Below are 57,671 nucleotides of genomic sequence, written 5' to 3'. Positions count from 1 at the left end.
GCGACCGGAAAGCCCGTGGTGTAGTCGACGATGCTGGCTCCGACGGCGCCAGGAATCGTCATGGCCTCCTGTAGGCAGTGATCGACGCCGGGCACATCTCTCCTCAGCGCTGCTACCGGGCTTCGTCGCCCGGCCGTGTTCAGTCAGATGTCAGATGTCCGGTGACGTTCGACCCATCGCCGTACCCCGCCACCGTGGGCCATCCTCCGGTGACCCTGCGGCTACAAGTCGCACGCGTTGTGCGTCATGGTCGAGTGCGCGGTATCCGGGCCCGGGTGCGGCGCTGACGCGGCATCGCGCGGACCGGTGCAGGCCGGGTGGGCCGTACCGGTGAACGGGAATCACGGATCGTCATCCTGCGGCAGTCATCGAGTGCCGCCGTCGCACGGCCGGTGCGTCGGACCCCGGGGTCACCCGCCGGAGTCGCGTAATCTGATCGTCACACGTCGATATTCTGGAGGTCGCATGCCCAGTCGCTGGGAGCAGGTCGTGGTGGACGCGGAGGACCCCGCCCGGCTCGCGGCCTGGTGGGCCGAGGCGCTCGGCTACCAGATCGTCGACGAGGACGCCGGCGACGTGGAGATCCGGCGCCGCCCGGACGAGCTGCCCGGCCTGCTGTTCACCCCGGTCACCGACGTCCGCAAGGGCAAGAACCGGCTGCACCTGGACCTGCGCCCGGACGATCAGGGCAACGAGGTGGAGCGCCTGGTGAACATGGGCGCCCGGCCGGTCGACATCGGGCAGCGTGACGTGTCCTGGGTGGTGCTGGCCGACCCCGAGGGCAACGAGTTCTGCGTCCTGGCCGCCCGTTGACCAGCGCACGAAGTGCCGCCCGCCCGTTGATCAGCGCACGAAGTGCCGCCCACTCGTTGATCAGCGCACGAAGTGCCGCCCGCCCGTTGATCAGTACCGGAATTCGCTGATCAGCGTGCGGATCTCGCCGGCCGCGCCGCTGACCAGCTCGGCCGAGTGCCGGGTGGTGTTCGCGCCCTCCGCGGTGTTCGCGCTGGACGTGCTGATGTGCGAGACCGTGCCGCTGATCTCGCTGGCCGCCGAGGACACCGCCCCGACGTTGCGGGCCAGCTGATCGGTGGTGGTCGACTGCTGGTCGACCGCGGCCGCGATGGTTCGCTGCCCGTCGTCGATCCGGGTGATCACCGAGGCGATCGCCTGGATCGCGTCGGCCGTGCTGGTGGTCATCTCCTGGATCGTCTGGATCTTCGCGGTGATGTCCGCGGTCGCCTGGGTGGTCTCCTGAGCCAGGTCCTTGACCTCGGTGGCGACCACCGCGAACCCCTTGCCCGCGGTGCCGGCCCGGGCCGCCTCGATCGTCGCGTTCAGCGCCAGCAGGTTCGTCTGCGCGGCGATCTTAGTGATCATCCGCACGATGTCGCCCACCTCCCGGCTCGCCTCGCTGAGCTTGGCCACCGCCTGCGCGGTCCGGTTCGCGCTGGTGGTCGCCTCGTTCGTGGTGGCCGCCGCGGCCGCGGTCTGCCGGGAGATCTCCCGGATCGACGCGGACAGCTCGCCGGTCGCGGTCATCATGTCGGTCACCGACCCGGAGACGTTCCCGGCCGAGGTGTCCGCGTTGCGCGCCTGTGCCGAGGTCTGCTCGGCCGACCGGTCCAGGGTGCCGGCCAGGGCCTGCAGCTCCGCACTGGCCTCGGTGAGCACGTTCACCCGGTCGGCGGTCGCCGAGACGGTGCCCTGCAGCACGGTGGTCGCCGCGTTCAGCGCGGTCGCCATCTCGCCCAGCTCGTCCTGGTTGATCACCGGGGCGCGGACGGTCAGGTCACGCCGGGCCAGCGCGCGCAGGGCGTCGAGCATCCCGCGCAGCGGCCGGCGCACGGCGCGGACGGTCTGCGCGCAGGCGGCCGCGGTGATCAGGGCGGCCAGCAGCGCGGCCAGCACGATGAACCGGTTGCTGGTCGAGGACGCCTCGGCGCCCTGCGCGGCGGCGGACTTGACCTCGGCGTACATCCGCTCGTCCAGGGAGCCGAGCTTCTCCTCCAGGGCCGAGTAGACCTCCAGGAAACCGGACAGGCCCGCTGCCGCGGCGCGATGATCGGTTCCGGCCAGGGCGACGAGGTCGATGGCGGCCTTGGTGTAGTCCACCACCGACGCCCGCGTCTCCGAATAGTCTGACTTCAGGCTTGCCGGGGCCATTGCCGTGGCATCGTCGTACATGGCGAGCATGGTCTGCCCGTGGTCGGCGACCTCGTCGACGGCGAACGTGGTGCGCATCTCCGCCGTCGTCGCGTACATCGCCGCCATCACGTCGGCGCGGAGCGCGTCGTGCATCATGTCGGCGTTCCACTGATCGCTCATCGCCTCACTGACCGCCGCGATCTCCTGGTTTGCCGCGGACTGGTTGGCGGCGTTGCGCATCGCGAACCCGGTCACCAGGGCGACCGAGAGAAGACCGGCACCGCCCATGATTCCGAGGCGGGCGACGATCGTGACGCCACGACGGCGAGAAACGGACTCCACCGCTACCCATCGGCAACCCGGACAACCGGCTTAGGGTGATCACATGACGGCCTTCGACGCCCAGCGCTGGGCATCCGAGCCCGCCAAGGACAGCGGCTACGCCAGGACCCCGTATCAGCGGGACCGGGCCAGGGTGCTGCACTCGGCCGGCTTCCGCCGGCTGGCGGCCAAGACGCAGGTGCACACCGCCGGGTCCGACGACTTCCTGCGTACGAGGTTGACGCACTCCCTCGAGGTCGCCCAGATCTCCCGGGAGATGGGCACCCGGCTGGGCTGCGACCCGGACGTGGTGGACGTGGCCGGCCTGGCCCACGACATCGGCCACCCGCCGTTCGGGCACAACGGCGAGTCCGCCCTCGACCAGGTCGCCCAGTCCTGCGGCGGGTTCGAGGGCAACGCGCAGACCCTGCGGGTGCTCAGCCGGCTGGAGGCCAAGGTGCCCGGCGCCGGCCTCAACCTGACCCGCGCCTCCCTGGACGCCTGCGCCAAGTACCCGTGGTTCCGCCGGCCCGGCACCCGCAAGTTCGGGGTCTACGCCGACGACGAGCCGGTCTTCACCTGGATGCGCGGCGACCGCGACGACGACCGGCGCTGCCTGGAGGCCCAGGTGATGGACTGGGCCGACGACGTGGCCTACTCGGTGCACGACGTCGAGGACGGCGTGCACGGCGGCTACCTCGCGCTCGGCCCGCTGCTGCGCGACCCGGCCGAACGCGCCGAGCTGTGCGCGGACGTGGCCGCGACGTACTCCGACGAGACCGCCGACCAGCTCGGCGAGGCCCTCGACCACCTGCTGGCCGACCCGGCGGTGGCGGTCGTCGGCGACTACGACGGCTCGTACGGCGCGCAGATCACCCTGAAACGGATGACCAGCGTGCTGACCGGCCGGTTCGTCTCCTCCGCGGTCGGCGCCACGCACAGCCAGTACGGCACCGACCCGATGCGCCGCTACGCCGCCGACCTGGTCGTCCCGCGGACCGTCCGCAACCAGTGCGCGCTGCTCAAGGGCATGGCGTTCCGGTACGTGATGCGCACCCGGGCCGCCGAGCACTGGTACGAGCAGCAGCGCACGATCATCGTGGAACTCGTCGAGGCGTTCAGTCGTACCCCGGAGAGGTTGGATCCGCTCTTCGGGCCGCAGCATGCGGCCGCCGCGACCGACGCCGAAGCCCTGCGCGTGATCGTCGATCAGGTGGCGTCGCTCACCGACCACACCGCCGTGGCCTGGCACCGGACCCTGGTCGGCTCGTTCTCCTGACGGCGCGCCCGGACCCTGCTGGCGGAGCGGCGCCCGGGCGAGGCAGGATGTATGCCGTGGCGGGCAGGGTCAAGGACGAGGACATCGCACTGGTCCGTGACCGGACCTCGATCGCCGACGTGGTCAGTGAGACGGTGACGCTGCGCTCGGCGGGCGGCGGCAACCTGAAAGGGCTCTGCCCCTTCCACGACGAGAAGACACCGTCCTTCAACGTCTCCCCATCGAGAGGCGTCTATTTCTGCCACGGCTGCGGCCAGGGTGGCGACGCGATCAAGTTCTTGATGGACGCCGAGCACCTGTCGTTCATCGAGTCGGTGGAGCGGCTGGCCGGCAAGGCCGGCATCCAGCTGCGGTACGACACCAGCGACGGCTCGGCGCCGTCCGGTCCGCGCCCGCAGGCCGGGCAGCGGCAGCGGCTGATCGCCGCGCACGCCTCGGCCGTCGACTTCTACCGCGAGCAGCTCGGCTCGCCCGGCGCGCGCAAGGCCCGCGAGTTCCTCGCCGAGCGGGGCTTCGGCCGGGACGCCGCGGAGAAATACGGCTGCGGCTTCGCACCGGACTCCTGGGACGCGCTCAGCAAGCACCTGCGGATGCAGGGCTTCACCGGCGAGGAGCTGACCACCGCCGGGCTGGCCAAGACGGCCCGCTCCGGCTCGCTGATCGACAGGTTCCGCCGCCGGCTGCTCTGGCCGATCCGGGACCTCGGCGGTGAGGTGATCGGGTTCGGCGCGCGCAAGCTCTTCGACGACGACGACGGCCCGAAGTACCTGAACACCCCGGAGAGCCCGCTCTACAAGAAGTCGCACGTGCTCTACGGCATCGACCACGCCAAACGCGAGATCGCCAAGCGCGGCCGGGCGGTGATCGTCGAGGGCTACACCGACGTGATGGCCTGTCACGAGGCCGGCGAGCCGACCGCGGTGGCCACCTGCGGCACCGCGTTCGGCGTCGATCACATCAACGTGCTGCGCCGGCTGCTGATGGACAGCGACAGCTTCACCGGCGAGATCATCTACACGTTCGACGGGGACGCGGCCGGGCAGAAGGCGGCGCTGCGGGCGTTCGAGGAGGACCAGCGCTTCGTCGGGCGTACCTTCATCGCCGTCAGCCCGGACAACATGGACCCCTGCGACCTGCGCCTGACCCGCGGTGACCTCGCGGTCCGCGACATGATCGCCGGGCGTGAGCCGCTCGTCGACTTCGCGCTGCGGCACACCATCAGCAAGTTCGACCTGGACACCGTCGAGGGCCGGGTCGAGGCCATGCGCCGCGCGGCGCCGCTGGTGGCCAAGATCAAAGACAGGGAAAAACGTCCGGAGTACGCCCGGAAGCTCGCCGGCGACCTCGGCATGGACCTGGAACCGGTGCAGCGGGCGGTGCAGAACGCGGCCCGTGGCGAGGCGACCGAGGCGCGGGCCCCCCGGCAGGGTTCGGCCGAGTCACCTCAGCGGCTGGTCGAGCGGGAGGCGCTGAAACTGGCGCTGCAGGAACCGGTGCTGGCCGGTCCGATGTTCGACGCGCTCGGGCCGGAGAACTACGCCGACCCGGTGCTGGCCGCGCTGCGGGAGGCGGTGGAGCAGGCCGGCGGGGCGTCCTCGGCGACCGGCGGCGTGGTCTGGATCGAGAAGGTCCGCGACTCCTGCGCCGACCTGGGCGCGCAGGGGCTGGTCAGCGAGCTGGCGGTGGAGCCGCTGCGCACCGACGGCGTGGTCGACCCGCGGTATGTCCAGGTCACCCTGGCCCGGTTGCAGGGCGCGGCGGTGACCACCCGGATCCGCGATCTCAAGTCCAAGGTGCAGCGGCTCAACCCGGTCACCCACAAGGACCAGTACCTCGCTCTCGCCGGGGAGCTCTTCTCGCTGGAACAGCAGGCCCGAGCCCTGCGCGATCAGGCGGCAGGTGGCATGTGAAGCTCTTCCGACGACGACCCGCCCTCCCGGCCGCGTCCCGGCCCCCGCTCGAGGCGGAGGAGCGGGTGATCGCCTGGTGCGCCTGCGAGCAGGGCGGTGTGCTGGTCGCGACGAACCGGGGGCTCTGGCTGCCCGGCGCCGCCGACCGGCTGGGCTGGCACGAGATCCACAAGGCCGCCTGGTCCGGGCGGGAGCTGCGGATCACCCCGGCCGAGCCGGCCGAGGAGCGGGACGGCTACACCGTGCTGGTGGACGGCCCCGCCGTGACCTATCTGCTGCTGGAGCCGGGGGAGGTTCCCGACCAGGTGCGGTCCCGGGTGACCCGGTCGGTGGCGTACACCACGCACCACGAGCTGGAGCGTGGTGCGGTGCGGGTGGTCGGCCGCCGGGTCAGCGGGCGGGACGGGCTGAGCTGGGCGGTCCGCTACGACGCCGGGAGCTGGGTGGACTGGCCCGCGGTGATCGAGGCGACCGACGCGTTGGTGGACGTCGCACGGAATTCTGTCGCACCCCCTCCGTAAGGTCTGCGGATGTGCCTTCCCTCATCCACGCCCGCGGATTGATCAAACGGTTCGGCGACTTCACCGCTGTCGACGGCATCGACGTCGACGTGCAGCCCGGTGAGGCGTTCGGCTTCCTGGGGCCGAACGGCGCCGGCAAGAGCTCCACCATGCGGATGATCGGGTGCGTGTCACCACCCACCGGCGGGGTGCTGCGGATCCTCGACATGGATCCGCTGCGCGACGGCCCGCGGATCCGGGCCCGGCTCGGCGTCTGCCCCCAGCTCGACAACCTCGACGTCGAGCTGACCGTCCGGGAGAACCTCACGACGTACGCGCGGTTCTTCGGCATCCCGCGCGCCACCGCCCGCCGCCGTGCCGACGAGCTGCTCGACTTCGTGCAGCTGGGCGAGCGGGCCGGCAGCAAGGTCGAGCCGCTCTCCGGCGGGATGAAACGCCGGCTGACGATCGCCCGGGCACTGGTCAACGAGCCCGACATCGTGCTGCTCGACGAGCCGACCACCGGCCTCGACCCGCAGGCCCGGCACCTGGTCTGGGAGCGGCTGTTCCGGCTCAAGCAGCAGGGCGTGACGCTCGTGCTGACCACGCACTACATGGACGAGGCCGAGCAGCTCTGCGACCGGCTGGTGGTGATGGACGGCGGCAAGATCGTGGCCGAGGGCTCACCCCGGTCGCTGATCGAGCAGCACTCCACCCGGGAGGTGGTCGAGCTGCGGTTCCCGACCGAGGACCAGGGTGCGTACGCGTCGAAGCTCGACGGCATCGGCGACCGGACCGAGGTCCTGCCGGACCGCATCCTGCTCTACGTCGCCGACGGCGACGACGCCCTGGCCGAGGTGCACCGGCGCTCGTTGAGCCCGGCCAGCGCCCTGGTTCGCCGGGCCGGCCTGGAGGACGTCTTCCTCCACCTCACCGGCCGCACCCTGGTGGACTGAGATGACCCCTGCCGCGTATGTGCTGGAGTACCACCTGGTCAACTACCGGCGCACCTGGCGGTCGAGTGCGCTCTCGACGATGGTGCTGCCGCTGCTGACCATGCTCGGCTTCGGGCTGGGCGTCGGCGGTTACGTGACGACCGGCGTCGACGGCACGGCCTATCTGGACTGGATCGTCCCCGGCCTGATCGCCTCGACCGCGCTGCAGACCGCGTTCGGCGAGGCCACCTGGCCGGTGCTGAGCGGCTTCGAGTGGGTCCGGTCGTATTTCGGGCAGGCCGCCGCCCCGCTCCGGGTGGCCGACGTGCTGGGCGGTCACCTGGCCTTCATGATGTTCCGGGTGCTGGTCAGCGTCTCGGCGTTCGTGCTGGTCGCGGCGGCCTTCGGGACGCTGCGGTCACCGTGGGCGCTGGCCGTCCTGCCGCTCTCGGTGCTGATCGGTTTCGCCTCCGCGGCCCCGGCCATGGCCTATACGGCGAGCATCCCGAGCGACAGCTACCTGGCGATCCTGTTCCGCTTCGCGGTGCTGCCGATGTCGCTGTTCTCCGGGGTGTTCTTCCCGATCGACTCGCTGCCCGACCCGCTGCTCTGGGTGGCCTGGGCGTTGCCGCTCTGGCACGCGGTGGACCTGACCCGGGCCGCCACGCTCGGGCTGAACCCCGGCCTGGCCGGGCTGTGGCACCTGCTCTACCTGATCCTCTGGTGCGTGGCGGGCTGGTTCCTGGCGCACTGGCGGTTCCAGCGCCGGCTGGTGGTCTGAGATGAGCGGAGTGGTGACGTCGTGCTGACCATGGTCCTGCCGAAACTGGTGTCCTTCGAGGGTGCCGGCCGCCGGTCCGCGTCGGTCGCCGAGCGCAATGTCACGGCGCTGCGCTCGGCGTACTGGGTGGTGATGCTCGGTGGCTTCCTGGAGCCGGTGCTCTACCTGTTCTCGATCGGTGTCGGGGTCGGCGCCCTGATCGGCGACATCGAGCTGCCCGGCGGCCGGCTGGTGACCTACACCGAGTTCGTCGCACCGGCCATGCTGGCGTCGTCGGCGATGAGCGGGGCGCTCTCCGAGACCACCTTCAACTTCTTCGGCAAGATGAAGTTCATGCGGCTGTACGACGGCATGCTGGCCACGCCGATCCGGCCGTTCGAGATCGCGCTCGGCGAGCTGGCCTGGGCGATGATCCGCGGCAACATCTACTCGGTGGCGTTCCTGGCCATCATGGTGGCGATGGATCTGACCACGCCGCTGCGGGCGCTCGCCGCGTTCCCGGCCACGGTCCTGGTCGGCTTCGCCTTCGGCGCGCTCGGCATGATGACGTCCACGGTGATCCGCAGCTGGCAGGATTTCGACCTGATCGGTGCCGGCCAGTTCGCCCTGTTCCTGTTCTCCGGCACGTTCGTCCCGGCCACCGGCTATCCGCTGGTGCTGCGCTGGCTGGTCGAGCTGTCCCCGCTGTACCGCTCGGTCGACCTGATCCGCGGCATCAGCCTGGGCTCGGTCGGCTGGCCCCAGCTGATCGACGTCCTCTACTTGCTGGCCCTGTTCGCCGTCGGCCTCACCATCGCCGGCCACCGCATGACCAAACTCCTCTGCAAGTAGCCCGCCGTGCGTGGGGAGTCTGGGTGAGCTCCGCACCAAAAGTCCCCACGCAGAGCTTGAAGCGACGATGTGTGGGGAGTTTGGGTGAGCTGCGCACCGAAAGTCCCCACGCAGAGCTTGAAGCGACGATGTGTGGGGAGTTTGGGTGAGCTGCGCACCGAAAGTCCCCACGTAGCGGCTTTTTGCGCTGTGTGTGGGGAGTTTGGGTGAGCTCCGCACCAAAAGTCCCCACGCATAGCTTGAGGCGACGATGTGTGGGGAGTTTGGGTGAGCTGCGCGCCGAAAGTCCCCACACACAGCGCGGGGCCGGTGCCGGCCGGCAGCCCCGTGCTCGGTCGGTCGGCGCCGGAGTGGTCAGCCCTGGCTCAGGCCGTGTTCGGAGCCCTTCTTGAGCTTGCGGGTGTCGCGGAGCTCCAGGAACGGCTCCTCGTCGGCCGGGTGGCCGGCCGCGATGGCCCGGCCGCGCTCCAGCTCGGCGTCCAGCTCGGCGCCGAGCATGATGGCCATGTTGGAGATCCAGAGCCAGACCAGGAAGGCGATGACACCGCCGAGGGTGCCGTACGTCTTGTTGTAGTTGGCGAAGTTCGCCAGGTAGATGGCGAAGCCGCCGGAGGCGATCACCCAGAGCAGCACCGCGAAGATGCCGCCCGGGCTGACCCAGCGGAAGCCGCCGGTCTTGGCGTTCGGCGAGGCCCAGTACAGGATCGCGAACATCAGGCTGACCAGGATCACCAGCACCGGCCACTTGGCGATGTTCCAGGTCAACACGGCCGCGTCGCCGAGACCGATCTTCTCGCCGACCACCCGGGCCAGATCGCCGGTGAACACGACGATGGCCGCGGAGGCGATCAGCATCACGCCGACGATCGCGGTGACACCGACCCGGATCGGCAGGGTCTTCCAGATCGGCCGGCCCTCCGGCACGTCGTAGATGGCGTTCGAGGCGCGCATGAACGCGGCGATGTACCCGGACGCCGACCAGAACGCGACGAGCAGACCGAGGATCGCGGCGAGCCCGGCGTTCCCGGTGCCCTGCACCTGGTCGAGCACCGTGTTGACCATGTCGCGCATCTCGCCGCTGGGGGTGATCTGGCCGACCGCGTCCTGAACGGTCCGCTGCCCGGTGTCGCCGAGCATGCCGAGCACCGAGACGATCACCAGGACGCCCGGGAAGATCGACAGGACGCCGTAGTAGGTGAGCGCGGCGGCCCAGTCCGAGACGTTGTCCTCGGAGAACTGCTTGAAGGCCCGTTTCACCGCGGCGAACAGGGCCTTGCCGCGCAGCTGGGACGGCTTGTCCGGGCCGTCGTCCGGCCCGGCCCCGGTGCGGTTGCCGGGTTTCCGGGTGCCGCCGACGTCGGTGGTGCTCGCCGCGGCCAGATCGAAGTCGTTACTGCCACGCTTCCGGGCGGCGGCATCGTCCTCGCCGGTCGCGGGAACGCCGGGCTTCCGGGCGTCGGAAGCGGCGTCGGAAGCGGCGTCGGAGTCGGATGCGGAGTCGTGCTGCCCTTCCGGGCGGTGACCGAGTCTCATGCGGGGCTTCCCTTCGGGCGGAGCGGCCGGTCGCCGCGCGCCGCCCTCCCCGCTGCGACGTGCGAATACGACCTGGTGACGCAGTGCCCGGCCGCGCCGGTCGCTAACCCTCCGGCGACCGTCCCGGCACGCCGGGGTGATGACCGGAGGGCAAGGCAGGCATTTGCCGCGTGCGGGGGCACGCAGCGTACGCACGAGCAGTCGAACGTTGCATGTCCATTTGTTCAGATAGCGCACGCATCCGACCGTCCGAAAACGCTCTCTCGGATGTCGCCGCACGTTGCTACTCGCTGCTCACCCGGGTCGCGGAGATCGTCGAGTACCTATCCGGGTGACGGGTTTTGATCATGAATCCGCCGGTCACCGTGTCGCACGGCAAGTACGCCGATGATCCGTGTCACGCCGCACGCTCGTATCGGAGGGCAGAACATTCCAGGATGGAGGCGGTCATGGCATCCCGGCGGCTGGGTACTGGTGGATCAAGGGTCGTGCCGCGGATGGTCCATACTGGATCCGTTAGCACGCGCCGATGCACGTGCACCTGCACGGGTGGTCTCGTCCCGGGAGGAAATTGATGCGGCTACGACATCCTTCCGGCCGCATAGTGCACCTCACCTGCGGCGTCAGCCTATCCGAGGCGCTGACCCCGGCCGATGCGTTCACGACGCTCGAGGCGGCCGCCGCGGCGCTCCGGGCCGGCCTGTCCGGCACCTCGGGCACGCTGGGGATCGCCCTCCGGCTGTCCCACCCGCTCGCCGCCGCCCTCGTCGACGACGGGCGTGCCCGCACCCGGCTGCGTGCCGAACTCGACCGCCACGGCCTCGAAGTCGTCACGTTGAGCGGCGGGCCCGACGCCGAGGGCGGCGGCGCGCCCCCCGTCCAGGCGGAAGCGACGCAGGCGGAAACGACGCAGGCGGGGATCGAAAGCAGCGGCACGCCTCAGGTGCCAGCCGGGAGCAGCGGCACGCCGTCGGCACCGATCGCCCCGCTGCCCGACTGGAGCGAGCCGGCCCGCCTGCAGCACACCCTGGCGCTGGCCCGGATCCTCGTCGACATGCTGCCCGACGAGGAGGTCCGGGGCGCGATCAGCACCTGCGGCCTGGGTCGCCGGGAGGACTGGGACGAGGCGCACGAGCGGGACGGCGCCCGGCACCTGCGCCGGCTCTCCGGCGGCCTCGCCGACCTGGCCTGGCGGGTCGGGCGCGCGGTCCGCTGCGGCTTCCGGCCCGAACCGGGGTACGTCCTGGACACCCCGGAGCAGACCGTCACCGCGCTGACCAAGGTGGACAAGGACCGGCTCGGCGTCTGCCTGGACCTGACCCGGGTGGCGCTCGACTGGCCCGCCCCGCTGGACGGCATCGACCGGCTCACCGACGCGGGACTCTCGGTGATCACCGTGCGGATCACCGACCCGGCGGTCGCCTGGCAGCCACTGCTGCGCCACCTGCTCGCCGCGGACACCGCCCGCACCGAGTACATCGAGATCGACACGGCCGGGCCCGGTGCGGCTGACCTGACGTACGTGCTGGAGCAGTTGACCAGCCTCGGTCTGGTGCCGGAGCACGAACCCTGCACCGCGCCCTGATCGTGCGCACACATGGCTGAGGCCGCCCCGGATCGGGGCGGCCTCAGCCATGTGTGCGGTGTTGCTCGTTCAGTAGGTGCTGCCGGGACCCTTGGTGCCGGAGAGGGAGTCCGTCGGGGCCAGCAGTTCGTCCGTGCTGTCGGTGCCGGTGCTGGAAGTGGTGCCGAGCTTCTCACCGAGCTTGGACGACTGGATCTTGTCCTTGCCTTCGGTGTAGAGCTTGTTCGCCTGGGCCTGCGCCACGCCGGCGGCCTCCTGGACCGTCGGGTGCTCCCAGAACTTCTGGGCGTTCGCCCGGATCTCTTCGTACTTCTCGCGACCGGCCCGGCTACCCAGGACGAAGCCCGCCGCAAGACCGCCGAGGAACAAGAGCTTTCCGCGCATGATGGCGGCTCCTTCCGTTGTCGTGACGCAAGTGCGTCTGCCAGGTGCATACCCATCCTGCCGCGCCGGTACTCCCTCTATCCCTGTTTCCGACCTGTTGCCCGAAGTTGCACGACACGTCAGGGCAGGTCAGCGCCCTTGTCCCGGCGCGGCGTGACCCGCCGGGGTATCCCCTTCGCGCAAGACCCGGTCGATCGTGTAATCTTCACTCCGTTGCCAGGGAAACCCGGCGGCAGCACGATCCCCTGTAGCTCAATTGGCAGAGCAGCCGGCTGTTAACCGGCAGGTTATTGGTTCGAGTCCAATCGGGGGAGCTCCACTTCAAGGCCCGCTTCGGCGGGCCTTCGTTGTTTTCCGGGTCCAGGTCCGCCGTTACTCCCTGGCCGACAAAGATCTTTTCCCGTACGTTCCGCGCGTGCCGTTCCCGCCCGGAAGTCCCGACCGGTCCACCCTCGACCGGTCGCCGCGCCGCGCCCGCCTCGCCGAGCTCGTCGGCCGTCCCTACGGCCTGGCGCTGCTGTGCCTGTTCCTCGCCGCGGGGTGCCTCTGGTGGGCGGTCGACGTGGTGCGGGAGGGTGATGCCGCCGCGCTCCTGGCGCTCCCGTTCGCGCTGCTCGGGATGTTGCTCTTCGGCGGCGGGCTGTACGGCTGCGTGGCCGAGATCCGCCGGGACCGGCCGCCGGCGACGGACCGCCCGGTCACCACGGTGCGGAACTTCGCCGGCTGGGTGGAGCGCCGCGACCTGGTGCGGGTACGCCGTCTGGCCGGGGTGCTGCAGGACACGCCGGGCTGGCTGGCCCCGGCGGAACTCGCCGAACTGGGCCGGTGCCCGGACCTCCTGGACGCGCTGTTCTTCCACGCCCGCCGCGGCGACCTGGCGGCAGAGTTGCGGATCTCCGCCGACCGGGTGCGAGCCGGTGCTGCTCGCCGTCCGGACGCGGAGGGCTCGGACGCGGGTGTGCCCGGAGCGCTGGACGTGGTGCTGGCCACCCTGGACCGGGACGGGCGGGTGCGGGAGGCGGCGGTACGACGGATGGCCGCGGAACTGCTGCCCGGGCAGGAGTGGTTCCTGGTGGAGCGGGCGGTCGATCATGTCGCGGCGATCCGGGCGGTGGCGCTCACCGCGATCGAGGAGTGGCTGGTGGAGGACCGGGAGCGGGTGGCGCCGGTGCTTCGGCAGGCGTTCCGGCGAGTGGCCGGCCGGGACCGGGCGGTGCCGCTGTCCGAGCTGCTGGAGCGTCGGGGACCGGATTCGTGCCGCGATGGAGGGTTGACGTGTCGCGGGGGCGGGGACTGGGACGGGTGCTCAGGTCGTACCGGATAAAGGTTTTGATCTTGGGGTTTTTGGGGCCCCTGGCGCTTTTGGTCCCTTGGCGCCGAGTGCACGGTTACGCTGAGGCCTGCGTTGTTCGCTGTCAGTGAGGTGGTTATGTCGCAGCCGGTTGAGGTGGACGTCGTGATTGTCGGCGGCGGGCTCGCCGGGCTGTCCGCCGCGCGCCGACTGGACCGTGCCGGGGTGGATTGGCTGCTGGTGGAGGGCTCCGACCGGGTCGGCGGGCGGGTCGCGACCGACGTCGTCGACGGCTGGCACCTGGACCGCGGCTTCCAGGTGCTGAACACCGCTTACCCGCGGCTCTCCGCGCTGGTCGACGTGGATGCGCTGGACATGCGGTATTTCACCTCCGGGGTGCTGGTGCGCCGCGCCGGTGGGCTGCACCGGCTGGAGAACCCGCTGCGTGAACCGCTCACCACCCCGCAGACCCTGCTCTCCGGGGTCGGCTCGCTCACCGACCGGCTGAAGTTCGCCGCGCTCGCCACCCGCTGCGCCACCACACCGGCCGCCCGGCTGCTGGCCGCGCCGGAGACCACCACCCAGGAGATGCTCCGCAAAGCCGGCCTCTCGCACCGGATCATCGAGGAGGTGTTGCGGCCGTTCCTCTCCGGTGTCTTCGGCGACCGGTCGCTGGACACCTCCAGCCACGTCACGGCGATGGTGCTGCGGTCGTTCACCCGCGGGCGGATCGGGGTGCCGGCCGCCGGGATGGCCGCGCTGCCCGCCGCGATCGCCGGGCCGCTGCCGTTCCCGCAACTGCTGATCGGGGCGCGCACGCTGAGTGTCGGCCCAGGCCTCGTGGTCACCGAGGGTGGCGAGGTGCACTGCCGCGCGGTGATCGTCGCGACTGACCCGGTGACCGCTTCTGCCCTGCTGCCGCAGCTGCCCACGCCGGACATGCACGGGCTGACCACGTTCTACTTCGGCGCCGCCCAGGCACCGATCGACGAGCCGATCCTGCTGCTCGACGGCGACCGGCGGGAGATCATCGCCAACACGGTGGTGCTCAGCAACGCGGCACCGGAGTACGCCCCGAGCGGCCGCAGCCTGATCGCCGCGTCGGTGGTCGGCGTCTCCGCCCCGTCCAGCGCCTCCGAAGCGGTCATCCGCGTCGAGCTGGCCCGGATGTACGGCGTACCGACCGACGACTGGGAACTGCTCGAAGTGATCAGCATCCCGCACGCCCTGCCCTCGGCCCGCGTCCCGCAGAACACCCTGCGCAAGCCGGTCGCGCTCGGCAACGGCTTGTTCGTCGCCGGTGACCACCGCGACAGCCCATCCCTGCAGGGGGCGATGGCCGGTGGCTGGCGCACCGCCGGCGAAGTCCTGGCGTCACTCGGCGCCCGAGTCGGGGCCTAGGCGCGCAGTGTTGTATATAACCGTTTATATCGGATATTCAGCCCCGTTGTGGAGACCTGATGAGCGATCTGAACCCGGAGAATTTCGCTGAATTCTGCACTCAGGACGGCCCGGGATGCCCGGGCCTCGGCGAGGAGGCCGGCCCGGCGACAGCCGACCTGCAGCCGGCCGACATGGTCTCGGATCCCCGATACCAAATCGTTTTGTTGCCACAGACGCTGGTGGAGCGATAGATCGCTAGCTGCGGGAGCAGGGCGCGGGATAGTATCGCCGCCGGTACGGGGCGGTAGCTCAGTGGGTTAGAGCAGGGGACTCATAATCCCTCGGTCGCGGGTTCGAGTCCCGCCCGCCCCACGTTTTCCTTCTGGGGGCGACCCCCAGACCCCACGTTACGGTGGGGCTCTGGGCGGTCCGCCAGCGGTCGTCGCCTGGTTGGCGATCTCAGCCCGAGCCGGCTCCGTGGCTGCGTGGCGCGGCGATCCGCATCCTGCTTCCGGATCTGACCGAGCTGGCGGTGATCCCATCCCGCGCCGATCCGGCCGGTGACGATCTCGCGGTCCGTAAGCGCTGGTATTGCCGGATCAACTATTTCTGGATCAAGGCGCTCGCGCAACTGCTGCGCGGCCCGTCGTCCTCGGCCTGCTGGCGGACTCCGCCCGGCGTCGGTCGGCGCACCGGCCGATGCGTGCCTCAGCGCATGGCTGGGAGGTCATGCTGCGGGCGTGCTGCGATCATCGATGATGTCGTCATGGGCCATGAGTACTACACCCTTCACAACCTCCCGCCTGCAACGCCGACGATGTACAGATGGCCCTGGACCGCGAGGACATCGCTGGTGCCCTGGTCGGATGCGCGCTGTACGGTGACGGCGACTGGAGAGATGCACAGGATCTCTACCTGACCCTCCTCGATCACGATGACCGCCAGGTCCAGGCACTCGCCGCTACCTGCCTTGGGCACGTGGCGAGGGTTTACGGCCGACTTTACGAGGATCGCGTAGTCGCGGCGCTCTGCCAGGCGCGTGCCCGACCCTACGTGTGGCGACTTGCCCGCCCATGGACCTGGTTCTGACACCATCGCTTGAATGCGGCAGAAGCGGGCGGAAGGTGAGCGTGTGGTCACGCTCAAGTTGCTGCCGCGCCGCTTCGCGGCTTGCCCCCGAACACGGTGGTCAGGTGTTTGCCTAGCCGGGAACGGCGCAATGCCCGCCGGTTGGTGACCGGCGGGCGCTGGGGCCGGCCAGGCCGGTACCCACGTTGCTGTACAGCATAGATGCCGTATCGACAGCAAGCACGGTAGCCGGCTTGCGATCGCTACTTGTCGAAAGTGCGGATCACAGTCAAAAAGTTCCGCAGTCGATTTACGTCAGACTGGGGAATTGGGTCGGGGTTGTTGAAGTGAGTGACTTTGTTGCGAATCTTTCGAATCTCTTCTAAATGTTCACCGAAGACCTTTCGGTCAAGGTCCCAACCGAGTTTTTCCCAGCAATCACTATTCCTGAGAACGGCTAGGTAGTCGCCCATCGTCATGTCGTCGAACGATTGGAGGTCTGTGCCTGCCATGCAGACCAGTTGGATGTCTTCAATTTCGAAGCGGCTTCGAATCAGGTGACGTAACTCTTGATCAACCTCGCCGATCAAGAAGAACGGCGTGGCCATCTGGTCGTAGACATGTACCACGTCAGCAGCGGTCACGATGCCGTAGATTCGCTTGTCATGTGATCTGACGAAGACGAACTCCTCCTTCAGGAGGGCGTCAAGTACGTCCAGTAGGCGGGTGTCGTACGGGTAGTCCCTTGCCGGTTTCATGGCATCGCCAAGGGTGATATCGGTTCCGGCTTGCCGGGCAACCGCAATCGATCGCCAGGTGACAGCGCCGCGGAGATCGCGTTCTCCAGATAGAACAGGGACCTGCGAGAAATCGTTCATGACCATCTGAGTAACAGCTTCATTCAGTGACGCGGATGGTTTCACTGAGATCAGTCGATGGTCATCCGGCAGTAAGTTGCCGAGAGTCTGCCCAATTTCGGGACTTTCTTCCTCGTCGGAAGCAAGGGTCGGGCTGAAGGAACGAGGCGTCGCTGTCAGTTCTGCCGCCTTGTCTGCTTGTGACGGCTCTTCAGGTCCGGGAGTCACCGTTAGAGTGATGACCGTATCGAGACCGACGGCCCGGAAGTCTGGCACTGTCAACAGCCCGTGGTTAGCCAGGTCAGCGTCAATCTGCGTGACGACCTCGCGGTCTCGTTCCTGCGCCCCCCATCGCCTGAGCAGGTCGCGCACGGTCAACTGCTCTGGACCCCCGGCCTCCGCGCGGGTTCGAGCCTCCGCGAGTTCCGCGAGCCGGTTAACCGCAATGCCAACGGCGTCCAGGTCTAGTTCGCGGGGCTCATCCGGCGTTGCTTGATTGGCCACCGATTTGAGCAGTTCCTGACGCAGTTGGTCCAGCAATGGCCCATCTTCACCAACGCGCCAGGCGTACCAGCCATCGGTGGCCGTACCGCTGACGTCGTCAGCCGCGCGCGATGGCGAGGCGAAATCCTGGCCGTCAGCCACCCTGATGCGTCCATTGGCAGTCACCACAGCACGGTGGATCTCGCCGATCCTTGGGCGCTCGAAGATGAGCTCCTGGCCCGGACTGAGTAGACCAGCCTTGATCAAATCCATGATCCGCACTCGGCGGCCGTTGATCAGAAAGCTCTTACGGCGGGATACGTCATCCGACGATGTCATCCGGAAGTCTCCGTTGGATGGCTGGGTGGCGTGAGTGAGTGTGGACAGATCAGCCATGATAGGCGTGGTTTGCCGCTACGGCGGCAGCCACAGTGATTATGACCGCCCTGTCCAGCAGGCGACGACGCGTTGCGGCCGAGCAAGATCGAGTAGTCCGCATTCAATCCGCACGAAGTCCGCGGAGGCAGTGGAACGCTATCAGATCTTGACAAGTGTTTCCGCAGCTCAGTGGACATCCGTGCAGCTAGATCAACTGGCCCGTTTAATCTCTTAGTCCCTCGGCCGCGGGTTCGAGTCCCGCCCGCCCCACATTTCTTTCTGGGGGCGACCCCAGGCCCCACGTTACGGTGGGGCTCTGGGTGGTCCGCCAGCGGTCGTCGCCTGGTTGGCGATCTCAACCCGAGCCGGCTCCGTGGCTGCGTGGCGCGGCGATCCACATCCTGCTTCCGGATCTGACCGAGCTGGCGGTGGTCCCATCCCGCGCCGATCCGGCCGGTGACGATCTCGCGGTCCGTAAGCGCTGGTATTGCCGAATCAACTATTTCTGGATCAAGGCGCCCGCGCAACTGCTGCGCGGTCCGTCGTCCTCGGCCTGCTGGCGGCCTTCGGTCGGCATCGGCTGGGGCGACGGGCCGTCCGCAGCTAGCCGTGACGATCGCACAGAGTGGTGGGGTGCCGGCGATCGATGCCGCACCGCTTCGCGGCTTGGCGCCCTCTCGCGGAACCGTCAGGCGCCGGCCAGGCGTGAGGAGGCCAGCGCGTTCAGGGAGACGCCCTGTTCGGCCGCGCGGACGGCCAGACGGCGGTGGACCTCTTCGGGTACGCGGACTTGAAACTTGCCGGAGTAGTGCCGATCGGCGATCGCCGCGGGGGGCGTTTCACCGGAGGCTTCCATGTCGGCGACGATCTCTTCGGCGATGCGCTGGATACCGATGAAGGCCTCCATCCGGTCCTCGGCGAGCCAAGAGACGGAGGGCAGCTCGGCGACGGTGCCCACGTATTCGTCGTCCTCGGCTGACCAGTGGACTCGGTAGGTGTAGTGGTCCGCCACGCTCACGATCGCTCCTCCAGCTTCTCGATCGCGGTCAGCACCTGCTTGACCTGGTAGGGCTTTGCCTTGCCGCCCTTGTCTTGAATGTTGACCCGAGGGTCTCCGGGCCACAGCATCTTGAACACGTAGTGCGATGTGCCCTGCGATCGTGGTCCCCGAAGTGCAGCCGGCAGACGAACAACAGGTCCGCGAACGGGATATTGTTCGGATTCCGGCGCATCTCCGCTAAGACCTTCGCCAGTCTGTCGGCCACATCGCCGACGATACTCCGTTCAGTATCACCGGTGATACTACGATCGGTCGGAGACCGATCCTTGATTCAGCTGCTGCGTGGGCGATCCATCGGTCCGGGTTCCGGTGGGCCAGGCCGTGGTTGCTGCCGCGCCGCTTGGCGGCTTGCCCCTGAGAAGAAGGGGCGTGGTGATGCCGCGGGTTGCCGGCCGCCGTGCGGAGCGGTGAGTGCCGGACAGCTGCGGGTGTTGGCGGCGGCGAGGTCGAAAGGGAGGACCTGGCGGGGGAAGGCAGCGAACACCTCGTCGGCAGCCTGGTACAGACGATCCCGGCGTTGCCCGCCCGGCAGACGCGCGATGCCGTACCGGATTTCGGCGACGGTGACCGCTGTCGTATACAACCCGATGCCGAAACTCTGCCGTAGCCAGGCGAGCACGGCAGGATCAGGCTCTGCCCGCATGAGTTCGGAGACGATGTTGGTATCGAGGACGATCATCACTCAGGCAAGCGCGCGGCTCGGGGTGAGGTGGTACGCCCTGGCAGGTCCAAGTCGACGCCACCGAGCTGGCTGAAACGTTCGGTGAGTGTGCCGAAGAGGTCGGTGCCCGTGGTGTCCTCGGTCGCCGCTGTGGTCAGGATGGCGCGGATCTCCGCTTCCACGGACCGGCCGTTCCTGGCGGCGCGCGAGCGCAACGCCTCCTCGACCGTGTCGTCGAGGTCCCTGATACTCAGCTCCGCTATGACGCGTCCCCTCGCTCGCGGGCCTGTCGGCACCAACGCTAGCGCGATCGACTGGCCCACGGGACCGTCGCCTCCGCACAGGGTCTCCTGCGCAACGATCGGCTCGTCGTCGGGCCGGGTAGGGGTCCGTATCCTGCTTGCGGATCTGACCCGGCTGGCGATGGTTCCATCCCGCGCTGAGACGGCCAGCGACGAACCTACGGTCTGCGAGCGCGCCGTCGGCTACGCGTTGCGCCCAGGTTTCAGCCCGGTGGCAGGCGCCGCGACGCACAAAAGAATTCCGGGCCACCGAAGCAGCCGGCAGCTCCGGGGCTTTCTGATGCACGTTGGTGCGACGCCTTCGGAGTGCACTCCGTTATCTTCAGTCCAAGCAAGGTCAGTGTCGCCCTCAGGGTCGTGACCTTGAGGGCGACGGGCGGGTCGCCCCGTACGCCGGATGCTGCGATCTAGCCTGACCAACCTGCCTGATGCTCGACGGCTCGCCCAAGCGCCGATGAATGATCGCTACCGTGGGTGATTGAAGGCCGTGCGTGTGCGAGTCGCGACGTTGCACGGCAAGCTGGACGAGCGACCTGCCGGAGATGGGCCGATGACCCGGCCTCGGTTGATCCGCTGCGCGGCTGCGGTACTGAGCGTCGTCCTGCTCGCGAGCTGCAGCGGTGACGTCGTCGGCGAGGACGTCATGCCCCTGGCGAGGGGTGAGAGTCTCGACGAGATGCGGCAGCAAGCCGGCAGGATCTTGGCGCGTTACGACGCCGCGGTCGCCAAGGCCGGTTCGTCGGCGTCACCGAGCGTGGAGGTCCCGTTCTGGGACGCCGGAGGCCTGCTAGCGGGCAAGGCCATCGACGCTGCTGAGCCTCTGGGCAGACGCGCAGTCCTGGAAGCGAGGCAGGGGTCAACACTTCTGGATCAAGGCGCCGTCAGTCTTCCCGGCACCTTCGCGCAGGGCTTGACGGCACTCGGAGGCCACTTCGCCGCGCTCGGAGAGGAGTTCCATCAGCCGCTCTCTGTCCGCTGCCGCACAGTACCGTCATCCGTTGACGAGCCTCCCGCGGAACCGTCAGGCGCCGTCCAGGCGTGAGGAGGCCGGCGCGTTCAGGGAGACGCCCTGTTCGGCTGCGCGGATGGCCAGACGGCGGTGGACCTCTTCGGGTACACGGACCTGGAACTTGCCGGAGTAGTGCCGGTCGGCGATGGCCGCGGGGGAGTTTCGCCGGTGGCTTCCATGTCGGCGACGATCGCTTCGGCGACGCGCTGGAGGCCGATCAAAGTGCTCGACCAGGCGTCGGCGGCGAAGTGGCAGGGGCGCGTTGCGGGCGGTATCGGCCCGGGGCCGGTCAGTGGTGGAGCAGCACGATCATCAGCTGTGCGATCAGGACTTTCAACACCATCGCGACCGGGAAGACCGTCGAGTACGCCAGGGCCGGCAACTCGTTCTTGGCCCGGTCCTCGGCGAACGTCAGCACGGCCGGGTTGGTGTCGATGCCGGCCATGACGCCCATCAGCCAGGACAGCGGCATGCGCAGCAGCCTGCCGGCGGCGATGCACGTGACGGCGGTTCCGGCCGCTACCAGCGCGCCGGCCGCGATCATCTTCCAGGCGCCACCGTCGGCGAACCCGCGTACGAAGGCGCCGCCGGATTTCAGCCCGACACCGGCGAAGAGCAGCGCTACACCGACCTGACGGAGAACCAGGATCGTCGACCGGGGCTGATGCCAGGTGAGGCGGCCGGTCCGGCCGACACGGCCCAGGGTCAGACCGGCGATGAGCGGCCCGGCGGCTAGGCCGAGACGCAGGCTAGCGCCACCGGCGAGCGGAATCGCGATCGTGCCCAGGAGCAGGCCCAGCGCGAGACCGAGGGTGAGGCCGGTGAAGTCCACCCGGGCCAGCGACTGGTCGGAGTCGCCCAGCAGTGCCGCACGTCAGGCATGTGGTCCCGGGTGGTGACGACGCGAACCCGGTCGCCGAGCAGCAGCCGGGTGGTGGGGGTCGCGATCAGGTCGTGGTCGCCACGCCGTACCCGGGTGATGAGCGCGTTGTGCCGCCGCGGCAGATCCAGGTCGCCGACGGCCGTGCCGACCAGCGCGGGGGCGGAGACGGTGATGCGGCGGAAGTCGAGGGTGCTGCGGTCCAGTGACAGTGCCGGCCAGGCGTTTTCGCCCAGGCGGATGACGAGGTCCCGGGTGGCGGCGCGGGTGCCGACGATCGACACCAGGTCACCGTCGTGCAGGGCGTCGGCCGTTCCGGCCAGGCACATCTGGTCGCCACGTCGCAGCCGAACCAGCAGCGCCTCGCCGTCGCGCGCCAGGTCGTCGGTGAGTCCACGGATGTCGGTGCCGGCGCCTCGGTTGACGCGCAGGGTCCGTTCGACCAGGCGTCTCGGGGCGGGGGCCAGATCGGTGTTCTCCGTGGCTTCGCGCTCGAAGTCGACTCGGACGAGGATCAGGTAGGTGACAAGAGCACCGATCATGGCGACGACGCCGTACCCGTAGGTCAGGCTCATGCCGACTGCCGCGTCATTGGCCAGGGCGCCCGCGCGGGCCGGGTCGATGGCGCGCAGCGCGTCCTGGGCAGCGCCGAGCGCAGGCACGTTCACCAGCGCGCCGGCGAACACTCCGGCAGCGGTGGAGGGGGTGAGGTGGAGGCAGGCCGCGGCCCCGGCGGCGAGCAGGGCCGCGACGGCGAGGACGCCGGCGACGAAGGCGTTGTCACGCAGACCGCGACGGCGCAGGGCGGCGAAGAAGGTGGGGCCGCTGGCAAGACCGATCAGGTAGACGAACAGGGCCAGGCCGAACTGGTCGGCGAAAGCCGGCAGTCGTAGCCGCTCGTCCAGGGCGCCGACGCCGAGACCGACGAAGAAGACCGCGGCGACGCCGAGCGCGACGCCGCGGATCCGGATGGTGCCGAGCAGGTGCCCGGCGCCGAGGACGACCGCGCACAGCAGAACGGTGTTGGCCGCCAGCATGGTGATCGGAGACAAGATCACCCTCGGTGTCGTGTGGTGGCCGCGCGGGGCGGTCGAGACGAGTCATGAGGCGTTGCGGCCCAGCGGGTCCGCCGGTCCTGCGGGTACAGGAGCGGGACCAGCGCGCATGCCACTGCCAGCCCTGCTGCCTGGGCCGACAGGAAACCCGGAACGGAACCGGGAGCTATGCCGGCTTCGGTGCCGGTGAACATCCGTGCGACGGTCACGGCGGGGTTGGCGAAGCACGTGGACGAGGTGAACCAGCAGGCCGCGCCGATGTAGGCGCCCACCGCGCCGGGGCCGGACGCGCCGCGGCCGGTGCGTACCAGGGCGGCGATGAGGAGCAGCAGGCCGGCGGTCGCGACGACTTCGCTCAGCAGCACGTGGCTGCCGGAGCGGCTGGTGCCCGCGATGGTCACCGCGGGCCGGTCGAACATCGCATTGCCCAGGACCGTACCGGCGAACGCGCCGGCCAGCTGGGCGCCGACGTAGCCCGCCAGATGCCTCGTGGTCAGTCCGGTCCCGGTGCGGCGGCCGAGAATCCAGTCGGCCGCGGACACGACCGGGTTGAAATGCGCATGCGAAACCGGTCCGAAGGTGTAGATCACGGCGACCAGGGCGAGCGCGACGGCGCCGGAGTTCTGCAGCAGCCGGAGGCCGGCGTCGCCCGGCGACAGGTCGGCCGCCATGGCGCTGGTGCCGACCACGGCCATGAGCAGGAGCGCGGTGCCGAGGAACTCGGCCAGCAGCCGCCGGCGTAGTGACGGATCATTCATGCTTGCTCCCGTCACTGTGCCGGCGGTGGCGAGCCGGCTTGTCGTGCCTGCTCGCAGCATAGGAACGCCGGCGTCCACCGGTGAGGGCCATCGGACCCGGCCGCCCGGGACCCAAGGCCGCTTCGGGGCGGAATGTCGGTGCGCTGCTCCTCGGCCGGGCGATCACCACGGTCACGGCGGGGGGAGTGGAACCGGGCCGGGGCCGGTCGTCCGCCGGGTGTGCCGTCGCGCCCAGCCGATCAGGCAATATCGATGATTGCCTATTGACACTCTCGTTCGGAGGGGCGAACGCTGGGTCCCGGCCGGGATGGCGAGCGTGTCGGGCAGGTAGGGGGCGTCGTGACGGGTCGCAGTCAGCTCTGCGTACGGATGGCCGTTCTTCTCGCGGTGCTGCTGACGCTGGCCGGCACACCGGGCACGGCGCTGGCCGCGCCCCGGCCGCCGGACGTCCGCGGGCAGAGCGTGCGCGTCGGCCACCTGCGGGTTCAGGTGCTCAGCCCGACGTTGCTCCGCCTGGAGTACGCGGCGGACGACGATTTCGAGGATCGTCCCACCTTCAACGCCGTCGATCGGGCTCCCGGGCACACCCCGTTCCGGGCCACCACCGGCCGCGGCGAACTGCAGGTCCGCACGAGCGCCGTGACTCTGCACTACCAACTGGACAGTGGCCCGGTCACGGCCGCCAACACCACGCTCGACCTCACCGTCGGCGGCCGGCGCACCAGCGTGCGGCCGGCGTTCGGCGCACAGCCCGGCGAGACGCTCGGCGGCTGGTACCGCGGTCTCGACTACTACGCCGGTCAGGCCGGTCCGGTCGATCAGCTCAGTCTGCACCCCGGGCTGCTCGACAAACAGGGGTGGTACCTGCTCGACGACACGGCGACCGCGGTGCGTACCGGTGCCGACTGGCTGGCGGCGCGGCCCGCACGCACGGGGACCTATCAGGACGGTTACCTCTTCGGGTACGGGCACGACTACCTGCGTGCGCTGGCCGACCTGCGTACGCTCACCGGCCCGTCGCTGCTCCCGCCGGAGTGGGCGTTCGGCACCTGGTTCTCCAAATACCAGGCCTACAGCGAAAGTGACTACGAGAACCAGATCCTGCCGGCGTTCAAGAGCAACCGGGTGCCGCTCGACGCACTGGTCATGGACACCGACTGGAAGGCGCCGAACCAGTGGGCCGGCTGGAACTGGAACACCACCCTGTTCCCGGACCCTGCCGCGTTCATCGCGCACCTGAGGTCGGAAGGCGTCAACGCCACCCTCAACGTCCACGCGGCGATCAGCGGCGACGACCCGCGCTTCGGGGCGGCGCAGGCCACCGCCAAGGGCAAGCTGCAGCCGTCCACCAACAGTTTCGCGCCGAACCCGTACCGCTTCGACTGGGGTGACCCCGACCAGGCCGCCGCGTTCGCGCAGTTGCACCAGCCGTTCGAGCAGCAGGGCGTACGCCAGTGGTGGCTGGACTACTGCTGCGACGACAGCACCGTGAGCACCCCCGGTGTCACCCCGGACAGCTGGGTCAACGAGCTGTACCGGCGCGACGGCGACGCGCGGGGACTGCGGGGCTTCGCCCTGTCGCGGATCGGGGCGTCCTTCCCGTCGTACACGACGGTCGGGGCCTCCGGCCCGTGGGCCGAGCATCGCAGCACCGTGCACTTCACCGGGGACACCGAGGCGACGTTCGCCACGCTCGCCTTCGCCGCGGCGATGACCCCGGCCGAGGGAGCGAGCATCGGCCAGTCGTACGTGAGCCACGACATCGGCAGCTTCGCCGGTAAGCACCTCAGCGACGATCTCTACCTGCGCTGGGTCCAGCTGGGCGCGTTCCAGCCGATTCTGCGGCTGCACTCCGACCACGGCGATCGGCTGCCCTGGGAGTACGACGACGCGGTGAGCGGACCGGCCGCCGATTTCCTGCGCCTGCGCGAGTCGCTGGTGCCGTACCTCTACACGGCGGCCCGGCAGAACCATGACAGCGGCATCCCGATGGCCCGGGCGCTCTATCTGACCTGGCCGGAGCAGGCCGAGGCCTACCAGCACGACACCGAGTACCTGCTGGGCGATTCGTTGCTGGTCGCGCCGGTCACCACGGCCGGCCTCAGCACCACCGCACCGGTCTGGTTCCCGCCCGGCACCTGGACCGATTTCTTCACCGGCGAGACGTTCCGCGGGCCGGTCACGCGTACGGTCGGCGCGTCGCCCGACCACATGCCGGTCTACGTGCGCGCCGGCGGCATCCTCGCGCAGCGCGCCGGCGACGTGAACATCGCCGGTCAGGCCAAGGACCGGCTCACCCTCACGGCATACCCGCACGCGTCGGGGACGACCTCGGTGTACGAGGACGGCGGTGAGGGTCTCGGCTACCGCGCCGGCCAGTACGCGCGCATCCCGGTCCGCTACACCGAGGGCAGGCGCTCCGCGCTCACTGTCGGCCCGGTCACCGGCGGGTACCCGGGTGCTCCGGCCAGTCGCCGTTACACCGTGGCGTTCGCCGGCGTGTCCCGCCCGCACCTGGTCACCGCCGGTGGCAGGCCCGCGCAGTGGACGTACGACGCGGTCCGGCACCTGCTCACCGTGACGGTGCCGAGCACCGCGTCCGGCCGGGCGGTGACCGTCGAGCACGACGGGGCGGTGCTCACCGTGGGCCAGCGGCCCGCCGTCGCCGCCACGTTCACCGCACCCGACGGGCTGCAGTCGGGTGCGACGAGCACGGTGGTGACCACCGCCACGAACCACGGACCGGGCACGATCACCGACGTGTCGGCCACCACCACGGTGCCCGCGGGGTGGGTGATCACTCCGCGTACGCCGACCACCGCTGCCTCGCTCGCCCCCGGCGCCACGTTCACGGTGACCTACGACGTGACGCCGGCCGGTGCCTCACCGCGGACGCAGCCCGCGACGGCGCACGTGGCGTACCGGAATCCCGACGGCACCGCGGCCGGCGTGCCCGCCGCGCTCACCGTTCCGCTGAAGCCGGTCGCGGTGACCTTCCGGGTCCTCGCGCCGCCGGGCACCCCGCCCGACGCGACGCTGTACGTGCCGGGCAGTATCGCCCAGCTGGGGCCGTGGGACCCGGCCAAGCAGCCGATGACCTACCGGGGCGACGGCGTCTGGGAGGCCACGGTGTCGATCCTCGACGGCACGGATGTGCAGTACAAGTACACCCGCGGCAGCTGGGACACCGTCGAGGAGTGGGGCACCATCACCGGGACGAACAACCGCAGCGTGACGATCGACGGCGGGATCACGCACACGATGCTCGTCGACGACACGTCCACCGCGTGGGGCAGCCCCGGTGTTCCGGACATCCACCAGGCGATCCGGTACTGGCGCGACCCGCTGGTCGTCGCCACGACCGCGACCGCCGGCGCGGTGACCGTACGGTTCGAGCGTGACATCCAGCCGACCGGCACGGACTACGCCGGCTCGGTCGCGGTGACCGGTCCGTCGGGCGCGGTCTCCGGCGCGGTGGCCGAGACCGAACCGGGCACGCTGGTCTGGACGCCCGCGGCGCCGCTGCCCGCCGGGTCGTACACGGGGATCGTGTCGCAGGTGACGAGCGCGGTGTCCGACGGTGTGCCGATCCAGAAGCCGTACTCGTTCGCCTTCACCGTGAGCTGATCAGCCGTGCGGCGCGGGCTGTGCCGGTAGGGACCGGTAACGAACTGCTCGTATGGTGTGCGCGTGAACGAACGGCTCGACCTATTGCCGGTGGCTGAGCAGCAGGCCTACCGCCTGCTGCTGCGGATGGCCGGTGCCGGCCCCGCCGACCTCGCCGTCCACGCCGGCATCGATGTCGCCGACGCCGCCGCTCTGCTCGAGTCGTTGCGGGACAAGGGACTTGCCGCCGGTGGGCCGTCGTTCGACGCGTTGCCGCCCGATGTCGTGCTCGGTGAGGTGCTGTTGCGGGAGCAGCAGGATCTCGAGGCGGCCCGGCGGATGGTCGCCTCGCTCAGCGAGGAGTACCGCACGACCGCGCGGCGGCGCAGCGCCGACCATCTCGTCGAGATCGTGGTGGGTGCCGGTGCGTTGCGGCAGCGGCTGCGGGAGATGCAGGACTCGGCGCGGGACGAGATCCTCTGGTTCTGCCGGGCGAATCCGATCGCCATGCAGGGTCCGGAGAACACCGAGGAGACGTCGGCGCTGACCCGCGGGGTGCGCTACCGGGCGATCTACGAGCGGGAGCTGCTGGAGAAGCCCGGTGAGCTGGACAGCATCGTCGAGGCGATCAAGCTGGGTGAGCAGTCGAGAACCCTGCCCACCCTGCCGGTACGGCTGGCCATCGCGGATCGTGCGCTGGCCATCTGCCCGCTGGTGCCGGACGCGGTGCGTGGCCTCGGCGAGCCGAGTGCCGCGGTGATCCGCTCCAGTGAGCTGCTCGACGCGCTGATCGCGCTGTTCGAGAGCTACTGGGAGCGGGCCACCCCGCTGTTCCCCTACGGCGCCGCCGAGGAACCCGACCGGTTGCTGTTGTCGCTGATCGTGGCCGGCATGCCGGACAAGTCGATCGCCACCCATCTCGGGGTGAGCAAGCGGACCGTCCAGCGCAGGGTCGACCGGTTGATGGACGTGGCCGGGGTGGACAGCCGGGCCGGCTTGGCGTTCCAGGCGGCCAAGCGCGGCTGGCTGTGATCCCCGCCGTGCGGGATCATGCGCGTCCGTAGGCGCGGAGCACGGTCTGCGCGACCGTGTTCCCGTGCCGGTCGGTGGCGCTGACCCGCAGCGACACGGTGCCCCGGCCGGCGGGCACCACGAAGGCGCCGCGGGACGACGCAGCGGAGAACCAGGTCTTTCCCTCGTCGAAGGAGAGCGACACGGCCACCTTCCGGGCGCCGGGGACGGTGACCCCGAGCCGGTGGGCGTGGACCGTGGCGGTGCCGGACAGCGAGACCGGCGCCGCGTACCCGATCTGGAGCATCGGCAGGGTGCCGGCCGATGACGACCGGAACGTCCACTCGGTGCTCGTCGAGCGGGCGTACTGCCACTCGGTGCCGGCTCGCGCGGTGGTCAGGGCGAGCCGGAAGGTGGCGCTCCCGGGCGGGATCGTGACGTCCCGCCAGGCATCCCGGGTCTCGCTGATCAGCGTGCCGTTGCGGTAGAGCCGCGCGGCCGACTGATCCGCCTCGTCGATGGTGAAGTGCTTGTCGCTCGCGTCGACGAAGTCGGCCACCCGCAGGTTCAGGACGTCACCGGTACGTCTGCTGGCGTACCCGGCCGGAGTCGCCGGGCGCACCACCGGCGCGGCCCAGGTCTCGGTGGCCGTGCCGCTGCGCGGATAGGTGCGCGGCCGGTCGGCGAAGCCGGTGTCGAGCGCCGAGTCGAGGTCGCTCCACGGATAGTCCTGGTGGACGTGGTGCTGCCACAGACTGTCGCCGGCCGAGACCCACTCCTCGCGGACCGCCGGGGTGGCCGCCGTGCGCTGCCGGTCGTTCCACGCGTAGTCCTGCCACGGCCGCCAGCCGAACCGCTGCTCGCGCACCCAGCCCAGACCGCCGTTGTGCGCGTAGCGGGTGGTGACCCGGTACGAGTTGGCCGCCGTCACCTTGTGCACGATCTGCGCGGGAACCTTGCCGCTGGAGACCTGCAGAACGTCGTACAGATAAGGAGTTTGGGGTGTCATCGTGAGGTCCAGGAACCTGGACGTGATCGTGGTCCCGATGTCGTGCGAGATCAGCAGGGCCGGGATGGGCAGCCGCTCAGTGGCCGAGGGGTCCCACGTGCTCCAGGCGGCCGAGTCCGGCCCGCGCATCAGCAGCACGAGACCGGCGCCGGCGTCCGCGGCGCGCTGGACCGCCTCGTATTCATCACCGTCGACCGGAACGATGACGGCTCGCCCCCGCGTGGACGACGACAGCGAAAAGCGGCGGGTGCCGGTGAAGACCGGACTGGTCGGCATCGGACGCAGGTCGTAGGTGCCGGCCCCGGCGAAGGACGCCCGGGCGAACGGCGCCACCAGCTGCCACCGCGACGAGAACTCGTAGGCGCCCCTGCGGACCTGCGCGGTCGGGGTGACGTTGACCTTTTCGGTCGCGCTGAAGTCCATGAAGCCGTTGTCGATCTGCCGGCCGGTGCCGGTGACCCGGTGCACGTAGTAGCTGAGCACCGCCTGCTGCTCCGCGGGCCTCGGCGTCTCGATCCTGATCGGCTTGGCCTTGCGGGCGTCCAGCACGACCCGCATGTCCCGGTCGACGTGCAGCTCGGGGATGGTGACGAGGGTGTCCTCCGGGTGCATGCCGGTGCCCACGGCGAGGGTGGCGTCGACCAGGTAGTCGCCCTCGGCCACGTCGACCCAGCCGTCCTCGCCGCTGCCCAGGTAGCCGAGCGCGTCGAACCGCCGGTCGTCGCCGAACATCTGGAACACCGGCACCCCGGTGGGCCTGCCGTCCTGGCCGACCGCGGTGAAGGTGACCTTGTGGTGCGGCGGGTCGATGGTGCCGCCCAGTGCGGTGGTGACCAGCACGCCGTTCGGGCCGGTCGCGGTCAGCCAGCCGCCGAGCACGCCGTTGGTGCTGCCGGCGCGGTTCAGGGTGAGCGGCACGGCGGCGGTTCCCCCGGCCGGCACGGTCACGGTCGCCGGCGCGGTCACGTTCGGCATACCGGCCTTCAGGGCCAGGGTGACCGGCGCCGTCCCGGCGTTGCGGTAGGTCACCGTCCGGCCGGTCGCTGTGAGACCGAAATCGGCCACGCCGGTGCCGGTCACGGTCTGTGTGGTGGCCCGGGTCAGGTCGACCCGGCCGGCGCCCTGGCCGTAGACGGTCGCCCCGGCGCTGACCTTGCCCGTGCTGACCAGCGCGTCCTTCAGCCGCGGGCCGGACCAGCCGGGGTGCTGCTGCGCCAGGATCGCGGCGGCGCCGGCCACGTGCGGGGTGGCCATCGAGGTGCCGGACGCGGTGGTGTGCAGGGCGTCGACCGGGGTGCCCATCGTGGTGCCGGCCGCCCGGGCCGCCACGATGTCCACGCCCGGCGCGGTGATCTCCGGCTTGAGGCCCTGGTCGAGCAGGCGCGGGCCGCGGCTGGAGAACTCGGCCAGCCGGTCGTCCCGGTCGACCGCGCCGACGGTCAGCGCCGAGGTCGCGGCGCCCGGGGTGCCGACGGTGTAGTCGCCACCCTCGTTGCCGGCCGCGACCACGAAGAGCGCGCCGCCGGAGCTGAGCTCGTTCACGGCCTCGCTCATCGGGTCGGTGCCGTCGGTCGCGTCGCCGCCGAGACTCATATTGATCACCTTGGCGCCGCTGTCGACGGCCCACTGCATGCCCGCGATGATCCCGGACTCGTAGCCGCTGCCGGAGTCGTCGAGCACCTTGCCGACCAGCAGTCGCGCGCCCGGCGCGACACCCTGCGCGCCGGCCGCGATCGAGGCCACGTGGGTGCCGTGCCCGAAGTGGTCGACGGTGTTCCCGCTGCCGCTGAAGTCCTCGGCCGCGGTGATCCGGCCGGCCAGGTCCGGGTGGCCGGCGTCGATGCCGGTGTCCAGCACGGCGATCGTGACGCCGGTCCCGGTTAGCCCGGCCTGCCAGGCCGCGGGCGCGCCGATCTGCTCGACGTTCGGGTCGGCCGCCGCGGTGACCTTGCCGTCCAGCCAGATCCGGGTGGGCGCGCCGGTGCTCCGGGCGCTCTGCCGGCTGCGCCAGAAGGCGGCCAGCGATTGCTTGTCGGCACGCACGGCTTCGGCGCCGAGGCTGGGCAGGCGGGTGGTTACGGTGGTGTTGAGGGTACGAGCGGAGCCAACGTCCGACTGCACGATCAGCGGGAGCGTGCTGTTCTCGGCATCGCCGTACCCGTCGGCGAGCAGATGCTCCACGTTGAACAGTTCGGCATCCAGTTGCCCGCTTTTGATCATCGGTACCGCGTCCAGCGGCAGCACCTGCAGCCCGTCGCCGGCCTCGGTGGTGCGGAACGCGACGCCCTCCCGTCCGGGTGCGGGCCGCACCGTCGCGGCGTACCGGCCCTCGCCGGCCGGGGCGAGCGACACGACGTCACCGGTGATCAGCGTGATCGCCCGAGCCGCGCCGCCCGGTGCGGCCGGTGCCTGCGGTGTGACCGGCGCGGCCCGGCCGGGTGCCGCCGGGAGGGCGGCGATCAGGGCTCCGACCAGTACTACCGCGGTTCCTGCTCTTCGTCGCACGGCCGTCTCCTTCGCGTCACCGGCGCCCCGGATCTTGTCGGGGCGACGACTCGCATTTTCAAGAACACCGATGCGTACGGAACAGGCCTCTGACCTGCCCTACCCTTGCCATGGCGCGATGTGGACAGCGGGCCGGCCCCGGCCGTGACCCGGTGAACGTGGAACGTTCGGGGGAGATCCGCTCCCGATCCGGACCGCTAGTGTCGGGCCGTGCTTCCGTCGACGGTCCTCCGCAACAGCACTGTGGACAGAAGGTACGTGCTGGCCACGGTCGTGATCGCCGTACTCGGCGCACTCTGGTGTGTGGCCTTCCTGCGCTTCGGCGTCGGCGTCGAAGCGGTGGCGTACGCGTTCGTCCCGCTCGGTGGCCTGCTGACCATCCCGTCGGTGCGTCAGCTGACCCGCCGGGACGCCGGCCGTGATCCGGTCGCGGTCCGGTTCTGGCGCACGATCCGGCTCGCCGTCGTGCTGATCACGATCGGCTACGGCTGGTTCGCCGTGGACATGCTCGCGCACGCCGACCAGGTCCGCACCCGCACCATGACACCACCGGCGGCGGCCGCCGTGGCCCTCGGTTTCCTCGTCGCCATCTGGGGGCTGGCCCGGGTGCCGGTCGTCGCGGCCGGTGGCGCCGAACGGTGGCGGGTGGCGCTGGACCGGACCATCGCGTTCCTCGGCTGTGCGGCGGTGCTCTGGTATCTCGGGCTGGCGCCGATGCTGTCCGCCGCCGAGCCGTGGAGCCCGCAGGCGATGCTGCTGGTCGGCCTCGGCCTGCTGGTCGCGGTCGGCGCCGCGGCGAAGGTGTCGTACCTCGGTGACGGCCCGGTCGACCGCGTCGCGATGCGGCTCCTCGCGGCCGCCGGTGGGGTGCCGGCCGCCGCGTCCGCGGTGCTCGCGGTGCAGTTCGGCCTGATCGGCAGCATCCCGGCGCAGACCGTGGTGATGCCGCTGTGCCCGGTGCTGACCACCCTCGGCGTCGCCGCGCAGATCCGCGCCGACCGCGGGCCGCGCCGCTCACCGGCCCGCACCGGCATGGTGCTGCCCTACCTGGCCATGCTCCTGGCCGACGTGCCGCTGATCGCGGTCGCCGTCGGTGCGCCGCTGCGCTGGCCGGTCCGGGTGGTCCTGGTCACCGCGGTCGTGGTGACCGCGCTGGTCATGGTCCGGCAGTTCCTCACGTACCGGGAGAACGACCGGCTGCTCCGGACCGCGCGCCGGCAGGAGGAACGCCTGCAGTACGAGGTCAGCCACGACGGCCTGACCGGGCTGGCCAACCGGGCCCTGTTCCGGGACCGGCTCGCCGCCGCGCTGTCCACCACCGGCCTGGCCGCGGTGCTGCTCATCGATCTGGACGACTTCAAGACCGTGAACGACCTGCTCGGGCACGGGGTCGGTGACCAGCTGCTGGTCTCGGTGGCCCGGCTGCTGCGGGCCGAGGTGGGTGACGACGGCCTGCCGGCCAGGGTCGGCGGCGACGAGTTCGCGGTGGTGCTGGCCGGTGCCGACCCCGAGGTCCTGGCCCGCCGGCTGCTGGCCGCCCTCGCTCAGCCGATCAGCGAGCATCGTCTGCTGGTGCAGGCCAGTGTCGGTATCGCGATCGCCACGCCGGGCACCACCGTCGATGCCGTGCTGCGCAACGCCGACGTGGCGATGTACATGGCAAAACAACAAGGCAAGGCAGATTTCGTACGGTATGTCGACGGCATGGGCGAGCCGGTGCTGGCACACATGCAACTCGGCGGCGAACTGCGGCGAGCCCTGGACAACAACGAGTTCCGGGTGGTCTACCAGCCGATCGTGCGCCTGGACGGCCGCCGGGTGATCGGCGTCGAGGCGCTGGTCCGGTGGGATCACCCGACCCGCGGCGTGGTCAGCCCGGCCGAGTTCATCCCGGCCGCCGAACGGACCGGCCTGATCGTGCCGCTGGGCCGGTTCGTGCTGCGCGAGACGTGCCGGCAGGCGGCGGCGTGGCTGGCCGAGTTCGGGCCGGACGCGCTGAAGGAGGCCGGGCTGAACGTCTCCGCCCGGCAGCTGCACGACCCGGACTTCGTCACCGAGGTGGCCGCCGCGCTGGCCGACAGCGGGCTGCCCTGCGAGCGGCTGATCCTCGAGGTGACCGAGTCGGCGGTGCTCCGCGGCCAGCAGGTCTCCCGCGCCCTCTACGACCTCGACCGGATGGGCATCCGCCTCGCCCTCGACGACTTCGGCACCGGTGAGTCGTCGCTGAGCCTGCTGCGCGCGTTCCCGGCCGCGATCGTCAAGCTGGACAAGTCCTTCGTGGACGGCATCGAGATCGACGACGGGCACCCGGCCGCCATCGACGCCCGGCAGGCGGTGGCCCGTGCGGTGATCCAGCTCGCGCACGCGCTCGGCCTGGACACCATCGCCGAGGGGATCGAGAGCCCCGAGCAGGTCACCGCGCTCCGCGAGCTCGGCTACACCCTCGGCCAGGGCTACCACCTGGCCGAGCCGATGACCGCCGAGGGCGTGTCCCGTCTGCTGGCCGGTCAGCAGGCAGCGGCCGGGGTGTCCTGACCGGCCGGTCTCAGGCGACCTGCTGCCACCAGGCGTCGATCTCGGGCGGGCAGTCCACGTCCACCCGCTCGCCCGGGCGGGGGACGGCCAGCTTCACGCCGCGGGCCTTGGCCTCGCTCCAGGCGCGCTCGACCGGCTCGGCCCAGCGGTGCGCCGCCAGGTCGAAGGTGGCCCAGTGCACCGGGATCATCAGGCCGCCCTGGACGTCGACGTGCACCGAGACGCCGTCCTCGGGGAACATGTGGATGTCCGGCCAGGCCTCGCCGTACGCACCGACCTGCACCAACGTCACGTCGAACGGGCCGTGCTCGGCACCGATCCCCGCGAAGCCGGTGAAGTATCCGGTGTCGCCGGAGTAGAACACCCGGCGGCTTTCGCCCTTGATCACCCAGCTGGCCCAGAGGGTGCCGTCGCGGCTGAACCCGCGCCCGGAGAAGTGCCGGGCCGGGGTCGCGATCAGCTCGAGACCGGCGACCCGGGTGCTCTCGTTCCAGTCGAGTTCGGCGATCCGGGCGGCCGGCACGCCCCACCGCTCCAGGTGCGCGCCCACGCCGAGCGGCACCACGAAGATCGCCGGGTGCAGTCCGGACAGGTGCTGGACGGTCGCCATGTCGAGGTGGTCGTAGTGGTCGTGCGAGATCACCACGGCGTCGATCCGGGGCAGCTCGTGCAGCGGCACCGGCGGCTCGTGCAGCCGCCGGGGACCGGCGAGCTGGGAGGGTGAGCAGCGGTCGCTCCACACCGGGTCGACCAGGACCCGTTTGCCCTCGATCTCGATCAGCGCGGTGGAGTGGCCGTACCAGGTGACGTGCAGGCCCCGCGGGTCCGCTTCCGGCTCGGTGGCCGGCGCGGCGACCAGCGGGATGGCTTGCTTCGGGCGGCGGGCCGCGGTGCCGGTGAACACGGCCGTGGCGACCTTCGGGATGTCGGTGAGCGACAGGCCGGAGGTAGTGGGCACGTTGTTGCGGAACTTGCCGCCGGAGAACTGGGGTGAGGCCTCGACGCGGGCGAGGCGAGCCCCGGTCGGCTTCGCGCCCATCTGCGCGGCGATGTTGGACGGGGCCGGGGAGGAGCTCTTCGCAGGCATGCCACCAATGTAATCGGTGATAACAATGTAGGCAACGCTCACAATGTGTTCGTCGAATACATCACGGTAGGCTGGTGCCATGAAGACCCGCCCTTACCATCACGGGGACCTGCGCGCCGCCCTGCTCGTCCTCGCCGAGGACACCCTGCGTGAGCGCGGGCCGGCCGAGCTGTCGCTGCGGGAGCTGGCCCGGGAGGCGGGGGTCAGCCCGGCCGCGCCGAGCCGGCACTTCAAGACCAAGCAGGCCCTGCTGGACGCGCTGGCGATCGAGGGCTTCGACCGGCTGATCACCGTGCTGACCGGTGCGCTGGAGCAGACCGGCGCGACGTTCGCCGAGCGGCTGTCCGTGCTCACCCGTACCTATGTGGCTTTTGCGATCGGCAATCCGGCCATGCTCGAGCTGATGTTCTCGCGCAAGCACGAACCCTCCGCCCCGGCGGAGCTGATCGCGTCCACGCACCGGCTGATGATCATGGCCACCGGCCTGCTCGAGGACGGGCAGCGCCGCGGCGAGGTCCGCGCCGGCCCGATGATCCCGCTCGCCGTGCCCCTGGCCGCGGTCCTGCAGGGCATGACCGACCTGGCACTGAGCGGCGGCTTCACCCCCGACCAGGTCGAACTGGGCCTCACCGAGACCATCACCTTCATCCTGCGCGGCTACGCCCCCTGACCCCGGGCTGTGGATCGGCTGTGGGCCGGTAGTCTCTGCGGCCATGTCGCATGCTGAGCCGCCCGGTCCGCCGGTCAGGGGGCGGATGGCGTTTCTGGACGGTCTCCGGCTGGTCGCCGCGCTGATGGTGGTGCTGTACCACTACGCCGGCCTGCCCCGGGTCGCGAGCGTGTGGGACGTGCCGTCGACCGTCTACGCGTTCCCGGATCTGAGCCGGATCGCGTCCTACGGCTGGCTCGGCGTCGAGTTGTTCTTCCTGATCAGCGGGTTCGTCATCTGCATGAGCAGCTGGGGGCGGGATGCCGGCGCGTTCGCCCGGTCCCGGATCGTTCGCCTCTTCCCGGCCTACTGGGCGGCCGTGCTGATCACCGTCGCGGTGACCGCGATCTGGAGCGAGCCCCGCCCGCTCACCGCGAACTGGAGCGAGATCCTGACCAACCTCACCATGCTGCCGAAGCCGCTGGGTGTGCCGCAGGTGGAGGGGGTCTACTGGACGCTCTGGGTGGAGGCGCGTTTCTATCTGCTCTTCGCGTTCCTGGTGTGGTGGGGGCTGACCACCCGCCGGGTGCTGGTCTTCGGGTACGGCTGGCTGATCGTCGCGACCTACGCGGTCGAGGCGGAGTCACCGCTGCTCAGCACGATCGTCATGCCGGACTACGCGGCGTTCTTCGCCGGCGGCATCGGGTTCTTCCTGATCCACAAGTTCGGCTCGGACCTGAAGTTCTGGGGCCTGGTCGGCTTCTCCTGGCTGATCGCCCAGCACAACACGTATGACATGGTCCTGCTGGTGAACCGGCCGATGCCGCGCCCGATGTCCGCGACGGCCGGTGTCCTGCTGGTCACGGTCTTCTACGTGCTGATGGCGGGGGTGGCGCTGGGCTGGTTCCGCCGGGTCACCTGGGGCTGGCTGACCACCGCGGGCCTGCTCACCTACCCGTTCTACCTGCTGCACGAGAAGATCGGCTGGGTGCTGATCCACCAGATGCGGGACCTGCGGCCGCGCTATCTGACGCTGATGATCACGGTGGCCGTCATGCTGGTCGCTGCCTGGCTGTTGCACCGGCTGGTCGAGCGGCCGCTTGCCGGTTGTCTGCGCTCGAGGCTGGCGACGCCGACACCGGACACTCCGCGCGGAACGGCACCGCGGGCCAGGGCGCCGCAGGAGGAGACGCCACGGGACGACACCCCGCCGGAGCGAGCGCCGGACAACCTGACACGCGACGCTTCCCGCCGTACAAAATCGGACGAGGCGGACCCGGAGTCGCACGCGGCGCGCGACCCCGGGCCGGTTCTGCTGCCTTAGATCCGGCACTCCCAGGAGTTGGCGTCGTAGAAGTCGCGGAAGCGGTCGATCGCCGTGGCGCCGGCCGTGTGCTTGCAGACCTCGGGCAGGCTGACGTCGAAGTAGACCGGGTCGACCCGGCTGTAGTTGACGCAGTGCCAGTCGTAGACGGTCGTGCCGAGCAGGGCGGATGCGCTGTGGCCGGTCGAGGTGCAGTAGTCGTCGATCGGCGGGGTGACCACTGTGGACGTGACGCGCCAGCAGCTGACCGAGGCCGGGTCACGGAAGCCGGCGATCCGGTCCACGGCGCCGGTGCCGTAGGTCCAGCGGCAGGCCGCCTCGAAGGTCAGGTCGTGCGTGGCACCGTCGCTGCCGGTGCAGTGCCAGTCATAAGCGGTCACGCCGGTGAGGGCGGCGTCGGCGTATCCGATCGAGCGGCAGTAGGCGCCGAGGTCGAGGCTGCCGAGCCGCTGCGGTGTGGCGGACGCCGCGGCGGCCGGGCCGGTCACGGCCAGCATCCCGGCGAGCCCGACGAGCAGAGCGAGCAGGACCTTGCTGAGCGAACGCATGCTTCTCCCGAGGTTCAGAAGTGTCCTTTTCGGACTTTGGGCACGTGTCAGCCTAGGGATCTGACGGCATTCTGCAAGACCTTGCAACTAGAACGTAACTTCTCTCAGCAGATGGTTCATCTTGCAGTCATGCATCCTTCAAGATCAAAATCAGACCATCGATGTCGTGCGTCCGCCGGGGTGCGGACCGCCGCTCCCGCCGGGACCCTGCGGGCTTCGCTGGCCGCTGGCGCGTCCAGGACGCGAAGCCCTCCGGGCGATGTCCGTGGGTGGTCCGTGCCAAACCGTTCCGTACCGCGACCGGGGGAGCGCGGGTGGCATATCGTGCCGGAGTCGTTGCTTCCGGCTGAATCGGGGGAAGATGCCGCGTCGCTGGCAGGTCGCCGTCCTGGCGCTGCTCGGGGTCTTCGCGCTGGCCTGCGAGGGTGGCGCCGGCGCGGCCGACCCGGAGCCCACGCCGAGCCGGAGCCGGACGGTCGCGCCGTCGACCGGCTACCCGGCGTCGATGGCGGCGCTCGGCGACTCGATCACCGCCGGCGTCGGCAGCTGCCTGGCCTACGTCGCGTGCAGCCGGAACTCCTGGGCGGCCGGCACCGCCCGCGGCGTGGACAGCCACTACCAGCGGATCCTGGCCGAGAACTCGAAGATCAAGGGCCACGTGCACAACTTCGCCGAGCCCGGCGCGGAAGCGGACGCGCTCGCCGGCCAGGCGGCCCGGGCGGTCGACGCGAAGGTGCAGTACGTGACCGTGCTGATCGGCGCGAACGACGCCTGCTCCGGCCGGCTCCGGGACATGACCTCGGTGGCGAGGTTCCGCGACGAGGTGGACCGCGGGCTGGCCACGCTGAAGAAGGGCCTGCCCAAGGCCCGGGTGCTGGTGGCCAGCATCCCGGACCTGTACCGGCTGTGGCAGGTGGGCCGGGACGACGAGCAGGCGCTCCGGGTGTGGAGCAGCGGCGGGGTCTGCCCGTCGATGCTGGCCGACCCGGCGTCCACGGCGCGCGCCGACAACGAGCGCCGGCGCGCGGTGCGGGACCGGATCGACGCGTACGACGACGAGCTGCGCCAGGCCTGCAAGGCGTACGGCAGCCGGTGCCGGTGGGACGGCGGGCAGGTGCACGACCTGCGGTTCACCCTCGACCTGGTGAACACGTTCGACTACTTCCACCCCAACCTGGAGGGCCAGAACGAGCTGGCCGCGATCACCTACCCGGAACGGTTCAGCTGGTAATCGTCTTCTCCGGCGCGGGCGACTCCGGAGCGGACGACCGCGCCCAGAGTCCCGCGAGCACCGTGCCGACGCAGAGCGCGGCCGCGCTCAACCCCAGCGACCAGTGGATGCCGACCACCGCGCCGAACAGCCCGACCGTGATGCCGCTGCCGAAGCGCAGGCCGTTCGCGGACATGCCGTACACCCCGATCACCCGGCCCCGGTCCGCGGGCGGTGCCATCAGCTGCACCACGGTCTGGCCCACCGACATCGACGCCAGGTTGGCCACCCCGCCCGCGACCAGCAGCAGCACCGCGATCGGGTAGCTCGGAGTGACCGCGAAGCAGAGCGTGAACAGGCCGTACAGCCCGGTGCTGATCACCGCGGAGAGCACCGTGGGCCGGATCCATCCGGTGGCCTCCAGGACCAGGCCGCCGACCACGCCGCCGACGCCGTTGGCGAAGAGCAGGATCCCGTACGCCGTGCCGGCGTCCCCGCTGCCCAGGTCCTGGGCGAAGAGCGGCATCGCGGACTGCAGCGAGGCGCCGACGAAGAACGAGCCCAGCCCGCCCAGGATGATCATGCTGACCAGGGTGTGATCGGCGCGCACCTCGCGGAGCACCCGGACCGAGTCCATGATCCCGACCCGCTTCCGGGGCACCCCGCCGTCCCGGGTGTGCCCGGTGAACTTCGTGCGGAACAGGAACAGGGTGAGCGGCAGGTAGAAGGCGATGTTCGCGAAGATGCCCCAGGTCGGCCCGAGCCCGAGCAGCAGCGCCGAGCCGACCGCCGGCCCGAACAGCACCCCGAGACTGCGGAACGTGGCGTTGAGCCGCACGGCGCTGGGCAACTCCTCGTCGCCGACGAAGTCGTGCAGCATCAGCTGCTCGCCGGGACCCCACAGGGCACCCGCGACACCGTGCAGCACCAGCAGCACGCAGGCGTGCCAGACCTGCAGCGTGCCGGTCAGGAAGAGCACGCCCCAGGCCGCCGAGACCAGCATGAACAGCACCTGCGCGAACTGGATCACCCGCCGGCAGTCGTACCGGTCGGCCAGGCCGCCGAAGAAGACCGACAGGAACAGGAACGGCACCCAGTGGCTGATCACCTGGAAGCCGGCCAGCGCCGACGAGTGGAACTTCTCCCACAGCACCCAGTAGGTGATCACGTGTTCGATGTTGTCGGCCATCATGGCCAGCGCCGCACCGAAGAGGTAGGGCCGGCAGTCCGGGTTGCGCAGCGCGGCGAACCGCCGTGGTGACTCCGGTTTCGGGACGTGCGTGTTCTGACCGCAGGCGGCACACATTGTTCTCAGGACCTCCACCGGACAGCCTCATCCCCGCGCCGCCCGCCGGCGCGGCAGGTGACCGCGGAGTGATCAGCGCCACTCATCCGTGCTACATAAGGACCCGGACGTTCCGATCAGTGCCAGGAGGGTCAGTGGATCTTGTGGACTGCGTGGACGCCGGCCCGCGCACCCGCGCCTCGCTGGCCGGGGACCTGCGCGCCCTCGGCCTCGGCGCGGGGGAGACGGTGCTGCTGCACTCCTCGCTGAGCTCGCTGGGCTGGGTGTGCGGCGGGGCGGTCGCCGTCGTACAGGCCTTCCTCGACGTGCTCGGGCCGGCCGGCACGCTGGTGGTGCCCGCGTTCGCCACCGAGAACCGGGACCCGGCGCGCTGGGCCGGCCCGGAGATCCCGGTGGCCTGGTTGCCGCTGATCCGGGACAGTCTGCCGCCGTACGATCCGGCTCTGACCTCGTGCCGGTCACTGGGGGCCATCGCCGAGACGGTGCGGTGCTGGCCGGGCGCGCACCGCAGCCCGCACCCGCAGACGTCGTTCGCGGCGATCGGCGCCCGGGCGGCCGAGCTGACGAGCCGGCACGACCTGCCCAGCGAGCTGGGTGAGGAGTCCCCGCTGGCCGCCCTGGAAGCGGCCGGCGCCCGGATCGTCCTGCTGGGCGTGGGGTTCGCGAGCTGCACGGCCTTCCACCTGGCCGAGTACCGGCTGCCCTGGCGCACGCCCCGCGACAACGCCTGCGTGATGACCACCCCGGCGGGCCGCGCCTGGGTCCCGTACCGCGGGGTGCTGCTGAACGCGGGAGACTTCGCCGAGCTCGGCGCGGATCTGGAGCGCACCGGGGCGGTGACCACCGGCCCGGTCGGCTCGGCCGCCGCCCGGCTGCTGTCCCTCCCCGCGGCGGTCGGCTTCGCCCGCGACTGGCTGACCACCCATCGTGTGCCACCCGGATAGTCCCCGGTGGCGACTACTGTACGTACCCGTATCGACGCTCTACGATAACGTCACCGGTGGCCTCCGCCCCGCAAGATCACGTCTCGTCGATGCGAGGTTTGCGGCATGGCACGTAAGCGGGAAGTTCCGATCGCCGATCTTCAGTCAGTGGGGCAGGACCCTGCGCGGCTCCATCACCTGACCGCTCGCCGACCAGCCGTCCGGTTCGCGGTCGACGGGACGCGGCATCCGAGCGCCTTCAGCAATTTCGCCAACGGGCAGCACCTCGACGACACGTCGGGGTGATGGGTGGACGAGCTCCTGGGCCCGGCATCGGCGCCGGTACGCCAGGTTCTCCTGAAGGTCCACAGCAGATGCAACATCGCCTGCGACTACTGCTACGTCTACCAGCACGCGGATCAGAGCTGGCGTGACCGCCCCCGGGTGATGTCCCGGGCGACGATCGACCTGGCCGCGGCCCGGATAGCCGAGCACGCGGGCAAGCACGACCTGCCGTTCCTCTCGGTCATCCTGCACGGTGGTGAACCGCTGCTGGCCGGCCCGGACGTGATCGACTACCTGGTCCGTACGGTGCGGGCCGCGGTCACCAGCCACACGAAGGTCGCGTTCGGCCTGCAGACCAACGGCCTGCTCCTGACCGACAGGTTCCTGGAACTCTTCGCGGCCCACCGGATCCGGGTGGGTGTCAGCCTCGACGGCCCGGCGGCGGCCAACGACCGGCACCGGCGGTTCGCCGACGGCCGCGGCAGTCACGCCGGCGCGGCCCGGGCGCTGCGCCGCCTCAACGAGGCCCGGCACCGGCCGCTCTTCGGCGGCATCCTGTGCGCGGTGGACGTGGCGAACGACCCCCTCGAGGTCTATCACCATCTGCTCACCTTCGACCCGCCCGAGATCGACTTCCTGCTGCCGCACGGCACCTGGGACCGGCCCCCTCCGCATCGGGGCCCGGACCAGGACCGCACGCCCTACGCCGACTGGCTGATCCCGATCTTCGACAGGTGGTACGAGTCGCCGGCGCCGCAGACCCGGGTGCGGCTCTTCGAGTCACTGGTCTCGCTGCTGCTCGGCGGGCCGGGTGGTGCCGAGGGGCTCGGCCTCGGGCAGGTCGACCTGGTCACCGTCGAGACCGACGGCAGCCTCGAACAGGGTGACGTGCTGAAGACGGTCGCGCCCGGCGCGCCCGCCACCGGCCTGCACGTCCGGTGGAACTCCTTCGACGAGTACCTGGACCATCCGGGCGCCCGGGCCCGCCAGGCCGGTCTGGCCGCGCTGGGCGCCGAGTGCCGGCGCTGCCCGTTGGTCCAGGTGTGCGGCGGCGGCCTGTACGCCCACCGGTTCAGCACCCGCAACGGATTCGGCAACCGGTCGGTGTACTGCGCCGACCTGGCCGCGATCATCCGGCACGCGGCCCGGCGGCTGGCCGCGGACCTGCCGCCGCCATCCGCCGGAAAGTGAGTCCGATAAATGTCCGTCCCGCCCTCGCCGGGTCCTCTTGTCGGACTTGAAACCCGCTGCGGGGTACCCCTCAGGTGCCCTGTGCGGTACTAATGACACAAAGCCCTCACCGGGCGGGTCGCCTACATCTGGCAGCCTGCCGGCCCAGAGGCCGCCGATGCCTCCTGCGCGGGATTCCTCTCGCGACCGCTGGGCCCGTTGGTGGCCGTCGGGAGGCCGGATGCTGTATTTCTTTCTGAGCTACGCGCCTGACGAGGACGACATCTTCGTCCACCGGTTGTACCAAGACCTGTCCGCGGAGATCATCCGGCGGATCGGAGCGGAACCCCAGCAGGTCGTCGGCTATCTGGACGACAGCGGTGCCGGCAGCTGGCCGGTCGACGCCCGGACCGCGCTCAGCGACTGCCAGACCTTCGTGGCCCTGTGCTCGTCGAAGTATCTGGCCAGTGAGCGGTGCGGCCGGTACTGGGGAGTCTTCGTCGACCGGATCCACGGCGACGGCTCGGACAACGGGCGCGGCGCCGACTCGTTGATCCCGGTGCTCTGGGCCGCCGACGGCCTTCCCGAGGACGTGTTCCACGAACCGGACCTCAAGGTCCGTCCCTTGCGGACTCCCAACGGCGACGACCTCCGGATCATGATGCGGCTGCGCTCGCACCGGGCGGCGTACGCGGCCTTCGTCGCCTCGCTGGCCCATCGGGTGGTCGAGGCGGCCCACGCCCATCGCCTGCCGCCGGCGCCGGCCGGTACCGACCCGGACGCCGCGGTGAACCCGTTCGATCGTCGGAGACACCGGCACGGCGTGGCCGGGCGGTCGACGAAGGTCTACGTCGTGGTCGCGGCCGGCACCCGGGAGCAGATGCGGGCGATCCGCGGCGACCTGCGGTTCTACGGCCTGCGGCGGGAGGACTGGGCGCCGTATCAGCCGGTCGCGCCGCAGTCGCTGGCGGCGCGCGCGTGCGGGATCGTCTCCGACCGGCGCCTGCAGTCCGAGGTCGTCCCGATCGAGTCGGTGGCCGAGCGGCTGCGTGCGGGGCTGCGGCGCGACATCCTGGTGCTGCTCGTCGACGCGTGGGCGGCCCGGCTGGACGATCTGGAACCGGCGCTGCGGGAGATCGGGCGGCAGGACGAGGAGGCCGTTGCGGTGCTCGTGCCGGCCAGCTCGGACGACGTGGAGACGTCGGCCCGCCGCGTCGAACTCCGCAGTGAGGTGCTCAAACGTTTTCCCGGCCGGTCGTCCTGGCACGACTCGCTGCTGCGGATCGGCGTCGAGTCGCCCGACGACTTCGACGCCGACCTCTCGGTGGCGATCGCGGCGGCGCAGCGGCGGGCGTACCGGCGGGGCTGGGGGGAGCAGCGGCCGGACCCGTCCCGGGCCGGGGCGCGACGTCCGGTGCTGGAGGGCCCGTGACCAGGGCCCCGGCGAGCTGCGCGGAACACCGAACTGGGGGAGGGACCACATGACGCTGCGGAACGGCCAGATCATCACGTTCTACTCGTTCAAGGGTGGCGTCGGCCGGACCATGTCGCTGGCCAACGTCGCGTGGATCCTGGCCAGCACCGGTCGGCGGGTGCTCACTGTGGACTGGGACCTCGAGTCGCCCGGCCTGCACCGCTACTACGCGCCGTTCCTGGCCGACCGCGATCTTCGCCAGTCGCCCGGTGTCATCGACGCGATCACCCGGTTCGAGCAGCGGGCCGGTGAGGCGGCGGCCCGCGGCGAGAGCCTGCGGCCGGAGGAGATCCGGCAGCTCGCCCGGATCCAGGAGTACGCGACGTCCCTCGAGCGCTACGAGTTCCCCCGGGGTGGATCGATCGACTTCGTCCCGTCCGGCCAGCAGGTGCCCGAGTACTCGCACACGGTCAGCAACTTCGACTGGGAGTCGTTCTACACCCGGCTGAACGGCGAGGAGTTCCTGCACCACCTGGCCGAGAACATGCGCAGCCACTACGACGTGGTGCTGATCGACAGCCGGACCGGGCTGAGCGACAACGCCGGCATCTGCACCGTCACGCTGCCGGACGCCGTGGTCAACTGCTTCGCGTACAACAACCAGAGCATCGAGGGCGCGCTCGCGGTGGCGAACACCATCCGCCGGCTGCGGCCCAGCATCCGGATCTTCCCGGTGCCGAGCCGGGTGGAGGACGGCGAGACCGCCAAGCTCAACCGGCGCCGTGCGCTGGCCCAGCAGCAGTTCCGCGAGTTCGTGGCGACGCTGGGGTACGCCGATCCGAGCAAGTACTGGGGCCAGGTCGAGCAGCCCTACAAGCCGTTCTACGCGTACGAGGAAACGCTCGCCACCTTCGGCGACCGCCCCTACCAGGAGAACGACCTGCTGGCCGCGTACGAACGGCTGGCCGGCGAGCTGGTCGGCGAGAAGTGTGAGCTGGGCGAGATCTCCGAGGCCATCCGGCTCGGCTGGCTCTCCGAGTTCGAGCAGCGCGGCGCGGTGAGCCCCGGCCCCGCCCTGATCTGCTACACCCCGCGTGACCGGATCTGGGCCGAGTGGATCGCCTATCAGCTCCGGCTGGCCGGGCAGCGCAGCGTCCTGCAGGACGTCAACGCACCGGTGGACGCGGCCGAGGCCCTGGCCCGGGCGGACTGCGCGGTCGTCCTGCTCTCCCAGGAATCGGTCCGGGTGCCGCAGCTGGAGAGCTGGTGGCGGCTGACCGTCCGGCGCGACATCCCCGGTCACGGCCGGTTCCTCGTGCCGGTCCGGGTGGACGGCGTCCGCCCGCCGGAACCGTTCGCCGACCGTGAGCCGGTGGACATGTTCAACGTCCCGGAGCGGGCGGCACGCGACTCGCTGCTGGCCCGGCTCGACATCCGCGACGCGGGGGTCGGTCATCTCGGCATCTCCGGCGGCCCGCACCCGCGGTTCCCGTTCGAGCCGGCCCGGGTCTGGCGCGCGCCGGCCCGGAACCACGGATTCACCGGGCGTGACGCCACCCTGGAGTCTCTGCGCGAGCAGCTCAACGCGAGCACGGCGCAGACCGGTCCGGTGGTCCTGCAGGGGATCGGCGGCGTCGGGAAGACCCAGATCGCCATCGAGTACGTGCACCGGTTCAACGCCGACTACGACATCGTCTGGTGGATCTCGGCCGACCAGCCGGCGCTCGTCGTCACCGCGCTGGCCGACCTGGCCCGGGAGCTCGGCCTGCCGATCGCCGGGTCCGGCCGGGCCGACGAGGAGGCGGCCGCGGTGCTGGAGGCGCTGCGGCTGGGCAGCCCGTCGTCGAACTGGATCGTCATCTTCGACAACACCGAGGACCCGGAGCAGATCCGGCGGTTCCTGCCGACCGGCGCCGGCGACGTCGTCGTGACGACGCCCGGGCAGGAATGGTCCCGCACCGCGTGGACCCTGGACATCAACGTCTTCGACCGCTCGGAGAGCCGGGCGCTGCTGACCCGGCGGGTCAAGGGCCTGTCCGGCGCGGACGCCGACGAGATCGCCGGCAAGCTGGGTGATCTCCCGCTGGCGGTGGAGCAGGCGGCCGCCTGGCTGGCCACCACCGGGATGTCCGCGCGGAGATATCTGGATCTTCTCGACGAGCAGCTGCCCCGGATCCTCAACGAGCCACCACCACCGGGCTATCGGCACCCGGCCGCCGAGACCTGGCGGCTGTCACAGGGACGCCTGCGGCAGGCGAACCCGGCCGCGGCCTACCTGGTCGAGCTGCTGGCCGTCCTGGCGCCGGAGCCGATTCCCACGATTCTGCTGGACAGCCCGGGTATGGCGGACGCGCTCGCGGTCTTCGACCCGATGTTCCGCGACCAACTGATGCGCAACTCGTTGGTGCGGGAGGCGAGCCGGTTCGGTCTGGCTCGTGTCGATTCAGCGATTCAGGCACTTCGCATGCACCGGCTGGTGCAAAGTGTCATTATCAGCGACCTCTCCGTTGACGAACAGAGGCGCAGGCGGGAGCAGGTACACGTGATCCTGGCGAAGGCCCAGCGAGGCGATCCTTCCGACCAGCCCAGTTGGCCGACGTACCAGGGGATTCTGACTCACCTGGAACCCTCGGGCGCGCTCGACTCCGAGGATCCGGAGGTGCACCAGCTCACCGTCGACATGGTGCGTTACCTGCGGTACCGCGGCGACCTGACCGGTGCGCGCCGGCTCGCCGACCGGGCGATCGGCACGTGGGAGAGCCGTCTCGGCGCCGAGCACCTCTCGCTGCTGCGGATGCGCAGCGAGCTGGGGAACGTCCTCGAGGCGCACGGCGAGTACCAGGCCGCGCTGGAGGTCCAGGAGGACGCCGCGCGCCGGATGATCGAGCAGCGGGGGCAGACCTATCCGTACGCCCTGATCGCGCTCAGCGGCGCCGCCCAGGCGTACGCGGGCCTGGGGCAGTACCAGCGTGCGGTGGAGATCGGCGAGCAGGTCCTGGTGCACTGGCAGACCACGGTGGGTGACAACCACCGCCGGACCCTCGCGGCCAGGAACAACTTCGCGCTCTGGCTCATGCAGGCCGGTGACTTCGGGCGGTCCCGGGAGATCAGCGAGCAGGTGGCCGCGTCCGCCGAGACGCTGCTCGGCCCGACCGCGCGGTGGACGCTGCTGTGGCGCTGCAACCTGGGCCGGTTCCTGCGCGCGGACGGTGACCTGACCAGGTCGGAGAGCGTGCTGCGGGAGACCCTGGCCACCTGCCGGAACGCGCTCGACGAAGCGGACTCCTATCTGCTGCTGACGCAGAAGGAACTCGCGATCACCCTGCGGCGGCTCGGTCACCTGAGCGAGGCCCGTGAGCTGGCCGAGAGGTCGCTGGCGGCGTTCGGTCGGACGACTGGCGCTGATCATCTGTTCACCCAGTCGTGCAAGCTCGAGATCGCCACCATCCAGTCGGCGCAGGGTGACCACGCCGAGGCCCGGGCCGCCGCCGCCGAGGTGCTGGCCGCGTACAGCCGGATCCTCGGTGCGTCGCACCCGGCGAGTCTGATGGTGGCGAACGACCTCGCGGTCCTCGAGCTGGCCGACGGCCGGGTGCAGGACGCGACCGAGCCGCTCACCCGGACGTATGCCGCTCTCGAGGGGAAACTGTCCGCGTCGCACCCGTACGTGTCCATCTGTCGGATGAACGTGGCGAGTGCGCTGTTCGCATCCGGTGACATCCAGGGCGCGCTGGAGTTGGATGTCACTTGTCTAGCCGGCTTGCGGGAGAAGCTGCACAGCCGGACCCATCCGGCGGTGCTGGCGGCGACCGCGAACCTGGTGGCCAGCCGGCTGGCCACCGGTGACCGGGTCGGTGGTGAGGCGCTCCGCGAGGAGGCGCTGCGGATCGCCGGTGACATGTTCGACGAGAAGCATCCGCAGGTGATCGCGTTGCGGACCGGCGGCCGGAGCTTCATCGATCTCGAGCCGGCCGACAGCTGAATCATGAGTGGTCACATGACGCGACATCGAAGACGTGAAAGGTGTGAATGGGAATAACTGGAGAAACGCGGATCTATTTTCGCACGCACCGTGATCTCGGGCTCTACAAACCGTTTCCGTGAGCATTCACGACGCGTGATTTAGCGATTACCCAGCGGGGCGCCCCCGGTACTGATGATCTTAGTCGACACGCAGGACCGGGCGATGGTGTCAAGCCTTCGGTGCGCTAGGCTCGGCCCGCGTTTTCGGCTGAGGGTGCAGTGAAGGGCTGGCATGGAACCTGACGTGGATCTGGATGCGCGCGTCATCCCGATCGCTCCCATCCGGTGGGCAGAATTTGATCTTGAGGCCGTGGAGAATCCGGTTCTCATGGCAGTTCTCGTCCAGGCCCGCAGTGGTGAATCGCGTCCGGGACGATCCTTCAACAATTTCGTCAGCTGAATGCCCGTCGCCCCGGATGTGTCGCCGTTCCGGCAGTTTCTCCTGAAGCTACACAGTCGGTGCAATCTGGCCTGCGACTATTGTTACGTCTACGAACACGCTGATCAGTCCTGGCGTGAACGTCCCCGGGTGATGGCACCGGAGACGGTGGCGGCCGCCGCCGCCCGGATCGGCGACCATCTTCGCACCTGGCGCCCCGCCGAAGCGGCTGTCGTCCTGCACGGCGGAGAGCCCTTGCTCGCCGGCGCGGAGGTCGTCCGTGGCGTGGTGCGCACGGTCCGCGCGTCGGCCGGTGGCACCACGCGCCTGGAGTTCGCCGTCCAGACCAACGGCCTGCTGCTGGACCCGCCGATGCTGGACATGCTGGCCGAGGAACAGGTCGGCGTCGGGGTCAGCCTGGACGGCCCGCGGGCCGTCAACGACCGGCACCGGCGCTTCGCCCACGGCGGCGGCAGCTACGACAGGGTCGCGGCCGGCCTGCACCGGCTGGGCCAGGATCGCTACCGGCACCTGTACCGCGGCCTGCTCTGCACGATCGACGTCCGTGAGGATCCGATCGAGGTCTACGAGGGATTGCTGGCCTTCGACCCGCCCCGGATCGACCTGCTCCTGCCGCACGGCAACTGGACGACGCCGCCACCGCTGCGCACGGCGGACGCCTCGAGCACCCCCTACGCCGACTGGCTCATCCCGATCTTCGACCGCTGGTACCGCTCGCCGTCCTACCGTACCGACGTCCGGCTGTTCAGTTCCATCATGTCCCTGCTGGTCGGAGGCGTGAGCCGGGCCGAGTCGGTCGGGCTGACCCCGATCGACTACGTGACGATCGAGACCGACGGCACGATCGAACAGAGCGACGCGCTGAAGACCGTCGGCGAGGGCGCAGCCGCCACCGGGCTGACCGTTTTCGACAACAGTCTGGACGAGGCGCTCCGGCACCCGGCGATCCGGGCCCAGCGCGACGGCGTCTCCGCGCTCTGCGCCACCTGCCGCGGCTGCCGCCTGGTCCAGATCTGCGGCGGCGGCCTCTACGCCCACCGCCACCGCGCCGAGAACGGCTTCGCGAACCCCACCGTCTACTGCGCCGACCAGCAAAAACTGATCGACCACATCAGCAGCCGGATCTCCCCGGACCTGAACCGTGCCCGGCTGGCGTCGGCGCGGAGCTCATAGCGACGGCGGGTCGATGTCGCAGTTGAGGCGGCGTTCCTCGATCGGGGCGCCGGTGTTCGGGTGATCGGGTCCGAGCGTCTCGCGGAACAGGTTGTGCGCGTCCTGCCGCAGCCGTCGCGCTTCGACCTGCTCGTCGAGGGCGGCCAGCGTGATCGCCAGATTGCTCATCGCGGCCAGGGTGTCGGGATGTTTCGGCCCGAGCGAGGAGGCGAGGCGTTCGTACACGTCCCGGTCGTTGGCCCGCGCGCCCGGCAGGTCGCCGCCGTCGAACAGCTCGTTGCCCCGGTTGACCAGGCAGGCCAGCGTGTACGGGTGGTCCGGGCCGAGCATGATCCGGAACCGGTCGATGACCTCCTCGCTGATCGCCCGGGCGTGTTCGTGGTTCCCGAGCTTGCGCGTGAAGATCGCGACGTTGTTCCGGCAGGCCAGGGTCGACGGGTGGTCCGGCCCGAACCTCGCGTCGTACTGGCGCAGGGCGCTCTCCGCGGTCGCCTGGGCGGCCCGGTCGTCGCCCAGCGCGGACTGGATGTTGGCCAGGTCGTTCAGGCAGGCGAGCGCCTCGGGGTGGTTGCGGCCCAGACGCCGTTCGAGCTTGGGCTTGATGTCCCGGGTCAGGTCGTGTGACTTGCTCAGCTCGCCGAGTTTGCGCAGGGTCACGGCGAGGATCCGCGCGATGATCAGCGTCAGCTCGTGTGCCGGCCCGTTCACGTCCGTCGACCGGAGCATGACCTGCCGCAGCAGTCGCTGCGCGTCGGTGAACCGGCCCAGGTCCCGATAGTCGCGGCCGAGGCTGGCACCCACCCGGAGCGCGTACGGCCGGTGCAGCCCGATCTTGCTGGACAGCTGGTAGGCCGTCTCGTCGAGCTCGGTCGCCTGCCGGAAGTCACCGATGAACCGCAGCGACAGCGCCTTGTTGCTCATCGCGAAGATGGTCCGGGGCGCCTCCGCGCCGAGCACCCTGATCGCCAGCGAGAGCGCCTGGTCGTCGAGGGCCAGCGACTCCTGGTACCGGCCCAGTCCTTTGAGGTCGGCGGCGAGCCCGCTGATGCTCATCACGACGTACGGATGCTCCTGCCCGACCGATCCCAGCAGCAGCTCGTGCACCTCGTTGTCGATCTCGTAGGTCTCGGCGTACCGGGCCTGGGAGCGGATCGCGTTGGCCATGTGCAGGCGGAGCCAGAGCGTGGTGGTGTCGTCCGGCCCGCCGCCGCGCCGCCACGCGATCAGGGCGCGTTCGCCGAGCTCCTGACTGTCCTGCCAGTCACCGATCCGCCAGAGGTAGCGCACCATGTCGATGACCAGCTGCCGGACGGCGGGCACCGGGGAGTTGAGCACCCCGGTCGGCTCCAGGTGCCGGCGGATCAGGCGGTAGTCGGGCCAGGTCTTCGGCTCGTCGGGTTCCTTCGGATTGGCCGCGGCGAGGACGTCGTGCACGCTCCGCTCGGTCGACTCCCGGTCCTCGGGTGTCATCTCCGACCGGACCACGGTCTGCACCAGCCGGTGCATCTCGATGGTGCCCTGGCCGGTGTCGGAACGGGCCAGGGCGTACCGCCCGATCTCCTGCACCAGCCGCCCGATCAGCAGCGGGTCCTGCAGGCTCGGATCGAGCCGCTGGAGCAGGGCGATGAACGTGCTGCTGTAGAGCAGGCGCATCGGGATCGGCTCGGGGGCGAAGAACGCGCACACCTCGAGCAGGCGCGCCGCGGCCGGGAGGTCGGCGCGGATGCGTTCCAGCGACAGGCGCCAGGTGCCGGCCGGGGTCTGCTCGTACCCGGGCGGGGGATTCTCCCGGAGCATGCGGGGGAGTTCGGTGTCGAGCAGTTCGGAGTACGCGCTGGCCGGCATGCCGGTCGCCGCCAGCCAGGCGGCGGCCTGCTCGATCACGAGCGGTAGGTCGCCGAGCTTTCCGGCGATCATTTCCGCGTCCGGCTCGGAGATCGCCGGCACCAGCCGCCGGATCAGGCTGACGCTCTCCACCCGGGTGAAGACCGGGACCTCGGTGGCCGTGACGTACCGGCCCCAGGCCAGGTTCCGGGTGGTGAGCAGGATGTGCCCGGCCCCGGCCGGGAGGTACTGCCGGATCTCCTCCGGTTGGTCGGCGTTGTCGAAGACCAGTAGCCAGCGGCGATAGGGCTCACCGCGCCGCAGGGCGTCGAGCACGCCGTCGACCGTCTCGGCGGTGCTCGGCCCGGTCGGCAGGTCCAGTGCCTCGGCGAGCTCCGACAGGGCGGCGCGGACCAGGCTGGGCTGCTCGGCCGGGATCCACCAGACGATGTCGTAGTTGGCGGCGAACCGGTGGACGTACTCCAGCGCGATCTGGGTCTTGCCGGCGCCGCCGAGCCCGTGCAGCGCCTGCGGGGAGGTCGCCGTGACACTGATCAGCAGCCGGTCGCGCAGCTCTTCCAGCAGCCGGGTCCGGCCGGTGAAGGTCGGGTTCCGCTGCGGGGTGTTCCAGACCGGCGGGATGTTCGCCGGGAACCGCGAGGCGGACCGCTGCGCCTGCCGGTCGACGCCGGTGGGTGGCTCCAGGTGCGGCTGGTCGAAGGCGCTCAGCAGGGCCGGCCGGGCCTGCTCCTCGCTGAGGCCGAAAAGCTCCAGCTCCCGGGCCCGGTGCGGCTCGGTGAAGGGTGCGGACAACCGGCTGTTGTCGATGCGGATCCGCAGCAGGTTGCCGCCGGCCGACTCACGCTCGGCGACCTGGTCCCAGAGCCACGCGGCCTGCGGCGAGCGCAGGTAGTCGTGGGAGATCAGGACGACGAGCCGGGCGGCCGGGCCGTCAGCGGGCATCGGGTCGGTGCCCGGCTCGGACGAGATCGCGGCCAGTTCGATCTCCTGGAGGGTGACCGACTGGCCGATCTGTTCCAGCTCGCCGGCGATCCAGTCGGCCCAGGTGCGGTCGATCGAGGCGTAGCTGATCATCGTGCGGGGGTTGATCGAGGGCTTCTGGCGTTCGAACGTGGACAGCCAGCGGCGCCGCTCGCGCTCGTCCATCGGCGGCAGTTCGGTGACCGCGTTCTCGGTGATGATGCCGGTCAGGCGTTCGAAGGAGGAGAGCAACGAGTGCTCCTGCCGGGCGCGCTCACCGAAGGTGGCCAGGATTTCCTCGTACGCGAAGAAGGGCTTGTACGGGATCTCGACGTCACCCCAGTACGCGGCCGCGGCATCCGGGTCCAGTCGCAGGAACGGCTCGAACCGCTGCCGCGCGTGGTCCCGGCCGGTCTCGAGCTTGAACAGCTCGGCGTCCTCGACCCGCATCGGCACGGGCAGGATCCGGACCGGGCGGCGACTGCTGAGCCGCACGATGGACTCGGCGACCGCGGCCGCGCCGTCGATGCTCTGCTCGTTGAGGGTGAAGCAGTTGACCACGGTGTCCGGCAGGTTGACCGTGCACATGCCGGCCGAGTCGCTGAGCCCGGTACGGCTGTCGATCAGCACGTAGTCGTACCCCTGGGACATGTTCACCCGGAGGGCGCGGAGGAACTCCTCGCCACCGAGGCGCTCGTAGAACGCCGCCCAGTCGAAGGTGCTCACCGTGCCGGAGTAGGCGGCGTTCTGCTGGCCGGCGGGGAGCAGGTCGATCAGGCCGTGCCCCGGGAAGCTCCAGGTCAGCGACACCGCCTCGCGTTCCACGTCGGCGTAGCGCTGGTACCAGTCCGGTTCGCCGGGATCGGCGGCCGGATCGACCACCGCCGCCGCGAAGTCCCGGATCATGTCGATCACGCCGCGGGAGTGCCGCAGCTTCTTGTCCGCCAGGAACGGCCGGAAGTAGTGGTGCAGTCCGGGTGACTCCAGGTCCCAGTCGACGGCGAGGACCCGATGCCCGTTGGCGGCCAGGATCCACGCCACGTTGGCCACCGCCATGGTGCGGCCGGTGCCACCCTTGAAGGAGTAGAAAGTCACGATCTGACCTGAGTCGCGGTCGTGCGGCGAGCGCGTCATGGTCGGGACTCCATTCCCTGGTGGTGGCCGTGGCGGCGGTCGGGGGTGGACCTCGCAGCGATCAGGGGCCACGGAGGATCGGCCGCTGGCCGGACCGGGCCGGGAGCTGATGCTGCACCGTCTTGGTGCGGAACATCCGGTTGCGGGACCGCTCCAGCACGACGCCGAGGTCGGCGTCGAAGGACTGCGGGCTGATGATCACGCTCCGGAACGAGTCGAGCCGGGCGCTCATCCGCCGCCCGAACACCTGGCCGAGCGTCGCGGTCAGCTGACTCAGGTACGTGTTCGTCTGCTCGTCGTCGTGCCCGGCCGGCACCAGCACCGAGGCCGCCGCCGAGGTCGCCGCCACGTCGTCGGCCTCCTCGAACCGGGCCAGCGCGTTCCGGTGCCGGGACAGGCCGGTGACCCACAGGTCGACGAGGAGCACGATGATCCAGTCGGTGGTGTCCTCGTCGCTGTCGAGGTGCTCCCGCAGGCCGTCCAGGTCGGTCACCATCGCGTGGAACTGGTGCTCCAGCGCCACCTGCCGGGCCCGGTCGGCGATCGGCGCATCGAGATGCGGCCGGTACGGCGCCCACTGCTCGGGCAGCTCGCCGTAGAACCGCGGGTCACGGTCGACGCCGGGCAGCAGCTGGCCGGCCAGGTCGGCCCGGGACGGCGCGGCGACGATGAACTTCACCAGGTCGGCCGGGCTGACCGCGGGCGCCGGCGCCGCGCCGGTCTCGTGGAAGGCGCTGTGCACCTGCTCGAACGGCAGCGGGTTCGGATGCGTCGGCACCGGCCGGCCGGACGTGGCGACCTCGACGATCTGCTGCGCCAGCCGGGCGAGCATCTCCAGGTAGTCGTCCCGGTACCGGGTGAGCCGGATGATCTGCCGCAGGCCGGTGCGGCCGTACGCCTCCGGCATGCCGTGATTGAGGTACTGCCGGGCCTCGATGGCGGCCGGGAGCCGGGGCGGGGGCAGCCAGAGCAGCGGGATCAGCGGCGGCGGATCGACCGAGGGATCGCCGTCCTCGAGCCGGCTGAGCCGATCCGAGAAGATCGCCCACTCCCGGCCGCAGGGCTCGCTGATCAGGTAGCGCGGGGAGATCAGGGCCACGAAGGTGCGGCAGATGCCGAGTGCGCTCATCAGCGTCCGCGCCCACGACTCGCCGACCTGCATCTCCACGTCGAGGAAACCGACGGTCGAGGTGGGCGGCAGGCCCGCGTAGGAACGGACCTCGGCGGAAAGGTCGTTGAAGAACTGCTTGACCGAATCCCGGTCGTCGCCGCGCGCATAGCTGAGGAAGAAGTAGTAGTCCGGCAAGCGGTGCTCCCAGTCGTGGCGACACTGTTGGCGGTGACGTTCCTAGTTGCACCAAAGCGTGTTTGCACCAGAGCGGTCGACGGCGGGTCGCTCACGAGGAGTATATAGGCGGTTACCTAACTTACACATGCCTCGAACCCGGTCCGCCTCTGCGCGGGGCGGGCCGGGTCCGGTGGCTGGTGGATCAGACCGTGAGGGCCTGCCGGACGGTCGGCTCGGCGTCCGTTCCGCCGTCGCCGGTCGAGGTGACCCGGCCGGCTTCCAGGACGTAGTACTGCTGGGCCGCGCGCAGGGCGAAACCGACGTGCTGCTCGACCAGCAGGACCGACAGGCCGCCGCGGGCGGCCAGGGCCAGGATGGTCTGCTCGATCTCGGCGACCACCGACGGCTGGATGCCCTCGGTCGGCTCGTCGAGCAGCAGCAGCCGGGGCCGGGTGATCAGGGCCCGGGCCAGGGCCAGCTGCTGGCGCTGGCCGCCGGAGAGCAGGCCGGCCCGGCGGCCGAGCAGCTCCTTCAGGGCCGGGAACAGGTCCAGCGCCTCGGCGGTGGCCTCCCGGCCGTCCTTGCGGCCGTCCGCGACCAGCTGCAGGTTCTCCAGCGCGGTGAGGTGCGGGAAGCTCTGCTGGCCCTGCGGGACGTAGGCCATGCCGCGGGCCACCCGGTCGTGCGGCGCGAGCCTGGTGATGTCCTCGCCGTCCAGCAGGATGGCACCGGAGCGCGGCTTGAGCAGGCCGACCGCGGCGCGTAGCAGGGTGCTCTTGCCGGCGCCGTTGTGGCCCAGGACCGCCGCGACCCCGTCGGCCGGCACGGTGAGCGAGACGCCGTGCAGGACGACGCTCCGGCCGTACCCGCAGTGGATGTCCTCGAATCGCAGCATCACGCCTCCACCGGATGTCCGAGATAGACCTCTTGGACCTTCGGGTCTGCCTGCACCTGCGCGACGGTGCCCTCGGAGAGGACCTTCCCGGCGTGCATCACCGTGACGGACCGGGCGAAGCGCCGCAGGAAGTCCATGTCGTGCTCGATCACCACGACGGTGTGCTCCCGGCTGAGCTCGCCGAGCAGTTCGCCGGTGGCGTCGCGTTCCTCGTGGCTCATCCCGGCGACCGGCTCGTCGAGCAGGAACAGCTTGGCGTTCTGCACCAGCAGCATGCCGATCTCCAGCCACTGTTTCTGCCCGTGCGGCAGGGTGCCGGCCAGCTGGTCGCGCACCGCGGTCAGCCGGACCGTCTCCAGGGCGTTCTGCACCTCGGGCGGCACCGACGAGCGGCGGCGCAGCAGGGTGAGCGGGCCGCGGTTCCAGCCGGCCGCGATGTCCAGGTTCTGCAGCACGGTGAGTTCCTCGAAGACCGTGGAGTTCTGGAACGTCCGGCCCACGCCCAGCCTGGCGATCTTGTGCACCTTGCGGCCGAGCAGCTCGTGCTCGTCGAAGGTGACCGCGCCGGTGGCCCGCGCCAGGCCGGTGATCGCGTCGATCAGCGTGGTCTTGCCGGCGCCGTTCGGCCCGATGATGAACCGTACGTCACCGGACGGCACGGTCAGGTCCACGCCGCCGACGGCCACGAAGCCGTCGAACACCACCTGCAGGTCCCGGACGACCAGCCCGCTCATGACGTCACCTCCGTGCTGGTGGAGCGGCGCCGGCGCAGGTACACGGCGAGGGAGGCGAGCCCGCCGGGCAGGAAGACCACCGGCAGGATGAAGAGCAGGCCCTCGAAGTACGTCCACGCCGACGGAAGCTTCTCGGAGAGCGCCGTCTTCGCCCAGGCCACCGCGATCGCGCCGAGCGCCGGGCCGATCAGGCTGGCCCGGCCGCCGACGGCCACCCCGATCACGAACTCGATCGACGGCACGACACCGATCATCGCGGGGGAGATGATCCCCACCGCCGGGACGAACAGGGCGCCGGCCAGTCCGGCCATGCCGGCCGCGACGACGTACGCGACGAGCTTGACGTTGGCCGGGTCGTAGCCGAGGAAACGGACCCGCTCCTCGCCGTCCCGGACCGCGACCAGCAGCTCGCCGAAGCGGCTGCGCATCAGCTGCCAGGCGACGCCGAGCACCGCGAGCAGGGCCGCCGCCACGATGAAATAGATCATCCGGCGGTTGATCGGGTCGTTCAGGTCGTACCCGAAGAAGCCCTGGATGTCGGTGAGCCCGTTGGTGCCGCCGGTGGTGCCCTGCTGCCCGATCAGGAAGATCGCCAAGGCCGCGCAGAGGGCCTGGGAGAGGATCGCGAAATACGCTCCGCGGACCCGGCGCCGGAAGATCAGCAAGCCCAGGAGGAACGCCACCAGCATCGGCAGCAGCACCGTGGCGGCCAGCGCGAAGGCCGGGTTGGCGAACGGTTTCCACCACCAGGGCAAGGCGTCGAGCTGTCCGTACAATTGCATGAAATCGGGCAGCTCACCGGGACCCGCGTCGGCCAGCTTGAGGTGCATGGCCATCGCGTAGCCGCCGAGCCCGAAGAAGACGCCCTGGCCGAGAGTGAGCATGCCGCCGCGGCCCCAGGCGAGGCCGATGCCGACCGCGACGATGGCCAGGCAGAGGTATTTGGCGAGCAGGCCGAGCCGGAAGTCGCCGAGCGCGACCGGCGCGAGCGCGAACAGCACAACGGCCGCGAGGCCGAAACCGATCAGGGCGTTGAAGCGACCGGGCGCCTTGGCCGCCGACGCTTCCACCGCCACCGGCGGATCTTGGAGAGTTGTCACGCCAGGCTCCTTGTCCGGAGGGTGAACAGGCCCTGCGGGCGCCACTGCAGGAACGCGACGATCACCACGAAGACGATCACGCTGGCCACGCTGACCGTGGTGGTGTACTCCACCATGGACTGCACGATGCCGAGCACGAACGCCA

At 70.4% G+C, this 57,671-nt stretch carries 47 protein-coding genes and 2 tRNA genes (2 of these 49 cut by a window edge); 26 read left to right on the top strand and 23 right to left on the bottom strand.

What is annotated here, in order from left to right:
- Positions 1-95, bottom strand: the start of a protein-coding gene (locus ADL15_RS00730) for a roadblock/LC7 domain-containing protein (protein ID WP_067683904.1). It extends 286 nt beyond the left edge of the window; 95 of the gene's 381 nt are visible here — the first part of the coding sequence; it begins with the start codon at positions 93-95; the stop codon falls past the left edge of the window.
- Between the two features lie 370 nt (positions 96-465).
- Here ADL15_RS00730 and ADL15_RS00725 point away from each other — a divergent pair, with 370 nt between their 5' ends.
- Positions 466-813, top strand: a complete 348-nt coding sequence (locus ADL15_RS00725; RefSeq protein ID WP_067683902.1) for a VOC family protein — start codon at positions 466-468, stop codon at positions 811-813.
- 90 nt (positions 814-903) lie between these two features.
- Here ADL15_RS00725 and ADL15_RS00720 read toward each other — a convergent pair whose 3' ends face one another.
- Positions 904-2,490, bottom strand: a complete 1,587-nt coding sequence (locus ADL15_RS00720; protein ID WP_083970792.1) for a methyl-accepting chemotaxis protein — start codon at positions 2,488-2,490, stop codon at positions 904-906.
- Positions 2,491-2,533: 43 nt separating this feature from the next.
- Here ADL15_RS00720 and ADL15_RS00715 point away from each other — a divergent pair, with 43 nt between their 5' ends.
- Genes ADL15_RS00715 through ADL15_RS00690 form a run of 6 tightly spaced genes read left to right on the top strand, consistent with a single transcriptional unit; the run spans position 2,534 to position 8,705 of the window.
- On the top strand, positions 2,534-3,748 hold the full coding sequence (locus ADL15_RS00715) for a deoxyguanosinetriphosphate triphosphohydrolase (RefSeq protein ID WP_067683895.1): 1,215 nt from the start codon (positions 2,534-2,536) through the stop codon (positions 3,746-3,748).
- Positions 3,749-3,795: 47 nt separating this feature from the next.
- Positions 3,796-5,658, top strand: coding sequence for a DNA primase (gene dnaG, locus ADL15_RS00710; RefSeq protein WP_067683892.1), 1,863 nt, complete (start codon positions 3,796-3,798; stop codon positions 5,656-5,658).
- The gene (locus tag ADL15_RS00705; RefSeq protein ID WP_067683889.1) at positions 5,655-6,179 is read left to right on the top strand and encodes a hypothetical protein; all 525 of its coding nucleotides are present in this window, start codon (positions 5,655-5,657) and stop codon (positions 6,177-6,179) included. Before dnaG ends, ADL15_RS00705 begins: the two co-directional genes overlap by 4 nt.
- An 11-nt stretch (positions 6,180-6,190) precedes the next feature.
- Positions 6,191-7,114 carry an ABC transporter ATP-binding protein gene (locus tag ADL15_RS00700; RefSeq protein ID WP_067683887.1) on the top strand — a complete coding sequence of 308 codons (924 nt, stop codon included), beginning with the start codon at positions 6,191-6,193 and terminating at the stop codon, positions 7,112-7,114.
- A gap of 1 nt (position 7,115) precedes the next feature.
- A complete protein-coding gene (locus ADL15_RS00695) occupies positions 7,116-7,874 on the top strand; it encodes an ABC transporter permease (RefSeq protein WP_067683883.1) in 759 nt (252 codons plus the stop codon).
- A gap of 21 nt (positions 7,875-7,895) precedes the next feature.
- Positions 7,896-8,705, top strand: a complete 810-nt coding sequence (locus ADL15_RS00690; RefSeq protein ID WP_067683881.1) for an ABC transporter permease — start codon at positions 7,896-7,898, stop codon at positions 8,703-8,705.
- Between the two features lie 354 nt (positions 8,706-9,059).
- Here ADL15_RS00690 and ADL15_RS00685 read toward each other — a convergent pair whose 3' ends face one another.
- Positions 9,060-10,238 (bottom strand): YihY/virulence factor BrkB family protein, encoded by a 1,179-nt coding sequence (locus ADL15_RS00685; RefSeq protein WP_232343831.1) that lies wholly within the window; start codon positions 10,236-10,238, stop codon positions 9,060-9,062.
- 574 nt (positions 10,239-10,812) lie between these two features.
- Here ADL15_RS00685 and ADL15_RS00680 point away from each other — a divergent pair.
- A complete protein-coding gene (locus ADL15_RS00680) occupies positions 10,813-11,823 on the top strand; it encodes an apurinic/apyrimidinic endonuclease family protein (protein WP_067683877.1) in 1,011 nt (336 codons plus the stop codon).
- 69 nt (positions 11,824-11,892) lie between these two features.
- Here ADL15_RS00680 and ADL15_RS00675 read toward each other — a convergent pair whose 3' ends face one another.
- Complete coding sequence (locus ADL15_RS00675; RefSeq protein ID WP_067683874.1) at positions 11,893-12,207, bottom strand: hypothetical protein; 315 nt, start codon at positions 12,205-12,207, stop codon at positions 11,893-11,895.
- 241 nt (positions 12,208-12,448) lie between these two features.
- Here ADL15_RS00675 and ADL15_RS00670 point away from each other — a divergent pair.
- The 5 genes from ADL15_RS00670 to ADL15_RS00655 all read left to right on the top strand — a co-directional run bounded on the left by ADL15_RS00670 (position 12,449) and on the right by ADL15_RS00655 (position 15,253).
- A tRNA-Asn gene (locus ADL15_RS00670) sits at positions 12,449-12,521 on the top strand.
- A 101-nt stretch (positions 12,522-12,622) separates the two neighbouring features.
- Positions 12,623-13,531 carry a hypothetical protein gene (locus ADL15_RS00665; protein WP_067683871.1) on the top strand — a complete coding sequence of 303 codons (909 nt, stop codon included), beginning with the start codon at positions 12,623-12,625 and terminating at the stop codon, positions 13,529-13,531.
- Positions 13,532-13,636: 105 nt separating this feature from the next.
- The gene (locus tag ADL15_RS00660; RefSeq protein ID WP_067683868.1) at positions 13,637-14,899 is read left to right on the top strand and encodes an NAD(P)/FAD-dependent oxidoreductase; all 1,263 of its coding nucleotides are present in this window, start codon (positions 13,637-13,639) and stop codon (positions 14,897-14,899) included.
- Positions 14,900-14,958: 59 nt separating this feature from the next.
- Positions 14,959-15,132 (top strand): hypothetical protein, encoded by a 174-nt coding sequence (locus tag ADL15_RS53875; RefSeq protein ID WP_198170435.1) that lies wholly within the window; start codon positions 14,959-14,961, stop codon positions 15,130-15,132.
- A 47-nt stretch (positions 15,133-15,179) separates the two neighbouring features.
- Positions 15,180-15,253, top strand: a tRNA-Ile gene (locus tag ADL15_RS00655).
- Between the two features lie 417 nt (positions 15,254-15,670).
- Here ADL15_RS00655 and ADL15_RS00650 read toward each other — a convergent pair.
- From ADL15_RS00650 to ADL15_RS56965, 5 genes are all read right to left on the bottom strand, one after another.
- Positions 15,671-15,859, bottom strand: coding sequence for a hypothetical protein (locus tag ADL15_RS00650; RefSeq protein WP_067683865.1), 189 nt, complete (start codon positions 15,857-15,859; stop codon positions 15,671-15,673).
- A 353-nt stretch (positions 15,860-16,212) separates the two neighbouring features.
- Positions 16,213-17,685: a restriction system modified-DNA reader domain-containing protein gene (locus tag ADL15_RS00645; protein ID WP_198170434.1), complete on the bottom strand. Its 1,473-nt coding sequence runs from the start codon at positions 17,683-17,685 to the stop codon at positions 16,213-16,215.
- Positions 17,686-18,355: 670 nt separating this feature from the next.
- Complete coding sequence (locus ADL15_RS00640; protein ID WP_067683861.1) at positions 18,356-18,685, bottom strand: type II toxin-antitoxin system HicB family antitoxin; 330 nt, start codon at positions 18,683-18,685, stop codon at positions 18,356-18,358.
- A 313-nt stretch (positions 18,686-18,998) separates the two neighbouring features.
- A complete protein-coding gene (locus ADL15_RS50875; RefSeq protein WP_083970803.1) occupies positions 18,999-19,406 on the bottom strand; it encodes a PIN domain-containing protein in 408 nt (135 codons plus the stop codon).
- Positions 19,406-19,684: a FitA-like ribbon-helix-helix domain-containing protein gene (locus tag ADL15_RS56965; protein WP_394326901.1), complete on the bottom strand. Its 279-nt coding sequence runs from the start codon at positions 19,682-19,684 to the stop codon at positions 19,406-19,408. Before ADL15_RS56965 ends, ADL15_RS50875 begins: the two co-directional genes overlap by 1 nt.
- A 484-nt stretch (positions 19,685-20,168) precedes the next feature.
- Between ADL15_RS56965 and ADL15_RS00625 the strand changes: the two genes are divergently transcribed.
- Positions 20,169-20,732: a hypothetical protein gene (locus tag ADL15_RS00625; protein WP_157441075.1), complete on the top strand. Its 564-nt coding sequence runs from the start codon at positions 20,169-20,171 to the stop codon at positions 20,730-20,732.
- Here the strand turns inward: ADL15_RS00625 and ADL15_RS56960 are convergent.
- From ADL15_RS56960 to ADL15_RS00615, 4 genes are all read right to left on the bottom strand, one after another.
- A complete protein-coding gene (locus tag ADL15_RS56960) occupies positions 20,712-20,846 on the bottom strand; it encodes a toxin-antitoxin system HicB family antitoxin (protein ID WP_394326900.1) in 135 nt (44 codons plus the stop codon). The two genes, ADL15_RS00625 and ADL15_RS56960, sit on opposite strands and share 21 nt — an antisense overlap.
- A gap of 142 nt (positions 20,847-20,988) precedes the next feature.
- Positions 20,989-21,531, bottom strand: coding sequence for an aspartate-alanine antiporter-like transporter (locus ADL15_RS50865; RefSeq protein ID WP_198170433.1), 543 nt, complete (start codon positions 21,529-21,531; stop codon positions 20,989-20,991).
- Positions 21,432-22,637, bottom strand: a complete 1,206-nt coding sequence (locus ADL15_RS00620; protein ID WP_083970790.1) for an aspartate-alanine antiporter-like transporter — start codon at positions 22,635-22,637, stop codon at positions 21,432-21,434. Before ADL15_RS00620 ends, ADL15_RS50865 begins: the two co-directional genes overlap by 100 nt.
- Positions 22,634-23,392, bottom strand: coding sequence for an aquaporin (locus ADL15_RS00615; protein ID WP_083970789.1), 759 nt, complete (start codon positions 23,390-23,392; stop codon positions 22,634-22,636). The genes ADL15_RS00620 and ADL15_RS00615 overlap by 4 nt, the downstream gene beginning before the upstream one ends.
- A 339-nt stretch (positions 23,393-23,731) precedes the next feature.
- On the opposite strand from ADL15_RS00615, the gene ADL15_RS00610 reads away from it, so the two are divergent.
- Together ADL15_RS00610 and ADL15_RS00605 are read left to right on the top strand one after the other, a co-directional pair.
- Positions 23,732-27,019 (top strand): TIM-barrel domain-containing protein, encoded by a 3,288-nt coding sequence (locus ADL15_RS00610; protein ID WP_232343829.1) that lies wholly within the window; start codon positions 23,732-23,734, stop codon positions 27,017-27,019.
- Positions 27,020-27,082: 63 nt separating this feature from the next.
- Positions 27,083-28,030 (top strand): helix-turn-helix domain-containing protein, encoded by a 948-nt coding sequence (locus tag ADL15_RS00605; RefSeq protein WP_067684197.1) that lies wholly within the window; start codon positions 27,083-27,085, stop codon positions 28,028-28,030.
- A 16-nt stretch (positions 28,031-28,046) separates the two neighbouring features.
- Here ADL15_RS00605 and ADL15_RS00600 read toward each other — a convergent pair whose 3' ends face one another.
- Positions 28,047-31,523: a S8 family peptidase gene (locus ADL15_RS00600; RefSeq protein ID WP_067683853.1), complete on the bottom strand. Its 3,477-nt coding sequence runs from the start codon at positions 31,521-31,523 to the stop codon at positions 28,047-28,049.
- A gap of 210 nt (positions 31,524-31,733) precedes the next feature.
- Here ADL15_RS00600 and ADL15_RS00595 point away from each other — a divergent pair, with 210 nt between their 5' ends.
- Positions 31,734-34,058, top strand: a complete 2,325-nt coding sequence (locus ADL15_RS00595; protein WP_232343828.1) for a putative bifunctional diguanylate cyclase/phosphodiesterase — start codon at positions 31,734-31,736, stop codon at positions 34,056-34,058.
- Positions 34,059-34,068: 10 nt separating this feature from the next.
- On the opposite strand, the gene ADL15_RS00590 is transcribed toward ADL15_RS00595, so the two are convergent.
- Positions 34,069-35,145 carry an MBL fold metallo-hydrolase gene (locus ADL15_RS00590; RefSeq protein WP_067683851.1) on the bottom strand — a complete coding sequence of 359 codons (1,077 nt, stop codon included), beginning with the start codon at positions 35,143-35,145 and terminating at the stop codon, positions 34,069-34,071.
- A gap of 79 nt (positions 35,146-35,224) precedes the next feature.
- Here ADL15_RS00590 and ADL15_RS00585 point away from each other — a divergent pair, with 79 nt between their 5' ends.
- Together ADL15_RS00585 and ADL15_RS00580 are read left to right on the top strand one after the other, a co-directional pair.
- Positions 35,225-35,815, top strand: a complete 591-nt coding sequence (locus tag ADL15_RS00585; RefSeq protein ID WP_067683848.1) for a TetR/AcrR family transcriptional regulator — start codon at positions 35,225-35,227, stop codon at positions 35,813-35,815.
- Positions 35,816-35,900: 85 nt separating this feature from the next.
- Positions 35,901-37,118, top strand: coding sequence for an acyltransferase family protein (locus ADL15_RS00580; RefSeq protein ID WP_067683845.1), 1,218 nt, complete (start codon positions 35,901-35,903; stop codon positions 37,116-37,118).
- Here the strand turns inward: ADL15_RS00580 and ADL15_RS00575 are convergent.
- The gene (locus tag ADL15_RS00575; RefSeq protein ID WP_067683840.1) at positions 37,115-37,666 is read right to left on the bottom strand and encodes a hypothetical protein; all 552 of its coding nucleotides are present in this window, start codon (positions 37,664-37,666) and stop codon (positions 37,115-37,117) included. The genes ADL15_RS00580 and ADL15_RS00575 overlap by 4 nt on opposite strands.
- A gap of 361 nt (positions 37,667-38,027) precedes the next feature.
- Here ADL15_RS00575 and ADL15_RS00570 point away from each other — a divergent pair, with 361 nt between their 5' ends.
- Positions 38,028-38,897, top strand: coding sequence for a GDSL-type esterase/lipase family protein (locus ADL15_RS00570; protein WP_067683837.1), 870 nt, complete (start codon positions 38,028-38,030; stop codon positions 38,895-38,897).
- Here ADL15_RS00570 and ADL15_RS00565 read toward each other — a convergent pair.
- On the bottom strand, positions 38,887-40,200 hold the full coding sequence (locus ADL15_RS00565; RefSeq protein ID WP_232343827.1) for an MFS transporter: 1,314 nt from the start codon (positions 40,198-40,200) through the stop codon (positions 38,887-38,889). The genes ADL15_RS00570 and ADL15_RS00565 overlap by 11 nt on opposite strands.
- 116 nt (positions 40,201-40,316) lie before the next feature.
- Here ADL15_RS00565 and ADL15_RS00560 point away from each other — a divergent pair, with 116 nt between their 5' ends.
- The 6 genes from ADL15_RS00560 (at position 40,317) to ADL15_RS00540 (ending at position 49,570) form a co-directional block, all read left to right on the top strand.
- On the top strand, positions 40,317-41,126 hold the full coding sequence (locus ADL15_RS00560; protein ID WP_232343826.1) for an aminoglycoside N(3)-acetyltransferase: 810 nt from the start codon (positions 40,317-40,319) through the stop codon (positions 41,124-41,126).
- A 288-nt stretch (positions 41,127-41,414) separates the two neighbouring features.
- Positions 41,415-42,581, top strand: a complete 1,167-nt coding sequence (locus tag ADL15_RS00555) for an FxsB family cyclophane-forming radical SAM/SPASM peptide maturase (RefSeq protein ID WP_067683829.1) — start codon at positions 41,415-41,417, stop codon at positions 42,579-42,581.
- A 220-nt stretch (positions 42,582-42,801) separates the two neighbouring features.
- Positions 42,802-43,992: an FxsC protein gene (gene fsxC, locus ADL15_RS00550; RefSeq protein ID WP_067683822.1), complete on the top strand. Its 1,191-nt coding sequence runs from the start codon at positions 42,802-42,804 to the stop codon at positions 43,990-43,992.
- 49 nt (positions 43,993-44,041) lie between these two features.
- Positions 44,042-47,956: an FxSxx-COOH system tetratricopeptide repeat protein gene (gene fxsT, locus ADL15_RS00545; RefSeq protein WP_067683819.1), complete on the top strand. Its 3,915-nt coding sequence runs from the start codon at positions 44,042-44,044 to the stop codon at positions 47,954-47,956.
- 285 nt (positions 47,957-48,241) lie between these two features.
- Positions 48,242-48,397: a hypothetical protein gene (locus tag ADL15_RS52500; RefSeq protein ID WP_157441073.1), complete on the top strand. Its 156-nt coding sequence runs from the start codon at positions 48,242-48,244 to the stop codon at positions 48,395-48,397.
- A complete protein-coding gene (locus ADL15_RS00540) occupies positions 48,398-49,570 on the top strand; it encodes an FxsB family cyclophane-forming radical SAM/SPASM peptide maturase (RefSeq protein ID WP_067683817.1) in 1,173 nt (390 codons plus the stop codon).
- On the opposite strand, the gene fxsT (ADL15_RS00535) is transcribed toward ADL15_RS00540, so the two are convergent.
- The 6 genes from fxsT (ADL15_RS00535) to urtB all read right to left on the bottom strand — a co-directional run.
- The gene (fxsT, locus tag ADL15_RS00535) at positions 49,565-53,470 is read right to left on the bottom strand and encodes an FxSxx-COOH system tetratricopeptide repeat protein (RefSeq protein WP_198170432.1); all 3,906 of its coding nucleotides are present in this window, start codon (positions 53,468-53,470) and stop codon (positions 49,565-49,567) included. The two genes, ADL15_RS00540 and fxsT (ADL15_RS00535), sit on opposite strands and share 6 nt — an antisense overlap.
- A gap of 100 nt (positions 53,471-53,570) precedes the next feature.
- Positions 53,571-54,815 carry a TIR-like protein FxsC gene (locus tag ADL15_RS00530; protein WP_067683814.1) on the bottom strand — a complete coding sequence of 415 codons (1,245 nt, stop codon included), beginning with the start codon at positions 54,813-54,815 and terminating at the stop codon, positions 53,571-53,573.
- 184 nt (positions 54,816-54,999) lie between these two features.
- A complete protein-coding gene (urtE, locus tag ADL15_RS00525; RefSeq protein WP_067683811.1) occupies positions 55,000-55,692 on the bottom strand; it encodes an urea ABC transporter ATP-binding subunit UrtE in 693 nt (230 codons plus the stop codon).
- Positions 55,692-56,426: an urea ABC transporter ATP-binding protein UrtD gene (gene urtD, locus ADL15_RS00520; RefSeq protein WP_067683808.1), complete on the bottom strand. Its 735-nt coding sequence runs from the start codon at positions 56,424-56,426 to the stop codon at positions 55,692-55,694. Before urtD ends, urtE begins: the two co-directional genes overlap by 1 nt.
- On the bottom strand, positions 56,423-57,526 hold the full coding sequence (gene urtC, locus ADL15_RS00515; protein ID WP_083970785.1) for an urea ABC transporter permease subunit UrtC: 1,104 nt from the start codon (positions 57,524-57,526) through the stop codon (positions 56,423-56,425). Before urtC ends, urtD begins: the two co-directional genes overlap by 4 nt.
- A protein-coding gene (urtB, locus tag ADL15_RS00510; protein ID WP_067683802.1) for an urea ABC transporter permease subunit UrtB crosses the window boundary here: on the bottom strand, positions 57,523-57,671 show its 3' end. 739 nt of this gene lie beyond the right edge of the window; 149 of the gene's 888 nt are visible here — the last part of the coding sequence; its start codon lies beyond the right edge, outside the window; it ends in the stop codon at positions 57,523-57,525. Before urtB ends, urtC begins: the two co-directional genes overlap by 4 nt.

Origin of the sequence: Actinoplanes awajinensis subsp. mycoplanecinus, assembly GCF_001509495.1 — a bacterium.
Classification (GTDB): domain Bacteria; phylum Actinomycetota; class Actinomycetes; order Mycobacteriales; family Micromonosporaceae; genus Actinoplanes; species Actinoplanes palleronii.
The sequence above is the reverse complement of the archived record's forward strand: the minus strand, read 5'-3'. Positions and strand labels throughout refer to the sequence as shown.

Excerpts from the sequence above, each read along its gene's own strand:
- ADL15_RS00725 (WP_067683902.1), top strand. The coding sequence starts at position 466 with ATGCCCAGTCGCTGGGAGCAGGTCGTGGTGGACGCGGAGGACCCCGCC.
- ADL15_RS00715 (WP_067683895.1), top strand. The coding sequence starts at position 2,534 with ATGACGGCCTTCGACGCCCAGCGCTGGGCATCCGAGCCCGCCAAGGAC.
- dnaG (WP_067683892.1), top strand. The coding sequence starts at position 3,796 with ATGTATGCCGTGGCGGGCAGGGTCAAGGACGAGGACATCGCACTGGTC.
- ADL15_RS00695 (WP_067683883.1), top strand. The coding sequence starts at position 7,116 with ATGACCCCTGCCGCGTATGTGCTGGAGTACCACCTGGTCAACTACCGG.
- ADL15_RS00685 (WP_232343831.1), bottom strand. The coding sequence starts at position 10,238 with ATGAGACTCGGTCACCGCCCGGAAGGGCAGCACGACTCCGCATCCGAC.
- ADL15_RS00680 (WP_067683877.1), top strand. The coding sequence starts at position 10,813 with ATGCGGCTACGACATCCTTCCGGCCGCATAGTGCACCTCACCTGCGGC.
- ADL15_RS00675 (WP_067683874.1), bottom strand. The coding sequence starts at position 12,207 with ATGCGCGGAAAGCTCTTGTTCCTCGGCGGTCTTGCGGCGGGCTTCGTC.
- ADL15_RS00660 (WP_067683868.1), top strand. The coding sequence starts at position 13,637 with ATGTCGCAGCCGGTTGAGGTGGACGTCGTGATTGTCGGCGGCGGGCTC.
- ADL15_RS53875 (WP_198170435.1), top strand. The coding sequence starts at position 14,959 with ATGAGCGATCTGAACCCGGAGAATTTCGCTGAATTCTGCACTCAGGAC.
- ADL15_RS00645 (WP_198170434.1), bottom strand. The coding sequence starts at position 17,685 with ATGGCTGATCTGTCCACACTCACTCACGCCACCCAGCCATCCAACGGA.
- ADL15_RS50875 (WP_083970803.1), bottom strand. The coding sequence starts at position 19,406 with ATGATCGTCCTCGATACCAACATCGTCTCCGAACTCATGCGGGCAGAG.
- ADL15_RS00615 (WP_083970789.1), bottom strand. The coding sequence starts at position 23,392 with ATGAATGATCCGTCACTACGCCGGCGGCTGCTGGCCGAGTTCCTCGGC.
- ADL15_RS00590 (WP_067683851.1), bottom strand. The coding sequence starts at position 35,145 with ATGCCTGCGAAGAGCTCCTCCCCGGCCCCGTCCAACATCGCCGCGCAG.
- ADL15_RS00585 (WP_067683848.1), top strand. The coding sequence starts at position 35,225 with ATGAAGACCCGCCCTTACCATCACGGGGACCTGCGCGCCGCCCTGCTC.
- ADL15_RS00580 (WP_067683845.1), top strand. The coding sequence starts at position 35,901 with ATGGCGTTTCTGGACGGTCTCCGGCTGGTCGCCGCGCTGATGGTGGTG.
- ADL15_RS00575 (WP_067683840.1), bottom strand. The coding sequence starts at position 37,666 with ATGCGTTCGCTCAGCAAGGTCCTGCTCGCTCTGCTCGTCGGGCTCGCC.
- ADL15_RS00570 (WP_067683837.1), top strand. The coding sequence starts at position 38,028 with ATGCCGCGTCGCTGGCAGGTCGCCGTCCTGGCGCTGCTCGGGGTCTTC.
- fsxC (WP_067683822.1), top strand. The coding sequence starts at position 42,802 with ATGCTGTATTTCTTTCTGAGCTACGCGCCTGACGAGGACGACATCTTC.
- fxsT (WP_067683819.1), top strand. The coding sequence starts at position 44,042 with ATGACGCTGCGGAACGGCCAGATCATCACGTTCTACTCGTTCAAGGGT.
- ADL15_RS00540 (WP_067683817.1), top strand. The coding sequence starts at position 48,398 with ATGCCCGTCGCCCCGGATGTGTCGCCGTTCCGGCAGTTTCTCCTGAAG.
- urtE (WP_067683811.1), bottom strand. The coding sequence starts at position 55,692 with ATGCTGCGATTCGAGGACATCCACTGCGGGTACGGCCGGAGCGTCGTC.
- urtD (WP_067683808.1), bottom strand. The coding sequence starts at position 56,426 with ATGAGCGGGCTGGTCGTCCGGGACCTGCAGGTGGTGTTCGACGGCTTC.